Below are 56112 nucleotides of genomic sequence, written 5' to 3' on the forward strand. Positions count from 1 at the left end.
TCCAGCGAGAGAGCAGCGATACGAGTCATGGTAGTTTCTCCAGTAGGGTGATTAACCAGCTTGTCGATCAAGCCTGGAGTCAATACTAGGGAAGACGACTATCCTTTCGGCTTCAGATCGTCGAATCTATGCAACCGATCGTCCAAACCTGAGCGCCCCATGGACCGACTATCGACACTGCTCAAGCACTTCAACCTGCATGCGTCTACCTTCCACCACGGTGATTTTTGTGGAACGACCCGCTTTCATGGGCAGCAAAGTTCCGGCCACGCGCACCTGCTTCGTTCGGGTCGCCTGACCTTCAGTGACAAACGTGGTCAGCTCATGGAGCTGGCGGAGCCAAGCCTGATACTTGCGGTACGTCCGCAGGAGCATCAGTTGCTGGCGATCGAAGCAGACGAAGCGGAGTTGGTGTGCGCCACCTTGCAGTTCGATGGTGGCGCCAACAATCCGCTGACCCAGGCCTTGCCGGACTTCATCATCAAGCCGTTGCGCGAATTGCAGGGCCTCGATGGCACCCTCGAATGGCTGTTCGAAGAAGCCTTCGGCGACGAGTGTGGACGGGATGTCATTCTCAATCGGCTGTTCGAGTTGATGGTGATTCAGCTACTTCGCCATCTGATCGCCAGCCGCAGCATTGCTTCGGGGATGATGGCCGGGCTGGCCAATGCACAGCTGTCCCGTGCGCTCGTGGGTATCCATAACGAGCCACAGCACAATTGGACCGTGGCAGAGTTGGCTGACCGCTCAGGCATGTCGCGCGCGAGCTTTGCTGCGCACTTTCGCGAGACCGTGGGCATCACCCCTGCCGATTACCTGGCGAACTGGCGAATCAGCCTTGCCCAGAAACGGCTGCGCGAAGGCCGCCCCATCGCCCTGATTGCCGATGAGGTCGGCTACGAAAGCCCGTCTGCGTTGGCCCGCACCTTTCGCCGCAAGGTGGGTGCAAGCCCGAGGGAGTGGCTACAGCAGAGCACGCATGATGCCTAGCCGAGTGACAGCTGCGGCCAGCCCGGCGATGGGCCAGTAACGCGGGGATCAGTCGTCGTAGCGGTGATTGTTGCGCCAGCCATAATGATGGCCACGGTCGTGGCGGTGACGGCGCCAGCCCCGGTCGTCGTCATCGTCGTCATAATCCCGGTAGCGATGCCCGCTCTCGTCATCGTATTCCCGGCCCATGTGGTTGCCCAAGGCACCACCCACACCGCCACCGGCTGCTGCGCCGATCATGCTGCCAGTGGTGCCGCCCATCTTGCGACCCACCACGTTGCCGCCAGCTGCACCCAGTGCGCCGCCAATGGCCGCCTCGCCACGGCTGTGCTTGTCGGCACCCACCGCACCACCGGCCGCGCCACCCAGGCCGGCGCCGATTGCCGAGCCGGTGCTGCCGCCGATCGACTGACCGACTACCGAGCCCAATACTCCACCCAATGCGCCACCTATACCTGCTCCGGTATTGCCGCCTGCCGACGCAACGCCGCTAAGCAGGCCAAGTGACAACAACAGAATCGAGGAGTACTTCATTTGTGAAAGCCTCAGAGGGATACGGAGGCGATCCTGAGGCTCTGGACAGGGGCTTACAATGGAAATCCGACGAGTGACACGACTTGGAAAAATTCTCCAAGTTATTGTTTTCCCGATGGAAACTTAAGGGTTTTTCAACGGTCACAGGCTGATTGCAAAAAGCCTTTCCAGTGGTGGAGAAGCCTTTTATTTCTACCCGTCACCCGTGCTCCCCCTCCAAACTCACTACCCTTCTGCCCCAGACCTTGCTTGCCCCAAACCGCTGGATCAACAAGGTGACAAGTGCACCAAGCAAAGCCAGGGCCATGTCCTTTTGTGCATCCCAAGGGTCTTGCTGGGTCGCGAGAAAGGCTTGTGCCTGGTCATCACCCAGGTATTGGCCACCTATCCACTCCAGCAGCTCGTACAGCGCCGATGTGGCAAGGACGAAGGAAACGGTACACAACGCCAACCAACCACCTCGCAACCGGGCCTGGCGCTGGAGCAGCTCCCTGATCGGCAGGACGAACAAAAGGCCGTAACTCAGATGCACCAGACGATCGAACTGGTTGCGCTGCCAGCCCATCCAGGCATTCAGAGAGTGGTCGGTAAGCGCACGCAGCCAAGCGTCATAGGGGACTTTGGCATAGGTAAAATGCGCTCCTAGCTCGTGAATCGCCAGCATCACCACGATTGCCAGGTAAGCATGCCGAGAAAAGCGCCAATAACGGCTGGTCGCAGCCAAGGTGAGCAGAAGCGCCAGCGGCAAAACGTTTTCGAGCCACCAATCCGCACGATCAAGCGGCGCAACCCCCGAGGCAAGCATCAGCAACATGGCAGATGTCAGCAAGCCCGCGGCTTGGCGTGGCGTGGCCGAAGGGGCAAAGCTTGTTTGCAATGCTGGATTCCTGTTCATGGTTTTACGCTCGGCTTGAGCACGGTTGAGCCTCGCAGGGCAGCTAAAGTTTCCTCCGGGCGCCGGCTTCACCTGTTGCCATGTCACCTCAACGACAGTTCTTCATGATGTTGGTGGGGCCAGTAGCACTGAAAATTACCGATGGATGATTCCACCTGAACTTTACCTCCCTCCTTGGCTTCCCCTGCATAGACCACCCGGCCCCAGGAGATGAACCAATGAGAGCACTGACATACCACGGAACCCAGGACGTCAGGGTCGACAATGTCCCCGACCCACTTATCCAGGACGAGGACGACATCATCCTCCGGGTCACCGCTACCGCCATCTGCGGCTCCGACCTGCACCTCTACCATGGCAAGATTCCACAGACCGAGCCGGGTGATATCTTCGGCCACGAGTTCATGGGCATCGTCGAAGATACCGGCCGCGGGGTGACCAACCTGCAGGTCGGTGACCGCGTAGTGATTCCCTTCGTGATCGCCTGCGGCAGCTGCTTCTTTTGCCAACTCGACCAGTTTGCCGCTTGCGAAACCACCAACACCGGCCGCGGTGCAATCATCAACAAGAAAGGCATCCCGCCCGGGGCCGCACTGTTCGGCTATAGCCATCTGTATGGCGGCGTGCCCGGCGGCCAGGCGGATTTCGTGCGGGTGCCCAAGGCCAACGTCGGCCCGTTCAAGGTGCCTACCGCCCTGCCGGACGACAAGGTGCTGTTCCTCTCGGATATCCTGCCAACAGCCTGGCAGGCCGTTACCAATGCGCAGGTCGGCCCCGGCTCGACAGTAGCCATTTATGGCGCCGGGCCAGTCGGCCTGCTGAGCGCAGCCTGCGCGCGCATGCTGGGCGCCCAGACCATTTTCATGGTCGACGACAATGACTACCGCCTGGCGTTCGCTCGCGACGCCTACGGTGTGGTGCCGATCAACTTCGAGCAGGATGATGACCCGGCCGACAGCATCATCCGCCTGACCCCAGGCATGCGCGGCGTGGACGCCGTCATCGACGCGGTCGGTTTCGAGGCCAAGGGCAGTACCACCGAAACAGTACTGACCACGCTGAAGATCGAGGGCAGCAGCGGCAAGGCGCTGCGCCAGAGCATCGCCGCGGTGCGCCGGGGCGGCGTGGTCAGCGTGCCTGGGGTCTATGCGGGCTTTATCCACGCGTTCATGTTCGGTGATGCCTTCGACAAGGGCCTGACGTTCAAGATGGGCCAGACCCACGTGCAGAAATTCCTTCCTGAACTGCTCGAACATATCGAGGCCGGGCGCCTGGAACCGGAACTGATCGTCACCCACCGTCTGGCCCTGGAAGAAGCGGCGTTGGGTTACAAGTTGTTCGACCAGAAGCAGGACGACTGCCGCAAGGTCATCCTCGTGCCGGGCGCTGCCGCCGGTACATTGGGACCTGACCATGCATTCGGGGGGATACAGCGATGATCGAACTGCCCATGACTCATTGAATTAGCAGGGACCCTGTGGGAACGGCTTTAGCCGCGAACACCGGCGCAGCCGGTGCCATGCACCGCGTTGGATTCTTCGCGGCTAAAGCCGCTCCCACAGGTTACGCGGACCGCTTGCGTTGCGTTTCATCACGAGCTGTTTTCTGCGCAGTGGAATCATGGGACGTGCCAGTTGACCCATCAGGACGCTGCGCATCATTGTCCCGTTCCTCTTCACCTTGGGTTCCGCTGCGAGGTGTCTCCGATCCTTTCTTCATTTCCCCTCCTACCCCTTGCTATGTTCAGGCGACGACGGCCCGGTACCGCGTTTGATTCCACGCGGTCCAAGCACGCCCCAGATGGCAAGGCCGACAATGGGCAGCGCCAACAGCAACAGTGCCCACATCGCCTTCGTCACATCGCTCTTGTCACTGCGGAAAACACTGACGATGGCCCACAGATCGAGCAACACGATGATCGCCGCAACAGCGATCCAGAAATAGGTCACAGGCTCGGTCATGATCACTTCTCCTCCGGTTGTTCCGGCAGCAGCGCGTGGCCCGCGCTACCACCCTCCTACCCAGAGGAAGCCAGCAAGCGGAACAAAGTTCAGGAAGCTTTCCCCGCCATTGATCGGTGGCACAAGCAATGAACCAATCCCCCAGGAAACACGTCCACCACAAGACAACGCACGAGTGACTATCCATGACGACCGACCCCGTACTCGAGGCCCTTGATTACCTCAAGGCCCACAAGCTGGTACTGACCACCGCAGAATCCTGCACGGCCGGGGCCATGGTTGCGCTGCTGGCAGCAGTGCCGGGGACCGGTGAGGTACTGGAAAGCGGCTACGTGGTGTACTCGCCCAGTGCCAAGAAACGCCTGCTCGGCGTCAGCCCACAGACTATCGAACGCTACGGCCTGACCAGCGAGGCGGTAGCCTGGGAGATGGCGCTCGGCGCCTTGAAAGACAGCGACGCCACCGTCGCCATCGCCAGCACGGGTGTTGCCGGGCCGGAGCCGCAGGGTGCCATCGCCCCGGGCACGGTGTGCTTTGCCTGGGCCTTTGCCGGCGAGCCCTTGGCCGTGTTCACTCGCAGCCAGCGCTTTTTTGGCGAGCGCGCGGAGGTAATCCGCCAAGGCGCGCTCTACGGGTTGTCGCACCTGGCCCATTACCACCAACGCTGGCTGCGCGGTGAGCGCGCCTGAGGGGCTACTTGAGGGGCTACGAGCATGGACGAAGACGAGCTGGCTTCAAGGCACCACCCCGTCGAAGAAGACATGCGAATGCAGCAGCGGGTCTGGCGTTTCGAACGGGTGGGATGGTACGCGCTTGTGCTGGTCGTGCTGCTGGGCCTGGCCGGGTTGTTCGGCAACGGTCCGCTCAGTGACGCCCAGGTCATGAGTGAGGACGGCCGGGTGCATGTGGAGTATCAGCGCCTCAGCCGCAGCGGCACCACCGACAACCTGCGCATCACGGTTCGCGGTACTGCCGGGGAGCCTGTGATGTTGTTGCTCGGGGGGACCCTGCTACGCGAAGCCAGCATCGAAACGCTGCAGCCAGAGCCGCAAGTGTCGCGTTCCCATGGCAGGTCGCTTCTGCTCCAGCTCGGCACCAGCAAAGAGGGTATCGCCACCCTTTACCTGACCCTGCGCAGCGAATACGTCGGTACTCTCGAAGGTGTTGTCAGCGCGGGCCCGGACAGCACAGTGCATTTCTCGACCTTTCTTTACCCATAGGAGCGCGCCATGGACTCCATTCTCCGTGCGACAGGCATGTACATCGCGCTGATGCTGCTGTTTCGCGTGGCTGGCAGGCGCTCGCTGGCAGACTTGACCACCTTCGACTTCGTCCTGCTGCTGATCATCGGCGAAGCAACCCAGCAGGCATTGCTCGGCGAGGACTTCTCGTTCACCAACGCCATGCTGGTGATCGCCACGCTGATCGTCCTGGATGTCGGCCTTTCGCTGGCCAAGCTCAACTCCAGGCGCCTGGCCCGGCTGGTCGACGGCCACGCGACACTGGTCGTGGACCATGGGCGCTTTCTCCACCACCGAATGCGGCGGGCGCGGCTGACCGAAGACGACATTCTCGAATCGGCGCGGGACAGCCAGGGCATCGAAAGCGTCGGGCAGATCAAGTTCGCCATCGTCGAGCGCAACGGCAAGATCTCGATCATCCCGCAGGAGTGACCCTGCCGGGCCGGTGCAACCTGCGTGGTTCCTTGCGGGTGCAGCCTTCGCGAAACCAGTACGTTGATCATCCGCTTTGAACCTTGGCGCGCGGGCCCTACTCCATCGAAGGCAATCGTGATTTTTCCAGCCCCTAAGAGGTGTTGCATGAACGCTATCGATTTGTTGATCCAGGACCATGAGCTGGTGAAGAAGCTGCTGGAGGAACTGTCCTCCACCACTGAGCGCGCAGTGAAGAAGCGCGCCGAGTTGCTCGAACGCATCAAGCAGGAAGTAAGCATCCACACCGCCCTGGAAGAAGAGCTCCTGTACCCGGCCATCAAGCAGGCCGGCGGCAAGGAAGAAGCGAAGATGTATTACGAAGCCAAGGAAGAGCACCGCACCGTCGACTCGCTGGTGTTGCCGGACCTGCTGCAAACCGAGACCGGTACCGTCGAGTTCGCCGGGCGGGTCAAGGTGATGAAGGAACTGTTGGAACACCATATCGAGGAGGAAGAAAGCGAGCTGTTCCCGACCGCCCGCAAGCTGCTGGGCAAGCAGGAACTGGATGAGCTCGGCCAGGCCATGGAAGCGCAGAAGAAACTGCTCAAGGGCGAACAGCGTGCCGCGTGATGGAGGCCTGGATCGACTTTCTTGAATGGCCCGCCATGGTCCTGACGGTACTTGCCGCCTGGTGCATCGGCTCACGGCGCCCAGGCCGGCGCAAGCTGGGTTTCTGCTGCTTCATTGCCAGCAACGTGCTGTGGGCCGCCTGGGGGTGGCAGGCGCAAGCCTGGGCGCTGATCCTCCTCCAAGGCTGCCTGTGCGCCATGAACCTGCGAGGCTGGAAGAAAAACACTGCCGTGGAGTCGGGTTGAAAGCCCGGTTCCATGCCTGAAAGCCCAACGGCGAGGAGCCAGACCATGATCGAACCCAACACACCCGACCCGTACGTGGACGAAGTACCCCACAACCCAGGCGAGCCTGTGCCTGAACAGGAACAGGAGCAGGAAGCGCCCGACTGGCCCGAAGGCCAGGTGCCGCCGGAGGAGCAGTCCGACGGCTGAGGCTCACCTAACGAGTGGCGTTGCCTGCTTCGCCGGCAATGCCGCTCCCCCAGTCACCCAATCCTGCGCAAGGAGGCAAGTGTCTCATGAGTGATCGCATCATCGCCTTGTTCACCGATACCACACTGTTCGGAGTTTCCGTTCTCAATTTGTTGCTGGCACTGACGGTAGCGCTGCTGACATTCCTCGTGGCGCGGGCGGCCATCAGTTTCATGCTGCATCGGGTCAGGCGCTGGTCCGAGCATGACGGCGCGCTCAGCCAGGTGCTGGCCAAAGTGCTCGCCGGGACCAGCAATTTTCTGCTGTTCCTCGCCTCGCTGCTGGTGGGCCTGAGCATGCTCGACCTGCCCGAGCGCTGGCTGACCCGGGTCGGTAGCCTGTGGTTCGTGGTCGCGGCATTGCAGATCGGGCTGTGGGCCAACCGCGCCATCGGCCTGGGCCTGAGTCGCTACTTCGCCCGGCATCGCACCGACGGCTTGAACCAGGGCAGCGCGCTGGCCACGCTGTCGGCATGGGGCGCGCGGGTGCTGTTGTGGTCAGTGGTGCTGCTGGCAATGCTGTCCAACCTGGGCGTGAACATCACCGCCTTCGTCGCCAGCCTGGGGGTAGGCGGTATCGCCGTTGCACTGGCCGTGCAGAACATCCTCGGCGACCTGTTCGCCTCGCTATCCATCGCCGTCGACAAGCCGTTCGAGGTTGGCGACTTCATCGTCATTGGCCCGCTGGCCGGCACGGTGGAGCACGTGGGGCTGAAGACCACGCGCATCCGCAGCCTGGGCGGCGAGCAGATCGTCATGGCCAACGCCAGCATGATCAGCAGCACCATCCAGAACTACAAGCGCCTGCAGGAACGACGGATCGTGTTCGAGTTCGGCCTGTCCTACGACACGCCAACCGAGGCCGTGAAGAAAGCACCCGCCATTGTCGAGGAAGCGATCAGGGCCCAGCAGCAGGTGCGCTTCGACCGTGCCCACCTGCGCGGCTTCGGCAAGGAGGCGCTGGAATTCGAGTGCGTGTATATCGTCAAGGACCCCGGCTACAACCTGTACATGGACATCCAGCAAGCGATCAATTTCCACCTGCTCGAGCGCTTCTCGAAGGTGGGTGCAAAATTCGCCGTACCGGTACGCGCGATCAAGGTCACGGCCTTGCCAGAGGAATCGAAGCGCGGGCCTCAAAGTATTCACGTGGGGTAACCCGCCCCCGTGCATGTCAGCGCTCGAAGCATTCCGTCGCTTTCACGGCACGGCCGTGGGTAATGCAGGCCGAACAGAAGGTGACCAACCCGCAACGGAGTATCGCCATGAAGATCATGAAGCCTCATTCGTTACTGCTCGCGCTGTACCTGGGGGTCAGCGCACCTGTGGTGCTGGCGGCCACCGACCTGAACGATCAGCGTGCTCCTGGCACGCAGCCGCATGACAGTGGGCACATGAACGGCCAAGGCGGAGCGACCGGCTCCGGCACGCCTGCGGATGCCATGGGGACGGGCTCTGGCGGCACCGATAGCAATGATACTGACAATACCGGTGGCGATGGCACTACCGACCGATCGGGTAGTGACCGCAATGGATCGGAACGCGGCAACGGGACCGGAGGCTCCGGTGGTTCGGGCTCCAGCGGTAGTTCCGGTAGTTGAAGGTTCGCTCGAACTGCCCTACGGCCGACGACGCGTGCTCAGCTCGATCCAGACTGGTGCATGGTCGCTGGCCTTGGGTTCGTTACGCACCCAGGCATCGACACCAGCCCGCTTCAGGTAAGGCGCGAGTTCGGGGTTGAGCAGCAGGTGGTCGATACGCAACCCGGCGTTGCGGGCCCAGTGGTTGCGGAAATAATCCCAAAAGGTATAGATGCGTTCGTCCGGATACAGATGACGAATGGCATCGACCCAGCCTTGCTGGAGCAGTTTCTGGTAGCACGCACGTGACTCGGGCTGCAGCAGCGCATCCTTCATCCAGGAGCGCGTGTTGTAGATATCCATGTCGGTAGGCACCACATTGAAATCACCCGCCAGCACCGCGGGATGACCACTGTCATGCAGCCCTTTCACATGGGCGATCAGGCTTTCGAACCAGCGGAGCTTGTAATCGAATTTCGGCCCCGGTTGCGGGTTGCCGTTCGGCAGATACAGGCATGCCACCAGCACTCCCTGCACGGCTGCCTCGAGGTAGCGGCTCTGGTTGTCGTCCTCCATGCCAGGCAGGCCACGACGTACTTCCAGCGGTTCGCTGCCCCGCGCCAGAATGGCCACGCCATTCCACGAAGGCTGCCCTTGGTAGAGGCAACCATAACCCGCCGCTTCGAGCGCCTGGCGAGGAAACTGCTGATCCGCCGCCTTGAGTTCCTGCAGGCAGGCGATGTCGAGCTTTTCCCGCTCCAGCCAAGCCAGCAGTGCCGGCAGCCGGCTACGAATGCCGTTGATGTTGAACGTGGCAATCTTCAGCGCTTTCATGCGTTTGGGTCGCTGACGTGGGCCTGCACGGCATCTTCCAGAGCATTTACATGGGCGTCATCGGCCAATGCCTTGAGTGCCAGCCAGTCGTCCCAATCGATGGCGCCATCGTCACGCAGCGCCTCGGCGGTGCGCAGCAGTTCATGGTGGTAGGCATCCGGCGACTCACGGCGGTAACTGATGTCGTCGTACTGGGCGTACCAGGCCTCGAGCTCAGGGATGCTGCGTTCAATGCTCATAAGGGAGCCCTCACGGTGTCCTTTGCATTAAGAGCCTCAACCATGCAGCGACGTTCAAATCCAACGCTGATCGCTGCGTTCAATGATCAAGCGGATCGATATCCTGGATCACTGAGCATCGTTTTTCATTGAATCACCGCGCCGTCACCATTAGCTCCACAAGCAACATCTGGAGCGGGTACATGGCTTCCCCCATTTTCAACTCAATGAGACAAGGCGCTGATGCAGCGGACCTTGGCGATAGCGTTTCCATCGTTTCGTGCGCAGCCATCGACGCCCTGGGGCTTGCACCATGAACTGCGGCCCATTCTGGGTGATCGTTTTCTTCGTGCTCATCAACAACGGCTGCTCGCTGCTGGGCTTCGGCGAAGGCTCGGTGGGAGGTGTGGCGCGGAGTATCGAGTCGCGAACGGAAATCACCATCGCCACCACGCTGCAACGAGCGCAAAAAACCAATGCAGGCGGCCTGCCGCCTGACGATGGGCAACTGCTACCGGCGATATTTCTATTGGTTCGCGCCTGACCCGTCAGCGGATGGGGAGAACAGCACATAACTCATTGAATCAACGGGGACTCTGTGGGAGCGGCTTTAGCCGCGAACACCGGCGCAGCCGGTGCCATGCACCGCGTTGGATTCTTCGCGGCTAAAGCCGCTCCCACAGGGTACGCGTACTGCTTGCGGATTCAGTTCTCTACGCGACAGCGCAGCCCAAAGGACCGGGCGATATCCCACAGAACTGCGCGGGACCTTGTGGGAGCGGGCGCGCCCGCGAAGAGGCCGGATCAGGCGACACATCACTTCGGGCCTTTACCAACCGCCAGCCGAACCGCCCAGAGGCTGCGCATGAAACGAGCTCGCCGCGAACCAGGTTTCCCGGTTCGCGGCGTAATTGAAGCGTTACTCAGGCAATCAGGTAGGAATGCCAGCCAGTCGCCAGACAGGCGCCGGAACCGGTTCGGCCTGGCTGCGTTTGCGTGCCCACTGGGTCAGGGCAGCCATCATGGCAAAGCCAAGCAGGATCAGTACCGGATAAGCCAGCAGCAACTCGGTCAGCGAGTATTTCCAGGCCAGTGGCCGGCCAACGCCCAGCATCGCCGCATACAACCAGGACACACCCGACAGTGCGCCGGAGAACAGTGCGAACATCCGCACGCCAAAATTAAGGTCCAGCAAGTTGCCCGCTTTGAGCAGGGCAGGCAATACATAACGATGCAACAGCATGCCATTGAAGGTCAGCAACATGACAATAATGACCTTCGCTTGAAGTTTCGGATTGGCAAAATAGTTCATACCTTTATCAAGGTAGTCAATTCCAATCACTGCGGCGCCCGTGAGCCACAAGAATATCAGGGCATTGGCCACGGACTTCTGCAAGCTCGTCATATGCTTACTGTCATGCCCGGCCTCTTTATGACCTTTCAACAAGTTCCTGACCATCTCGGCGTCACTGGCGAATACCAGGCCGATGGCAATGCAACAGGCCAGTAAATGAACGTAAATCACCGACAACCGCACCAGCTCCATGGATTCTTTCTGCCCGAACAGGCTAATAATTGTATTAATCTCCACGACGTTTTCTCCACGTAATGCGTTAGCGCTAGATGACCTTGCAATAGGCGTGCGAACGATTTAATCGCAGCGGCAAAGCCAAATTCGAATCGTTAAATGAAAAAGCAGATCATTATTCAATACACACGGTGGCTCACCCGAAGAGCCTCGGTTGGGCATGGCATTGCTCCACTATTCAGGAAAAAAAAAGCCCCATGAGCATCCCTGCGATGCCGATGAGGTTGAACGTCCATAAGTTCTGGGGGAAAGGCGCGAGGTGCAATCACATTGAAGGCACCTGCTGGCAAATAGGAGTCAGCGTCGCCCAAATCGTTCATTTCTCAAGCAAAACGACCGACAGGCGGTACACTAAATCAAGTTAGTTAGTTTGCTAAGTTGTTGTAATTTGACCGAGTGGAAAGTTTTATCGGCAACTGGATCCAAACTTCGCAAGTGACTTTGAATGCTCTATTCCGCAGTTTCGCAGATCTCGTTTTGCAGGTGGCCGTGGCTGAAGTGCCATCAGTCAGGCCAAGACCAGACCCATTCCGATCGTCTCGCGCGGCCAGCAGCCCGTCTGTCGCCTTCAGCCTGCCAACACCCTCAAATTTGTCCTGGGTGATGGCAGGCAGCGCAAATACCCTCAATGACTGCCCAATGCCGCAGACGCCACGCGCCCCGGCACCTCCTCATCGATCTGCGCCATGCTCAATCGCGATGTCTCGCGCAGCATGAGCGAGCACACCGCGACCAGTGCCAGTGCCCCCGCGCCATACAGCGCCACGCCCAACGGGTCATGGTTGGTGAGGATCAGGATGGCCGTGGCGATGCTCGATGCGGTGCCGCCGCCCAGCGCGGCGCCAATCTGGTAGCTGGCCGAGATACCCGAGTAGCGCATGCTGCGCGGGAACTGCTCGCCGAGGAAGGCCGGGATAGGCCCTTGGGTCGCGCCCATCAGCAGGCCGGTCAGGCTGTAGGCGCACAAGGCGAAGGCGAAGCTCTTCATGCCCACCAGGGAAAAGAACACGAACAGCCCCACGGCCATTGCCACTGCGCCAAAGCACATCACCGTGCGCCGCCCCAAACGGTCCGACAGGTAGCCGAACAACGGTGCCGACAGCACGATGGCGACCGACATCGCCAGGTCGAACATCAACGCCTCGGTACTGCCGAAGCCCACCTGCGTGGCGTAAGTCAGGAAGAAGGTGCTGCCGATGTAGGCGATGGTGCAATAACCGAAGGCGATCCCGGTGCACAGCAACAGCTGCCGCGGACGTTGGCGCAGGGCCGCGGCCAACGGTGCATGTACAGGTTTGGTCACAGGCGTGGTGGCCGCCGCCGGTGCCTTCAGGCGCGCGTACAGGCCGATCAGCACCAAGGTACCGCCCAGCCAGAACGGGATGCGCCAGGCGAAATCGACCAGGTTATCGTCAAAGGCCGCGCTGACGATGGCGAACACCCCAGCCCCGAGGATGCCACCCACGCCAATCCCCATGCTTGTGAAGCTACCCCACAGCCCGCGCCGCCCCGGTGGCGCAGACTCGATGCCGAACAGCGCGGCACCACCCCACTCCCCGCCAGCCGCAAAGCCCTGGACCAGGCGCAGCAGCACCAGCAGGATCGGCGCGGCCACGCCGACGCTGGCATGGCCGGGCAGGCAGCCGATGAGGAAGGTGCTCATGCCCATCAGCAGCAAGGTGGCAACCAGTACCTTCTGCCGGCCGATGCGGTCACCGAAGTGGCCGAACACCAGGCCACCCAACGGTCGGGCAAGAAAGCCCGCACCGAAAGCGCTGAAGGCCACCAACGTGGCTGTCAGGTGGTCCATCTGCGGGAAGAACACCTGGGGAAACACCAGTGCGGCGGCGGTGCCGTAGATGATGAAGTCATAGAATTCCAGCGCCGTCCCCAGTCCGGAGACGCAGAAGGTTCGCAAGGCGGAACGGGATGACGCAGGGTGGGAATGTTGCGCATGCATTGTTGTTGTTCTCGTTCAGCGGCGCCGCCTTGAGCTGGCGGCACCGGGTTGGCTCAGAAAGTGTCGAAGCCGGCCTTGGCCAGTTGCACAGGCGTGCCGGCCACGTACTGCAGGGCACAGCGTTCGGTGTCGATGCCGACGCTGAGCAAGGTTTCCCAGCGTTCGGTATCGGGCATGGCCATGTCCGGGTGGAAGCAGATCGGCGCCCTGTCGCCCTCGGCGCCGCACATGGCCTCGGCCCGGGCACGCAGGTCAGCGCTGGCCATCTGGCCGACCACCTGCTCGAGGTGGCCCAGACGGCATTGGGTATCGGCACGGTCGGCGACCTGCTCGCCCAGGCTCAGCTGTGGGTCGAGGAAGTGATTGGTATGCAGCAGCCAGCCGTCTTCCCGTGGCAGGACCAAGGCGGTGCGCGCGGGGCTCAATTCGATGCTGGCCGCGCGCGGGCTGCGGTCCTGGCGGGAGAACACTGTCAGCACGGTGGAGGCACTGACCCGCGCCGAACGAGCAAGCTCGATGGCCTCCTCGACACTGCTGGCCTCCTCCAGCAGACGCCGGGCGATGGCGTGCACCGGCACACCACCACTGTCGTTGTCACTGGTGTGGTGGAGGATATTGAAGTGCAGGCCGAGGCCCGCGCTGTTCACACCAAGCTTGGCGAGCATGCCGAACTCGCAGAACAGCTTGACGTTCATGCCGCGCTCGGTGTGCAGCGCCAGCATCAGGCCATGGGGGCACAGGCTGTCATGCCAATCCCAGGTCTGCAGGGTCTGCGGCGCACGTGCGCCACGGGGTGCATGCACGGTGGTGGAGCATTCGCTGTGGCGGGTTCGGGCCGCCAGTACTTCAGTGCGGGCGTTCAGGCTCGCCAGCTGCCACAGCGGCAGCTCGGCACCGCTGGCCATGCCGGTCACTTCAGCGGCCAGGCCCGGGCTCCAGGCTTTCAGGGCTGCCAAGCTGTTTTCGCCGATGCGCTGCGCCTCACTCAAGGGCACGCCAACCCGCGGGAAAAAGCCCAGGTACAGTGCAGTGGTGGTACGGATCTGCTCGGCGAAGCGCGCACCTATCTGGTGGCCACGCTCGAGGGGGTTGCGGATGTCGCTGACATGGGTGTGGATCTTCAAGGCGGGGAACTCCTGGTACAGGCCGCGGTGGTCAGGCAAGCACCGCTAGCCTAACGAGGCGTCCCCCAATCGATCATCGCCACAACCCGCACAACTTTTGTGCCCCGATGGAAAAACTCAGCCCCGTGCCAGCGCCTGCGCGCCCTGCCCGTGCAGGTGCTCATGCAGCAAGGCAATGAACGCCTGCACCTTGCGGGTATTGCGCCGGTGCGGCAGGTAAAGCACGTGCACCCAGGGGCCGAACGCGCTCAGCGCCCGCCAGTAGCCGGGCATCACCTCCACCAGCTGCCCGTTGGTCAAGTAGGGGGCGGCACACCAGGTGGGTACGAACTGCAAGCCCTGCCCATCGAGCAGGCAGGCCAGCAGGAAGTCGAAGTTATCGCTCACCAGTCGAGGGGTGGGCTGACGCACACGCAGCGTCTGGCCGCCGTGTTCGATCCACCAGAAGCTGCGGTTGAGCAGCGGGTGGCGCAACAGCAGCCAGTCGTGTTGGGCATAGTTCTCCAGAGTGATCGCCTCGCCGTGTCGGGCCAGGTAGGCAGGGCTGGCGCAAAGGATCACGCGGTTCTCGATCAGCGGCTGGGCGATCAGCTCCGGCTGGTCGGTGGGGCCGTCGCGCAGCGACAGGTCGTAGCCGCCATCGATCAGGTCTTCGTTGGCATCGTTGAGGTTGACCTCCAGGCGCACCTGCGGGTGCTCGCGCATGAAGCGGCAACACACCTGGTTGAGAAACGCGGGGCCGAACGACGGTGGCGCGGTAATGCGCAGGGTACCGCGCAGCGCGTGCTGCAACTGCTCCACTTCCTCGGTCACCCGTTGCAGGTGCATCAACGCCTGGCGCGCGCCTTCCAGGTACAAGGTACCGGCCTCGGTCAGCGCCATGCGCCGGGTGGTGCGTTCGAACAGGCGCACGCCCAGTTCGCTCTCCAGGTGCGCAACAGCCTTGGTGATGGCAGACGGCGTCTTGCCCAGCTGCTCGGCCGCACGGCTGAAGCTGCCGTGTTCGGCGGCAGCGACGAAGATGGTCAGGGCCATCATCTTGTCCATGGTTTCTTCCTGTTCGGCACAAACGGTGGGAGTGATGCGAGGGTGGCGAGTATCTGCCCCTCCTATCAAACCCGCAAATGCCGGCGATTTGAATAGGCACGGCAAGGTCCGCTGCTTGCAGCCTGGCAAATACGGGCTCGGGATTCTTTCCTCATCACGAAAAAAGTTGTGCCTGCCCTCGCCTTTATCCGCCCTGGCCCCCCTGGCTAGGCTGCGGCGCCATCACGACAACAACGAGGCACAGCATGAAGCAGCTCCTGAAGATGGCAATCAGCGCCGGCCTGGCCTGCACCTGCATGCCGGGTTTCGCGGCAGTGGACCTGATCCTGCACAACGCCAAGGTCTACACCGCCGAGCCCGGCCAGCCCTTGCAGCAGGCCGTGGCCGTCGAAGGCGAAAAAATCGTCGCGGTAGGTTCCGACCAGGCCGTGCTACGCCTGAAGGCCAAAGGCACCCGGGTCATCGACCTGGGCGGCAAGGTGCTGATGCCGGGCATGCTCGACGCCCACTCGCATGCCATCAAGGGTGGCCTGCAACTGGTGCTGGCCGACCTCGCTGGCGAACAGGTTGCCCTGGACGAACTGGAACGGCGCCTGCGCCAGTGGCGCAGCGACGGCAAGGCCGTGCGCGGCGAGTTCCTTGTCGTCGGTGGTGTAGCGGGCGCCTACTGGAATGACATTCCGGCGCTGGAACAGCGCTTCAACCACGGCGAATGGGCCGAGCAACCGATCCTGTTCGCCGCCAACGACATGCACACCGGCTGGGCCAACCAGGCCATGCTCAAGCGCGCCGCAATCGATGCCGACACCATCGCTGCCCTGCCTGCCGAGGCACGCAACACCATCGGCCAACACCCGGACGGAACACCAAACGGTTTCCTCGCCGATGCCAGCTACTACCCGGTGACCGACCTGCTGCCCGCGCTGCCCCATGCCACCCTGCTGAGCGCAGGGCGCATGGCCCTTGACCATTACAAGCAGCTGGGCATCACCGGCTGGATGGACCCACTGGCCAACGAGCTGCCGGGGGCCGATGTGAACAACCATTCGCTGGGCGTGCTGCCGGTGTACAAGGACCTCTCCGCGCGCGGCGAGCTGACCGCCCACGTCGCCGCCCTGCTGATGGCCGATTCCAGGGCCCGCCCCGCCGACCTGGACGAACTGGACAAGGTACGCCGGCAATTTCTCGGCGTGCACAACCTCACCCTGCCGGGCATCAAGGTGTTTGCCGACGGCGTTGCCGAAGCGCCAGCGCAAACGGCGGCGATGCTCGAGCCCTACAGCAACTCCGGCAAGCACGGCGAACTGCTGCTGGACCCGAAGCACTTTGGCGAGCTGGTCAGTGCCGCCGACGCCCGTGGCTGGCTGGTGCACGTGCATGCCATCGGCGACCGCGCCGTGCGCGAGGCGCTCAATGGCATCGAGCAGGCACGGCGTGATCGCCACAGCGGCATCCCCCATTCCATCACCCACTTGCAGATGGTCAACCCCACGGAATACGCCCGTTTCAAGCAGCTCGACGTGATTGCAGCAATGCAACTGTACTGGGCCAGCGCCGACCAATCGAACATGGAGCTGGTCAAGCCGTATGTGAACGCCATGGCCTTCATGCACACCTTCCCGGCCCGTTCGCTGCTCAAGCATGGCGCCACCCTTGCCGGCGCCAGCGACTGGCCGATCACCACACCGGACCCTTGGCAGGCGATCTACCAGGCCATCAGCCGCAAGGGGCCCAAAGGTGTGCTCAACGCTGCTGAAGCCATCGACCGCCAGGTGATGTTCCAGGCCTATACACTCAACGCCGCCCGCACCATGCGCCTGGAGCAGCAGATCGGTTCGCTCAAGGTCGGCAAGCAAGCCGACATGATCGTGGTCGACCGCGACGTGCTCGACGTCGATGCCGAAACGCTGCGCGATACCCAAGTGCTGCAGACCTGGTTTGCCGGGAAGCTGATCTACGCGCGCTGACCTGCGGGCCTCATCGACGCGGTCTATCAGCTCATCCATTCCATCGATTTGACCGCGTCAAATTGCCTCATGTAGCTTGCCGCCCTCTTCGCCGCTGGCCCAAAGGTGCGCGTTACACCTTTGCGCCAGCTGCGCAGCCTACCCCGTACTGATCAAGCCCCACCACGGCGTGCCTGCCAGTTGCGTCGCCGTCACTGTGTTCGAGTTTGCAAAATGTCCGTCAATAGCCCCACCCGTATCACCGAGCTCGTCATCGAGAGCGGCGTCAAAAAAGCCCAACTATCCACCCATGCGACACTGGTCCTGGGGTTTCTCGCAGGTGCATTCATTTCGCTGGGGTTTCTCCTGGCTATCCACGTCAGCACCATGATCCCGGTACAGTGGGCCTCGTTCGGCACACTGCTGGGCGCCGCGGTATTTCCCATCGGCCTGATCCTGGTGATCCTGGCCGGTGGCGAACTGCTCACCGGCAACATGATGAGCCTGCCCTTGGCGATGTTCGCCCGGCGTATCGGCCCAGGCGCCGTGGCGCGCAACTGGCTGCTGGTGACCCTCGCCAACCTGTTGGGTGCACTGTTCGTTGCCGGGTGCTTTGGTCACCTGCTGGGCCTGACCGAAGGGGCCTACCTGAACAAGATGTTGGCGGCTGCGACCAGCAAGACCAATGCCGACTTCCTCCACGCCTTCGTGTCCGGAATCGGCTGCAACTGGCTGGTGTGCCTGGCAGTGTGGCTGTCGTATGCCAGCCGTGAAATGAGCGGCAAGATTCTCGGCATCTGGTTCCCGATCATGGCGTTCGTCGCCATCGGTTTCCAGCACGTGGTAGCCAACATGTTCCTGATTCCGGCAGCGATCTTTGCCGGCTACCTGAGCTGGGGGCAGTTGGTGGAGAATCTGGTGGCCGTGTTCCTGGGAAATGCGGTGGGTGGGGCGATCTTCGTGGGGTTGGCGTACTACGTGTCCTACGGTGTGCCTTCGCAGGAAGCGTGCGAGGTGCAGTGAGGCATTGCGCAACCGCGGTGTCTGGCACCGGCTTGGCCGGTGTTCGCGGCTGAAGCCGCTCCTACAGGTACAGCGCAAGCCTTGCGCCAGGCGCGGTTCTGCAAGCTGCGCGTATCGCCTACCGTTGCTGGCGCAGTCGGGCTGTAGCCTGATGCCGGTCGTTTAGGCAATTGGGGCCGCTTTGCGGCCCTTCGCGGGCTTGCCCGCTCCCACAGGTTTTCATTCGGGCGTACCAGTGCCGATCTAGAAGGGCAACAGGTAGCGCAACGTCAGCTGATTGCCCTCGGATCGGTTCCTTGCACCTTGCTCGACATAGAAGTTGGCGTAGAACGCCTGCTTGCCTCTGCTGTACATCACGCCAGGCCCCAGGGCCAGCACGCGCTCCTTGGACGCTGACTGCCGGTGGCCGTCGATCCGGTCGGCCGATACCTGCTCCAGGTGATAACCGGCAAGGCCCACCCGCCAGGCATCGGAGATTGCGTAAGACACCGAGAAGTTGCTGTGCACCGCCTCGCCGGGCTGGATGTCGTCGGCCTGCAACCGCCTGGCCGGGTCTTCGTTGCGGCTCGACCAGGCGTAATGAAGGCGCCCACTGACCTCGAGCCGGTCGGTCAGCTCCCAGGTAAAGGCGTAATGCGGACTGACCACCCACAGGTTGCTGCCGACGTTGATGCTGGCATCACGGTCGTAATCCCCGGTGGGCGCGGTGACCGATAGTGCTGGATCGGCAGTTCGAACAGCATGCCTGGCCGTACGACCCCATCCAGGAAGCTGGTGTTGCCCAGCGGCAACGGCGGCAGGCTGACAGCATCGGCCACGACTTCTGCGCTGCCCAGTGCCGTCGCGAGCGACAACAGTGCAGCGGACTTTCTATAAGGCCTCATCCAGGTCTCCTGTGGGCATTCATGTTTCAACGCCAATCTGGAAACGTTAGTGCTCTCACGCTGCATGCGCTAGAGCTGATAGATTGGTCACAGAGTTCCATCTGGTGAACGATCGAACATGGAAGACCTGAACGACCTGTATTACTTCGCCCAAGTCGTCGAGCACGGCGGTTTCGCGCCGGCCGGGCGGGCACTGAACATTCCGAAATCAACACTCAGCCGGCGCGTCCTGCAGCTGGAGGAACGCCTGGGCGTACGCCTGCTCCAGCGTTCCACCCGACACTTTTCGGTGACCGAGACGGGCCAGGAGTTCTTCCAGCATTGCAGGGCCATGCTGGTGGAAGCGGAAGCGGCCCGATGGGTGGTCGAACGCACCCGCGCCGAGCCCCAGGGCACCGTGCGCATGAGCTGCCCGACAACCCTGCTGCATTACCGGGTCGGCGGGCTGGTCAGTCGATTCATGGCCGAAAACCCGAAAGTGAAGGTGCACCTGGAACCCACCAACCGCCGTGTGGATGTATTGGGCGAAGGCCTCGACCTGGCGCTGCGGGTGCGCTTCCCGCCGCTGGAGGACAGCGACCTGGTCATGCGCACACTGGCCAGGAGCCCGCAGCGGCTGGTCGCGAGCCCCTCGCTGGTGGAGCGGCTGGCGCTGCAGCTGCCCGTCGAACCAGAGCACCTGGGTGAGCAGCCGAGCCTGGATTGGGGGCCACCCAGGGACCACATCTGGCAACTTGAAGGGCCCGACGGCGCGCATGCCGAAATCCGCCACACGCCGCGCTACATCACCGATGACATGAGCGCACTGCGGCAGGCGGCGCTTGACGGTGTAGGCATCGTGCAATTGCCGTTCATGGTGGTTGACCAGGACCTGGAAAACGGCCGCTTGGTGGAGCTCAACCCGCAATGGGAACCGCGCTGCGGCATCGTCCATGCGGTGTTCCCTTCCCGCCGCGGCCTGTTGCCCTCAGTGCGCAGCCTGATCGACTTTCTGGCCGAACATATCTGGGAATGACCGGCGCTATGCCGGCGCCTGGCCGATGTCAGGCCGGGGCCGCCTTGCGGACCTTCGCGGGCACGCCCGCTCCCACAAGTACGGCTGCGCTGTCGCGTAGAGAACTGAATTCGCAAGCAATCCGCGTCACCCTGTGGGAGCGGCTTTAGCCGCGAAGAATCCAACGCAGTGCATGGCACCGGCTACGCCGGTGTTCGCGGCTAAAGCCGCTCCCACAGGGCCCCTGCTAATTCAATGAGATATGTGCAGTTTCATGAGAGCGGGCTTGCATGACCAAGCATCATCCCTTCAGCGGACCTGTGCGTCGTGGCCGACGCACATCACGCGATCAGAACAGGCTGATCGGGTAATCGACGATCAAGCGGTATTCATCGGCACTGGAGTTGCCGCGGGTATTGCCGGGCGCGGTATAGCCATCACCCTCGCGGTGCGTTGCCCAGCGCAGGGTCAGCGACAGGTCCTTCGCCGGGCCGGCTGGCACCTGGTACTTGAGGGCAAGGTCGCGTTCCCAGTGCTTGGCGTGCTTGCCGTCCGGGTTGTAGATATAGCCATAACCGACGCTTGCTGGGTCGACACGGGTGAGGTCGGCCTCGCCCCGGGTGTAGGCCGCGATGAACTGCAGCGAAGGTGCCCCCAGCGGCGCCAGGCTGGTTTCGTACTGCAGGCGCCAGGACTTTTCACCGGGGCCGTTGAAATCGGCAAATTGCTGGGAGTTGCTCAGGTAAAGGAAGACACGGTCGTTCTGCGTGATGTAGTCGAACGGCGTTCGGCCGTCGACCTTCTGCAAGCCCAGGGTCAGGGTCTGGCCATAGGCTGTCGCGGAGATGCCGGCGCTGTAGGTGTCGTTATCGATGTCACCCAGCTGGCTGCGCCCTTGGTCCCGGGTCTTGAAATAGTGCAGGTAGGGTTTGAGCAGTAGCGCATCATTGACCCGAAACACCTGCGAAACCCCCAGGTAATACTGATTCCAGATGTCTTCCAGCTGGCCGCCATAAACGGTCAGCTGCAGCCCTTGCGGCCGGCCATACACCGCGCCAAGCCAGCCGATATGAGGGCTCTCGCGGTCCGCCGCCACACCCGCGCTGTTGCGCGCGCCATAGGCGGTGACCAGGTGGGAGTGGCCACTCTGGTTGCGCAGCCGGGTAGATTCCACGAACCCGGCATCCAGCCACAGGTCGTCGATGCCATGGTTCTTCAGGGTGACGCCACGATACGTCTGCGGGAACAGGCGGCTTGTGCCGCTCGCCACCACCGGGTTCTCGACCAATTGGTCGCCGGCCTTCACCAAGGTGTCGAGGTACCTCAGCTTGAGCGCCGCGCCGGCACTGGAAAACGTGTCACCCGGCTTGAGCGATGAGTCCAGCGGGAGCAAGCCAGCGCCGCCACTTCCACCGCCGCCATCGAGCTTGATGCCGAGGAAGGCGTGCGCATCCACGCCCAACCCGACAGGCGTATCGGTGAAGCCCGAGCGGAACGAAAACAGAAAACCCTGGGCCCATTCGGTCGGGTCGCGGGGTACCAGGTCAGAGTGGTTATCGCGCTGGAAATAGTAGTTCCTCACCAGCGCATCCAGGCGCGCGCCTTCGACCAGCCCGGGCGGGATGCCCAGTTCCACGGCCTGCCGGTCATTGACACCGGTGAAGATGTTGTCCTTCTGGCCCAGGGCGTTGTCGGCCTGGGCAGGCGCCGCAAGCACCAGGCCGAGCCCCAACGGGCAAAGCAGCAGGCGCCGATTCGCGTCGAGGGTCGCCATCGTCGTGCACCTCATGCCCGCCAAGGGATGGTTGGCGCAGTCAGGCGCGGCCCGTCAAAGCCAACCACCTCGCCGAACCTGGCACTGCCCTGCTCCCACTCGCGCTGGGCCTGGACGATCTCGGCCTTGCTGTGGCCGACGAAGTTCCACCACAGGAAGATCTCTTCCTCGAATGGCACGCCGCCCAGCAAGATGGCACGTGCGCCGGCCGCAGCCTGCAGATCGAGCACATCCAGGCCACGGCCCAGGTAGGCCAGCTCATTGGCGCTGTAGTCCTCACCGTTGATGCGCCATTCGCCGGTCAGCGGCAGCACGCCGTATTCGAAGCGGGTATCGAGCTCAAGCCTGGCGTCCACCGCTACATCGGCAGCCAGGTCCAGCCCCAGCAACGGCGAGAAGATGCAGGTGGGTGCCTTGTAGGCCCCATATGCCCCGGCCAGCAGCGTCAGGCACAAGCCACCCGCCTGCCAGCGCGGCAAGCCGGCGTGGTGGGTGAAAGCCGGCGGGCGCTCACGCGCGGCCTCGGGCAGGGCAATCCACAGCTGCACGGCATGCAGCCGGTCCTGCCCCGGGAGCGACTCCTCGCTATGGGTGATTCCGTAGCCCGCGGTCATCAGGTTGACCTCGCCCGGGCGAATCACCTGGGTGTTACCCAGGCTGTCGCGGTGCAGCACTTCGCCCTCGAGCATCCAGGTAAAGGTTTGCAGGCCGATGTGCGGGTGCGGCCCGACACGCAAGCCATTTTCCGACGCGAAGATCGCCGGGCCGGCGTGGTCCAGGAAGCACCAGGCGCCAATCATCCGCCGCTGGCGCGACGGCAACAGCCGGCTGACAGGGATGCCACCGCCAACTTCGGCACTGCGCGAGGTGATCCGCTGGATCGCCCGCACGCCGTCGCTGATCGGGCAATCCCTGGACAGCGACAGCTCACTGTGGGTCTCGTGTGTACTCATGTGCTGCTCCTCTACCGGCAGCCGGCAGCCGGCAGGCGCAACGCTGCGCCTGGCCTCATCCAACCAGCTTGCTGGCGATGATGATTTCGCCGCTCAACACCTTGTGAATGGGGCAGGCATTGGCAACTTCCAGCAAGCGCGTGCGTTGTTCTTCGCTCAGCGGCCCGCTCAAGCGAATGTCACGAGCGATCTGGATCCGAGGTTCGCGCCCCAGTTGTTCCTGCTCGATGCGGATATCCACATCGATGGCTTGCAGCGGCATTTCCTTGCGCTGTGCGTACATGGCAACCGTGATGGAAGTGCAGGCGCCGAGGGATGACAGCAACAGCCCATGGGGTGACGGCCCGACATCCCCGCCGCCTGCCGCCGCATCAACATCGCTGGCCCACTGGTGCTGGCCATCTGTCACGTTCACCTGGTACGCCACGCCTGCAAACGAAGCGCGGATTGCTCGCTCTGACATTGAAACTCCTCATTGACGATTGCCTGCGGCCACCCTGCTGCACAGGCTGCAAAGCTTGAATGATAGATGCCCGACGTAACTGACGGTAGGCGATGAAATGCGCCGCAGCGTTCTGCCTGGTGAACGCTGCGCCCGGTCAAAGGCGCTACGCCGACCGCTCGAACGCCACCGCAAGAAAGTCGATCAACTCCCGCACCGCTGGCGTCAGCCCTCGCCGCGAAGGAAACAGGGCGATTACCTCGCCCATCCTGGGTACCCAGCTCTCCAGCACGTTCAGCAAACGCCCGGCGGCCAGGTCATCCTTCACCATATCCGCTGGCAGCAGCACCACGCCCACGCCCGCGAGTGCGCCCTGGTACAGCACCGCGATATCGTCGGAGACCAACCGTGGGCGGAAGCGAATGGACGCCACCCCGCCTTCGGGGCCGTCCAGGTCCCAGACATACTCCTGAACATTCGCCCCCCAGCCAAGGCTGGGCAGTTCAAACAGGTCGGCAGGCTGCAGAGGGCGGTCGTACTGCGCCAGCAAGCCGGGCGAAGCCACCAGGCACTGGCGGCTCTGCGCCAGTTTGCGCATCACCAGCTCGCTGCTTTCCAACGGTTGATGGCGCACGCTCAGGACCAGGTCGAAGCCCTCGCCGATCACATCGACCCGCCGGTTGTAGCTCTTCACCAGCAACTCCACCGCCGGGCATTGCACCATGAACTGCCCAAGCATCGGCGCCAGGCGTGCATCCAGCAGCGAGGTGCTGCAGGCCAACCGGACAATGCCGCTGGGCACGGCGCGGCTGCGCTGGATCGCGTCCTCGGCAGCAAATGCCCGATCGACCATCGACATACAATGATGGTAGTACTCCAGCCCCACTTCGGTGACCGCGAACTGCCGGGTGGAGCGCTGGATCAGGCGCACCCCCAGGCGGTCCTCCAGATTGGCGACTCGCCGGCTCAGCCGCGACTTGGGCAGGCCGAGCGCGCGCCCGGCCGATGCGAAACCGCCACACTCGACCACCTTGGTATACAGGTACAGCTCATTCAAATCGAACATCATGCTCATCGCCCACCCCCAGCTATTCGAGAATGGTCACGGTGGCAGTGGTCCCCGCACGCAAGGGTGGCGCATCGGCACTGCGCTCCAGGCGCAGCCGTACCGGGATCCGCTGGGCAAGCTTGACCCAGGTGTAGCTTGGGTTGACGTTGGCCAGCAGGCGGTTGCCCGGCTGGTTCTCGCGGTCGGTAATGGCATAGGCGATGCTCTCTACCGTGCCCTCCAGCACCTCGCCACTCATCAGGGCGATGCGCGCACGGCTGCCCACCTTGATTTTCGGCAACTTGGTTTCCTCGAAATAGCCACTGACGTGGAACGACGAACTGTCGACCAGCGCCAGCAGCGGCATGCCCGGCTGGGCATAGTCGCCCTGGCGGGTCAGCAGGTTGGTCACGTAACCGCTGACCGGGGCGCTGACCCGGGTGCGTTCGAGGTCGAGCCGGGCCTGCTGCAGCGTGGCCTCGGCGAGTTGCACGTTGGCCTGTGCCAGGCCGAGGTTGGACTGTTCGCGCAGCAGGTCGGCCTGGGCCACCGCCACATCGGTGCCGGCCTTTTCCCACTCTTCGGCAGAGATTGCCGACATCGATTGCAGCTTGCGTCGGCGTTGCTCTTCGCTGCGCCGCTGCTTGAGCTGCGCCTCGTTGGCGACGATGGCGGCCTGCGACTGGCCCAGCGCCGCACGCGCGACTTCGACAGCTCGCACGGCATGCAGCACGGCCAGCTCGTAGCGCGCCGGGTCGATCTGCAGCAGCAGGTCGCCCTGCCTGACGAACTGGTTGTCCTGCACCGGCAGCTCGATGATGCGCCCTGCCACCTCGGCCGACAGGGTCACCACATCGGCCCGCACACGGGCATCACGGGTCCAGGGCGCACGGGTGTAGTAGTCCCAGGCAAACCAGCCCAGCACCACCGCAAGCGCCAGCACCGCCAGGGTCACGGCTTTGGCAAGAACAGGTTTCAACACAGGCATATTCAGGCACTCGCTCCCATCGACAACACCAGCGCCGCGCAGATCGCGGCATACAAGGCGCCCTGCAACAGCGCCGGGTGCCACACACGCGCCAGCACGCCACTGCGCCGCAACAGGGCGTCCAGCACCAGGAACAACGGCAACCCCAGCAACAACGCCTGGGCAATCGGCGGCAGGTAGACCCCGCCAAACTCGAAATCAACGGGCATAGGCGCCCTCCTCCTCAGGCAACGTCTGCGCTGCCAGCACCGGTCGATAGCGCTGCAGCAGCTGGCCGGCAACCGATAGCGCGACCCGCAGGATGAACAACTGCCGCAGCGTCTCGCGGCCCGTCTCGGCGTGTGCCTGGTGCAGCGCATCGAGGGTTTCGGCAAGCTCGGCAAGCTCGCGCAACAGCCCGTCCACATCCACCCGCCGGCGTGCACCGATCAGATCCGCCATCTCCTGCAACCCTAGGCGCAAACGCGCCCTCGTGCCTTCAGGCAGCACCGTGAGGTTGACGCACTGGGCATGCGCCTGGCCCAGCGCAATGGCCAGCGCCGGGCACACCAGGCTGCAATCGAACAGCTCCCGGGAGCGCGCATCAGTGGCGGCGGGCAACAGGCCGATCATCGCCGACAGGCGGTCCAGCATGCGGCTCTCGAAATCGAACTGACGCGCCACGCTGGCAGGTGCCGTCACGTACTCATGCACATCCTCGCGGGTCTGGCGGAACAGCCGGGCCATGCGCTTTTGCGGGTTGAACGGGAACACCAGGGCGAACACCACCATCGCCAGCCCCCCAGCCGCCGCATAGCCACCGGCAAACTCGAACCACTGCATGGCACTGTTGTGGTAGGCGCCGACATTCTGCGGCCCGATCATCAACAGGCTGATCAACCCGATGCCCATGCCGATGCCCGCGGTCATGGGGCTGGCCAGGCCGACGGCCGCCAGGTACAGCAACGGCACCAGGCACACGGCAAGCATTTCGAAATCGGTGAACATCGGCAGCAGGGCAAACTGATACACGGCGGACAACAGCAGCGCGACCAGCAGGCCACGGTTGTAGTTCTGGCTGGCCAGCAATGGCCGCGGCAGCGTCGCCATCAGCGAGCACATGACCCCGATCAGGATCACCCCGGAACGCGCGCCGTCCCAGGCCGTTTCGATCCACAACCAACCGGCGAGAAACAGCGCCAGAAAGGCCCGCACGGCGTTCATGCCGGCCAGGCGGAAGTCCAGATGCAGCGCGCTGGCCTGCCCTTGGGCATGGGGGCAACTGGCGACCCTGCCCTGCTGGATCGCCTCGTTGAGCTCGATCAGTTCGTTCAACTGCTGCAGCAGGCGCGCCTGCTCCCAGCGCAGGGCCCAGGCCAGCGAGCGCATGCGCGGGGGCAAGGGCTCGTCGAGAAACTCGACCCGGTCAGCGGCGGCGTCGAAGCGCTGGTACAGGTGGTGGATCGCTTCGCGGCGCTGCGCCGACAACTTCACGCCGTCACGGGCCAGTGCCTCCAGGTTGTCCAGCTCGTCCTGGCGCAACAGCTGGATTTCTTCTGGCAACGGCCCTTGCCAGTGCTGCTTGATCAACTCGCGCTGTTGGCGCAATACCAGCAGACGCGACACCAGCAACACCAGTTGGTTGGCCAGCAGCTGCACCAGCCCATCGGCGTTGCGCAGGTGCGGCGCATCGAAATAGAGATGGCGGCGCAGGCCTTCCAGCGCACTGATCTCGCTGATCAATTGCGCCTGCCGCTGGTGCAGCGCGGCTTCGTCCTCTTCGCTGCGCACCACCTCGGCGGCGTGCCGGGCGATCAGCTTGACCAGGCTATCGACCTTGCTGAAGTAGCCCTGCGCCACTGCCTGTGGGCGCGCGCTCAACAAACTGACCACGGCCACGCAGGCCACCGCCAGCAGGGTTTCGGTCAACCGGGTGATGGCCAGCAGGAGGATGCCGTCCGGTTCCGGCACGGCCAGCATCGCGACCACCACGGCGGTAAACCCGCTGAGGACGAAGGCATGCGAATCGGTATAGCGCAGCAGCGTGCCGCCCGCCGTGCAGAACGCCAGCCACAGGGCCAGGCAGACGATGAAAGGCATTGGCGCCTGGGGGAACAAGGCCATGATCACCACCGCCATGGCCGCCCCCGCTGCGGTGCCCAGTACCTGGGCGAAACTGCGCTTGAGGGTCATGCCGGCCAACGGCAGGCTGATGATGATCACGCTCATCAGCGCCCACTTCGGTTGTTCCAGGTCGAAGATGAACGCCAGGTAGAGGCACAACAGGCCTGCAACGATGGTACGCAGCGCGAAGAACAGCACCCCACGGCCAGGGTTCAAGGCCATCTTGAAATAGGAAATCAGTGGAGCCATCCGGCACCTCGGGACACGGCCAGGGAGCCGCGCATGGGCGCATGGCTTTCCGGGCCGGGTTGATTCATGAGCTGGAGGCGTCTCTGCGCATCCGCGAGCACACTCACATTACCGTTCAAGTGCGCGAGTCGAGCAACCGTAAGATATATAAGCAGATTAACTGACGACAGGTTGGATTCCGGGACACTGTGTCCCATCTTGCGAACAACGAACCAGGCATGCCATTGGGGCGCCCCTTGTGCAGGGCATGCTAAATACTATGTGCATGCACCTTATCAAGGAGCCTGCAATGATTGCGGTACGCGAAGCCTGGAAAGCCGGCCTGTTCAAGCGTGAACACTGGATGCGCAACCTTGTATCCGGCCTCATCGTCGGGGTAGTTGCGCTGCCCCTCGCCATGGCCTTCGCCATCGCTTCCGGGGTCAAGCCGGAGCAAGGCATCTACACCGCAATCATAGGCGGGCTGCTGGTTTCCTTGCTGGGCGGCTGTCGATTGCAGATCGCCGGACCGACCGGGGCCTTCATCGTGATCCTCGCTGGGGTGACGGCGAAGTACGGAGTGGACGGCCTTCAACTGGCCACGATGATGGCTGGCGCCATACTGCTGGTGCTTGGCATTACCCGCCTGGGCGCAGTCATCAAGTTCATTCCCGACCCGGTGATCGTCGGTTTCACCGCCGGCATCGGCATCATCATCTGGGTGGGGCAATGGCGTGATTTCTTCGGCCTGCCCGAAATCGAAGGCGGGCACTTCCACGAAAAACTGTGGCATCTGTTGCAAGCCCTGCCGGACCTCCACATTGCCACGACGTTGCTTGCAACGTGCAGCCTTGCTTTGCTGATCCTGACGCCAAGGTTGCCCGTACTGAAACGCCTGCCCGGGCCACTGGTAGCCATGGTGTTCGCGACGCTGGCCCAATCCCTGTTCCATTTCGACGGCGTGGCTACCATCGGCACCGCCTTCGGGGCGATCCCACAAGGTTTGCCGTCACTCACCTGGCCCGAGGTCTCCCTGGCGCGGGTGATCGAACTGATCGGGCCAGCGTTTGCGATCGCCATGCTGGGGGCCATTGAATCGCTGCTCTCGGCTGTCGTCGCCGACGGCATGGCAGGCACCAGGCACGACTCGAACCAGGAACTGATCGGCCAAGGGGTCGCCAACCTGGTAGTGCCGCTGTTCGGGGGCTTTGCCGCCACAGGTGCCATTGCCCGGACAGCGACCAACATCCGCAATGGTGCTACCGGGCCACTGGCCGGCATCATCCATGCGCTGACACTGGTACTGATCATCCTGTTCCTGGCGCCACTGGCGTCGAACATTCCACTCTGCGCACTGGCGGCGATTCTGTTCGTCGTCGCCTACAACATGAGCGAGCTGAAGCATTTCAAGCGCATGCTGCAACGCGCACCGAGAGCCGACATCGCCATCCTGCTCGTCACCTTCACCTTGACGGTGTTCAGCGACCTGGTGATCGCCGTGAATATCGGCGTCATCCTCGCCATGCTTCAGTTCATGCGCCGCATGGCATCGTCCGTCGAAGTCCAGCAGGTGGTCGAAGAGGAACTGGCCAATGAACTGCACAGCAACGGCCAGGCATCGCTACCCCCCGGCGTGATGGTGTACACCATCGAGGGCCCGCTGTTCTTCGGCGCCGCTGAAACCTTCGAACGCGCGCTGTCACAAACGCATACCGACCCTGAACTGCTGGTGATTTGCCTGAAGCGGGTGCCCTTCATGGATATCACCGGGCTGCAGACCCTGGAGGAAGTGATCCAGCAACTGCATGAACGCCAGATCGTGGTGAAACTGTGCGAAGCCAACGGCAAGGTGCTTGGCAAGCTGGAAAGGACCGGTATCCTGCGGCTGCTTGGCCCCGGGCACTATCACCAAACGCTCGGTACCGCCCTGCTCGAGGCGCAGGCACCGTCGGCACAAAACTGACTTGTGACACAAGCGATCGGGGGGCCATGCACGCGCATGGCTCCCCGGCCGGATTACTTCGACAGCTTGCTGAAGCTGGTCATCAGGTTGCGGTAGTCCGGGATGTGGTTGGAGAACAGCGTGCCCAGGCCTTCGATGTCGTTGCGCCAGTCGCGGTGCAGCTCGCAGGCCACGCCGAACCAGGTCATCAGCTGCGCGCCGGCGGCTTCCATCCGGCGCCAGGCCGAATCACGGGTCAGTTCGTTGAAGGTACCGGAGGCATCGGTGACCACGAACACATCGAAGCCTTCCTCCAGGGCCGACAGTGCCGGGAAGGCCACGCAAACCTCGGTCACCACACCGGCGATGATCAGCTGCTTCTTGCCGGTGGCCTTGACCGCCTTGACGAAGTCTTCGTTGTCCCAGGCATTGATGTTGCCCGGGCGCGCGATGTACGGCGCGTCAGGGAACTGCTCCTTGAGTTCGGGCACCAGCGGGCCATTTGGGCCGTTCTCGAAGCTGGTGGTGAGGATGGTCGGCAACTTGAAGTACTTGGCCAGGTCCGACAGGGCCAGCACATTGTTCTTGAAACGGTCGGGTTCGATATCCCTTACCAAAGAGAGCAAACCCGTCTGGTGATCCACCAGCAGTACGGCGGCGTTATTCTTGTCCAGTCGCTTGTATTGAAAGGCCATGATGTTTTCCTTACTCGGGTTGGATGCGTTTGGTATGACTTCGCCCAAACAATGGCGCCCCGGTAAGATAACCAGCCAGGCAGAGCCGTGACAGGCTGACATCCGCAACACAGAGTCCCATTTCGGGAACAGCCACCTGGCACTGCGCGCCCCCCTGTAGGAGCAGCACAAGGCTGCGCTCATAGAACTGCACATGACTCATTGAATTAGCAGGGCCCCTGTGGGAGCGGCTTTAGCCGCGAACACCGGCGCAGCCGGTGCCATGCACCGCGTTGGATTCTTCGCGGCTAAAGCCGCTCCCACAGGGTACGAGGATCGCTTGCGAATTCAGTTATCTGTCGCGCAAGGCCGTGGGGTTGAGGCTTCAGCCCAGCAACTGGCTCAACACCGCACGCAACTTCCCCGGTTTGACGGGCTTGTTCAGCAACGGCGCACCAAGCTTGTTCAAGGAGCGTCGGCACTGATCACTGCGGTCGGCGGTGATGATCACCGCAGGAATGGCGACGCCGAAATGTTCACGCAAGTGCCTGACCACCTCGCAGCCGACAACACCGTGGTCCAGGTGAAAGTCCGCCAGGATCAATTCCGGTGCCCGCCCCTGCAAGGCCAGCAAGGCCCCGGCCTGGTCGGTCGCGGTAACCACTTCGCAGCCCCACTGCCCGAGCAGAGCGCCCATGCTCTCGAGGATGCTCACTTCGTTGTCCAGTACCAGCAGGCGGCGGCCCGGCAACGGGTTGCCGGCGCCCGGCTGCGGCGCGGCCTGGTGGATAGGCAGCGGCATGGCTTCGCCGATCGGCACGTCGATGCTGAACATCGAGCCACGCCCCGGCCACGAACGCACCTCGATGCGGTAGCCGAGAATCTTGGCGATCCGCTCGACGATCGCCAGCCCCAGGCCCACGCCCTTGCGGTCGGCGGCGCGGCCTACGTCCAGTTGGTTGAACTCGAGGAAAATGGCCTGCAGCCGATCCGCCGCGATGCCCCGCCCGGTATCCCACACCTCCAGGCGCAAGTGATCGCCGCGGCGCCTGGCCCCCAGCAGGATCCTGCCCTCGTCGGTATAACGGCAGGCGTTGCTGAGAAAGTTGCGCAGGATACGCGTCATCAGCCGCAGGTCGGTACTGATGGCGTAGTCGCCAATGCGCGCGCGCAGCTTCAGGCCTGCCGCATCGGCCACCGTGCGAAACTCCGAGACCAGTGGCCCGAACAGTTCGTCGAGGCGGTACAGCGCCACGTCCGGCTTGACCGCCGCCTGGTCGAGCCGGGAAATGTCCAGCAGGTCGGTCAGCAGGTCTTCGGCACCCTCCAGGGCCTGGTGGGTACGCTCCACCAGCACCTTTTCCGCGTCTGGCAATGGCCTTTCGCGCAAGGTCGAGATCAGCAGCCGCGCGGCATTCAGCGGTTGCAGCAGGTCATGGCTGGCGGCAGCGAGGTACTTGTCCTTGCTGCGGTTGGCGGTTTCCGCGGCGTCGCGGGCATCGCGCAGGGCGCGGGCGATCTGTTTGCGCTCGGCGATCTGCTGTTGCAGGTTGCGGTTGGCCTCCAGCAGTTCATCGGTGCGGGCGGCTACCCGTTGCTCGAGCTCGTCATTCAGTTGCTGCAGGCGCTGCTGGGCCAGCTTGCGTTCGGTGATGTCGGCGACAAACCCTTCCACCAGCCCTTCCTGGCCGGGCTTGAGCAACAGGTTCATCAGCACATCGAGGTGGCTGCCATCCTTGCGCCGCAAGCGGGTTTCATAGCCGTGCAGGCTGCGTTCACGGGCGAGGGTCGCGGTGATGGCGTGCAATTCTTCGGCCCCGCCGACAAACAGGTTGGCGGCAAGGTCCGTCAGCGGAAACAGCAACGCTTGCGGGTTGTCGTAACCCAGCATGCGTGCCAACGCCGGGTTGGCGGCACGCATGCCGTCTTGCAGGCTGGCCTGGAAAATCCCGTGCACGGCGTTTTCGAACAGCCACTTGTAGCGGTTGCGTTCGGCCTCCAGCTCGTCCAGGCGCGCCGCCAGCTCCGGGTAATGGCTCTTGCGCGCCGAGTGGTCGCCCAGCCCCAGCAGCCCGGCCAGCGCCCGTTGCTGCTCGTCAGAGGGCCTCGCCATAGACCACCTCGACATCACGCTGGCTCGACGCACGCGGGTTGGTGAGGATGCACGGGTCGTCCATCGCATGTTGCGACAGGAACGGGATATCGGCCGTGCGCACCCCGTGCAGGCCCAAGGTTTCGTGGAAGCCGATGGCATGCTTCAGGGCGATCAGGTGCTCCACCAGGCGCGCGCAGATCTGCCGGTGGTTGAGGCCGCGGCAGTCGATACCCAGCACTTCGGCAATCACCTTGAAACGCTCCGGTGCCGAGCTGTAGTTGAACGCCACCACGTGCTCCACCAGCACCGCATTGCACAGGCCATGCGGCAGGTCGAGGAACCCGCCCAGGCTGTGCGACATGGCGTGGACCGCACCCAGGATCGCATTGGAAAACGCCAGCCCCGCCTGCATGCTGCCCAGCATGATCTTCTCGCGCAGGGCGATATCGGTGGGGTTGGCGATCATTTCCACCAGGTTGCCGTTGATCAGGCGCATGGCCTCCAGCGCATGGGGGTCGGTCAGCGGGCCGTGGCCGGTGGAAACGAAGGCTTCGATGGCATGCACCAGCGCATCGATACCGGTACAGGCCGACAGGAACGGGTCCATGCTCAGGGTGGTTTGCGGGTCGATCAGCGACACGTCCGGCACCACCGCCTTGCTGACGATGGAGAACTTCATGCGCTCCTGCTGGTTGGAAATGATCACGAACTGCGACACGTCCGCCGAAGTGCCGGCCGTGGTCGGGATCAGGATCAGCGGCGGGCTGGGCACGCGGATCATGTCCACGCCTTCGAATTCGAGGATGCTGCGCCCGTGGGCGACCACGATGCCGATGGCCTTGCCGCAATCCATCGGGCTGCCGCCGCCGACCGCGACAATCACATCACAGTGGTTTTGCCGGTAGATCTCGGCACCGAGCATCACCTCTTCGACCCGTGGGTTGGGTGATACGGCGCTGTACAGGCAGTAGTCGATGCCCTGGGCCTGCAGGCTGGCCTCCACGTCTGCCACCCAACCGGCGGCAATCACACCGGGGTCGCTGACCACCAGCACCTTGCGCGCACCGAAGGTCTTGGCGTAATTGGCGACATTGTGCCGGCAGCCGGCACCAAAGATGATCTCGGGCGAAACGAACTTGCGAAGCGGGCTGAAACTCTGGCTCATCGGGAAGCCTGTTCTTATTGTTCTGGAAGGTAACCGCCAGCGTAAAGCATCCCGTAGCGAAAGCAACCAGACCAAAGCGTGACCACGGCTCATTCGATCCAGTACTTGGCACGGGCCACCTCCAGGAACGCCAGGATGTCCTCGTCGAGCCCCGGCACACCGGGGAAGCGCTGTGCCAGGCGGTCGATGACAGCCGCCACGCTGCGCTGGCCGTCCAGCAACTCGAGCACCCAGCCGGCACTGGCATTGAGCTCGATGATGCCCTCGGGGTACAGCAGCACATGACACGCCTGGCGCGGCTCCCAGCGCAGGCGAAAGCCCTTGCGCAAGGCCAGGGCTTGTTCACGATCGATCAGGTTCACAACAGGCTTGCTCAATGAAGACCCGGCCATCGCGGTGATGGCCGGACAGGCATCAACGATTGGCGAAGTACATCGTCACTTCGAAGCCGATGCGCAGGTCGGTAAAGGCGGGTTTAGTCCACATGGGGCATTCCTCTTCTTGGTGCCGGGCGATTCCGGTAGAGGCATTAATGCACGAGGGGCGGCGGGGCCGAATGCTACTTTGGGACAGGTTTGCGGGGTGCGTTGGTAGGAAGGCAGCGACAAGCCGAGGAGTAATGTGTTGCTGCGCTGGCCTCATCGCCGGCAAGCCAGCTCCCACAGGTACTGCATGGGCCTTGAACCTTGTGCAGTACCTGTGGGAGCTGGCTTGCCGGCGATGGGCTGCAAAGCAGCCCCCGAGGCCCTCCCAGGTTTTAGAAGAAGCCCAACGGGTTGATGTCGTAGCTCACCAGCAGGTTCTTGGTCTGCTGGTAGTGATCGAGCATCATCTTGTGCGTCTCGCGGCCCACCCCGGACTTCTTGTAGCCACCGAACGCGGCATGCGCCGGGTACAGGTGGTAGCAGTTGGTCCACACACGCCCGGCCTTGATCCCACGGCCCATGCGATAGGCACGGTTGATGTCACGGGTCCACAGCCCCGCGCCCAGGCCAAACTCGCTGTCGTTGGCGATCGCCAGGGCTTCGGCTTCGTCCTTGAAGGTGGTCACGCCCACCACCGGGCCGAAGATCTCCTCCTGGAACACGCGCATCTTGTTGTTGCCCTTGAGCAAGGTCGGCTGGATGTAGTACCCGCTGGCCAGGTCGCCGTCGAGCCGCTCGGCAGCGCCACCGGTGAGCAACTGCGCGCCCTCCTCCCGGGCAACCTGCAGGTAGGAAAGGATCTTGTCGTATTGCTGCTCCGAGGCCTGGGCACCGACCATGGTCGCGGTGTCCAGCGGGTTGCCACGGGTAATCCTGGCGATCTTCTTCATCACCTCGGCCATGAACGGCTCGTAGATCGACTCCTGGATCAGCGCCCGCGACGGGCAGGTACACACTTCGCCCTGGTTGAAGAACGCCAGCACCAGGCCTTCGGCTGCCTTTTCGATGAACGCGGGCTCGGCCTGCATGATGTCTTCGAAGAAGATGTTCGGCGACTTGCCGCCCAGTTCGACGGTGGACGGGATGATGTTCTCGGCCGCGCACTTCATGATGTGCGAGCCCACCGGGGTGGAACCGGTGAAGGCGATCTTGGCGATGCGCTTGCTGGTGGCCAGGGCTTCGCCGGCTTCACGGCCAAAGCCCTGGACGATGTTCAGCACGCCTGCCGGCAGCAGGTCGGCGATCAGCTCGGCGAAAATGGTGATCGACAGTGGCGTCTGCTCCGCCGGCTTGAGCACCACGCAGTTGCCGGCGGCCAGGGCCGGGGCGAGCTTCCAGGCGGCCATCAGCAGCGGGAAGTTCCACGGGATGATTTGCCCGACCACACCCAGCGGCTCGTGGATATGGTAGGCCACGGTGCCTTCGTTGATCTCGGCGGCGCCGCCTTCCTGGGCGCGGATGCAGCCGGCGAAATAGCGGAAGTGGTCCGCCGCCAGCGGCACGTCGGCGTTGAGGGTTTCGCGCACTGCCTTGCCGTTGTCCCAGCTTTCGGTAACGGCCAGTACTTCGAGGTTCTGTTCGATGCGGTCGGCAATCTTCAGCAGCACCAGGGCGCGGTCCTGCACCGAGGTCTTGCCCCAGGCCTCGGCAGCGGCATGCGCGGCGTCCAGGGCCTGCTCGATGTCCTGGGCGCCGGAGCGCGGGAACTCGGCAATCGGCTGGCCGTTGACCGGCGAGCTGTTGGTGAAGTACTGGCCGCCCAGTGGCGGCACGAATTCACCGTTGATGAAGTTGCCGTAGCGTGGCTTGAAGGACACGATGGCGCCTGGGGTTCCGGGTTGTGCGTAGATCATGCTGAGCCTCTGCGGGGGTCGATGCCTGTCCGGCGACAGGCGATGGACCGATGGTAAAAAGCCCCGCCTGCCGGGCGAATGCATCGTTGGCAGCGGGGCTCTCGTCATTTGGTAGTAGGGCCGCTTGCCGCAGGGTCGGCTGCAGCAAGCGGCGGGTTATCGGCTTAGCGACTGGCGCTTGCCGTTTGCAGCTGCTTGGGCAGCTTGAAGGTCCAGAGCATGCCGCCCTGGTTGAAGTCCTTGACCCGCTTGGCCACTTCGCCGCCCCACAGCGGCACCGCGCCGCCCCAGCCGGAAACCACCGAAACGTACTGTTCGCCGTCCATTTCCCAGGTCACTGGCGAGCCGAGCACGCCGGAGCCGGTCTGGAACTCCCAGACCTTGTCGCCGGTCTTGGCGTTGAACGCCTGCAGGAAGCCTTCCGGCGTGCCGGTGAACACCAGGTTGCCCTTGGTGGTCAGCACCCCGCCCCACAGGGGCGCGAAGTTCTTGTGGCGCCATACTTCCTTGCCGCTGACCGGGTCGATGGCGCGCAGCACGCCGATGTAGTCTTCGTTGAGCGGCTTGATGGTGAAGCCGGCGCCAAGGAACGCCGCGCCCTTCTTGTAGGCGATGCCTTCGTTCCAGATGTCCATGCCCCACTCGTTGGACGGCACGTAGAACAGCCCGGTGTCCTTGTTGTAGGCCATCGGCATCCAGTTCTTGGCACCGAGGAACGCCGGCGCCACGAACACCGAGCTACCCTTGGCCTCGCTACCCGGCGCCCCCGGCCGGCTGGCCTCGTTGTAGATCGGCCGGCCGTCCTTGTCCAGGCCGGTGGCCCAGGTGATCTTGTCGACGAAGGGGAAGCCGCGGATGAATTTGCCGTTGGTGCGGTCCAGCACGTAGAAGAAGCCGTTGCGGTCAGCGGTGGCGGCGGCCTTGACCTCCTTGCCGCCGTCCTTGTAGTTGAACGAGATCAGCTCGTTGACGCCGTCGAAGTCCCAACCGTCGTGCGGCGTGCTCTGGAAGTGCCACTTGATGGTGCCATCGTCGGGGTTCAGGGCCAGGCGCGACGAGGAATACAGGTTGTCACCCGGGCGCAGGTGCGAGTTCCACGGCGCCGGGTTGCCGGTGCCGAACAGGATCAGGTTGGTTTCCGGGTCGTAGTAGCCGCCCAGCCAAGGCGCCGCACCGCCGGTCTTCCACAGGTCGCCGGGCCAGGTCTTGCCCGCCTCGCCGCCGGAAATGCCGTTTTCGATCGCCTTGCCGTCCTTGTACACGTAGCCCATGTGCCCTTCCACGGTCGGGCGCATCCACAGCAGCTCGCCGTTTTCCGGGTTGTAGGCCTGGATCTTGCCCACCACGCCAAACTCGCCGCCGGCAACGCCGGTGATCAGCTTGCCGTTGACGATCATCGGCGCGGCGCTGATGGAGTAGCCTTCCTTGTGGTCGGCCACCTTCTTGCTCCATACCACCTTGCCAGTGTCCTTGTTCAGCGCCACCAGCTTGGCATCGAGGGTGCCGAAGAACACCAGGTTGCCGTACAGCGCCACGCCGCGGTTGATCACGTCGCAGCACGGGCGGATGTCATCGGGCAGGCGCGCATCGTATTGCCACAGCTTCTTGCCGGTACGGGCGTCCACGGCGAACACCCGCGAGTAGGAGCCGGTCAGGTACATCACCCCGTCCTTGACCAGCGGCTGGGCCTGCTGGCCGCGCTGCTTCTCACCACCGAAGGAAAACGCCCAGACCGGCCGCAGGTCCTTGACGTTGTCGGTATTGAGCAGGTTCAGCGGGCTGTAGCGCTGGCCCTGGACGCCCAGGCCATTGGTCACGATCTGCTGCGGGTTCTTCGGGTCCTGGAGAATTTCTTCATTGCTGACAGCGGCGTGGGCTGCACCGGCAAGCAGCATGGCGCTGAGCACCAGGCTCAAGGCGAACACGGGACGACGTGTGGATCGGGTCATGACGGCTACCTTTGGTTTTTTTGTTGTATCCGGGAAAACTTCCCGGTGTGTCGGGAATTCTTGGTCCCGACCTGCTTGCCAACAATTGCCCGCAGTGCTGAGTTTTCTAGTTCCTTGGTAGCAGTGAACTTGCGCGGTCCCACAGGGGGCCGCGTTACACCCTCAGATTGGGGGCTTGGCGTCGACACGCCGCAGCTGCTGGCGTTCGTAACGGGGGTACAAGTGGCTGACACTGCGAATCAGCTCGTAACGGGTCAGGCTGATAGCAGCAAACCGTTCGGGTATGGGGCTGCGGATCATCTCGGCCATGTCATCGCCACGCGCCGCGCCGTCGCGCATCAGCCCGTCCAGCCAGCCCAGGTAATCACGCATCTGGGCAAACGGCCGGGCATCGCTGGCGAGCGGGCCATGACCAGGCACCAGCTGCTTCCAGGGCAGCGCTTGCAAGGTGTCCAGGTCCTTCAGCCACACCTCCAGCCCCGGGCTGTTGGGCGTGGTCAATGCGCGCTCGTAGAACACCAGGTCGCCGGCGAACAGCACACCGGTGCTTTCATCCAGAATCGCCAGGTCGGCACCGGTGTGCCCGCCCAGCGCCAGCAGCCGCAGGCGGTGCCCACCCACCTCGTGAATACCTGGCTCCAGCACGCGGGTCGGCAGCACCACCTCGGTACCGCGCATCCAGTCGCCAACCAGGCGGTACATGTTCTCGGCCATGGCCTCCCCCTGCTGGCGCAACAGCTCGCCGGTACCGGCCAGGGCGCCGATGGGCACATCGGCAAAGGCCTGGTTGCCCAGCACATGGTCGGGGTGATGATGGGTCAGCAGCACTTCGACTACCGGCTTGTCGGTGGTGGCGGCAATGGCCTGGCGCAAGGCTTCGCCGTAGCGTTTCGACGGCCCGCTGTCGATCACCACCACCCCGCTGTCGGTGACGATGAACGCGGTGTTGACGATATTACCGCCGTTATCCTTGGCGAAATTGTCGGTGCTGCCCTCCAGCAGCCAGGTGCCTTCGGCGATCTGCCGGGGCTTGAGCCGATAGTCCAGGTCTGCCCAGGCCGGCAGGCCCAGGCACAGTAGCAACAGCAGAATGCAACGCATGACGGGCGCCTCTGGTCAGGGATGGAGTCGGCAACGCGTTCAGGGCACTGCCGCCTCGAACTGGTTGCCGCTGTTGTCCTGCAACAACAGCCGGGTCGGCCCGGAGCCCTGGATGTCGAAGCCCAGGTTGGGGTTTTCGCTGACCGCCGGGTACAGTTCCAGGCTGGCCAGGCGCTGGCCGTCCGCGCCTTGCAACTCGGCATGGTTGAGGAAGAATTCGGGAATGCCGCTGACCAGGCCGTTGTCCATGGGGTGAGCCACCTGCAGGCGCAAGCGGCTGCTGTCGCCGCGCGGGTAGCGTCCGCCCAGGACTTCGCCAAGGTGTTCCTCCCAGCCGGGCTGAGTGCGTACCACGCTGGGCGCGGTACAACCGCCGCCGGCAGCATCGATCAGGGTCGAGCCGACATGCCACAGGCCGTCGCGGGTCAGCACCGCGGCACGCAGCGGTGTGGCCTGTTCGACGCGGATGCGGATCGACAACCAGGGCAGCACGCGCTCGCCAGGCTGGAAGTCGACAATGCGCGGCAGCGGGTTGAGTTCGGCCCAGGCGATGATCCGCACCACCTGGCCGCTGAACGCCCGAGCGTCGATCTCCAACGGCACCTGGCGTGCGTCCTCGGCAAAGGGTGGCGCCAGCAGCTTGACCCGATCATCGAACACGAATGCGGCCTGGCCCAGCAGCTGCTTGTGGTAGAAGTCCCACATCACCGACGGCACCGGGTCCTTTTGGCTACCTGGCTCGCTGGCCAGGGCTTGTGCGGCCCAGGGCACCCAGCAGGCCAGCAGGAAAGTCGCTCGCCAGTTCATCGCCCACTCCTTTTGATCAACGCAAACCTGGCTGACAGTGCACGGTCCTTGTGGGAGCGGGTTCACCCGCGAACACCGGCGAAGCCGGTGCCATATACCGCGTCGCATTCTTCGCGGGTGAACCCGCTCCCACAGGGGGATGTGTTGCTTTTACAAACTCACAAGCCTGCGAAGCTTGTTACTGATACATTTCCGGCACCTGGTAACGCAGGCCGTAACTGGCATAAATCGCCTTCATCCGCCCATCACGAATCAACGCCTCAAGCGCTTCCTCCAGTGCATAGGCCAGCTGCCGGTTGCTTTCATGCACCGCCATGCCGATCTCCCAGGCCTGCTTGCCAAGGTTCGGGTAGGCGTTTTCCGCCAGGGCCAGTTGCGGGTCGGCGGCCTGGTGCAGTTGCCAGTCAACCTCGCCGCGCATCGCCATCACCGCGTCCACCTGGCCGGCCTGCATGGCACCGAAGGCCTGCTGCACATTGGGGTAATGATGGGTCCTGGCGCTGAGCATGCCGTTGAACACGGAAGTCAGGTAGAACGACGGCACGCTATCCACCTCGACCCCGATCGGGTGTTGCTGGAACACCGCGACACTGGCCACCGAGGCCAGGCGGCGACGATCGTAGGCGACCTGCCAGCGCTCCTCCTGATAGGGGCCGAACATCACCACCTGGGCGTTTTCCAGCTCGCCCACCTCGTTGCGCCGCTGCGCGTAGGCATGGTCGTACGGCACCCGCATCATCAGGTCGGCCAGCTGCTGGTGGCGCAGCGGGCTGCCACGCCAGATGTAGTCGCGCAGATCGTCGTCGAGCTTCTCCCCAGGTGGCGCCCAGATCAGCTGCAAGCGCACCCCCAACGCCGTGGCCAGGGCCTGCGCCAGTTCCACGTCGACACCGCGCGGCTGGCCGTTGTCCTCGAAGCTGTAGGGCGCAAAGTCCTTGTACACCGCCACCTTCAGTTCGCCAGCGGCGATGATCGCGTCGTAGCTGCGCACCTGCGCCTGCGCCGCCGCGCAACACAGCAGCAGGCCGCTCAACAGCACCGCCAACAGACGCATGGCCGTCACTCCTCGACGTGCACGCTGTCCAGGTAGGTGCGCACCGCCCACAGGGCCTCCTGGCTCAGGTAGTCGGCCATTTTCGGCATGTACACCCGGCCGTCGCGGACCGCACCATGGCGTACACGCTCGACGAACCATTCATCCCCCGCTTCGCCGGCATCGAGCATGCGCAAATCCGGGGCGATGCCCCCGGACTTGGCCTCCAGGCCATGGCAAGCGGCGCAGTTCTGGTTGTAGGCCGAGGCACCGATTTCCACGGCCTTGTCGTGCTCGGGAGAGCTGCGGTACGGGTTGACCGCCGCCCAGCCATCGCCGTCCAGGGTTACGCCAGCGTCCTTGATCGGGGTCAGGCCCTGGGTTTCCACGGCCTGGGGCACCACATTGCCATGTGCCCAGGCAGTGCCGGTCAGCACTGCACTGGCAAGCAGCCCGGCAGCCAGCAAGACGTTGCGTTTTGTTGTCATTTTTATGCCCTCACGATTGCACGCAAGGCCTCAACCACAGAGGCCGTGTCGCCATCTTAGAAACAGCCCGCAAGCGGCCGAATGCTGCTTTGGTGGCCGCGCCTTACTCCCTTGGTAGTAGGGCTTGTGGCGAAGGGCCAAATGAGGTGCCCTCCGGGAACTATTCCCGGCAAGGGCGGGACATTTTCCGTATCCGGCGACGCCCGCCCCGTCCCACCCTGTGCAGGCCAAAACCTCCACTGGGAACTGCAACCATGACAACAAGAACGCTACCCGCCCTTTCCCCTCTGGCCCTGAGCGTGCGGGCCTTGCTGCTGGCCGGTAGCCTGGCCCTGAGCAACGCGGCCACAGCCGCCACCGCCCCAGCTGCACCTGCCGGCAAGAACGTGACCTGGGAAGACATCGCCAACGACCACCTGACCACCCAGGACGTGCTGCAGTACGGCATGGGCACCAACGCCCAGCGCTGGAGCCCGCTGGCCCAAGTCAATGACCGGAACGTGTTCAAGCTGACCCCGGCCTGGTCCTATTCCTTCGGCGACGAAAAGCAGCGCGGCCAGGAATCCCAGGCCATCGTCAGTGACGGTGTGGTCTACGTCACCGGCTCCTATTCGCGGGTGTTCGCCCTCGATGCGAAAACCGGCAAGCGCCTGTGGACCTACAACCACCGCCTGCCGGACAACATTCGCCCCTGCTGCGATGTGGTCAACCGCGGCGCGGCGATCTACGGCGACAAGATCTACTTCGGCACCCTCGACGCGCGGGTCATCGCCCTCGACAAGCGCACCGGCAAAGTGGTGTGGAACAAGAAGTTCGGCGACCACGCCGCCGGCTACACCATGACCGGTGCCCCGGTGCTGATCAAGGACAAGACCAGCGGCAAGGTACTGCTGATCCACGGCAGCTCCGGCGATGAATTCGGCGTGGTCGGCCAACTGTTCGCCCGCGACCCGGACACCGGTGAAGAGGTGTGGATGCGGCCCTTCGTCGAGGGCCACATGGGCCGCCTGAACGGCAAGGACAGCACGCCGACCGGTGACGTCAAGGCGCCGTCCTGGCCGGACGACCCCACTACCGAAACCGGCAAGGTCGAAGCCTGGAGCCACGGCGGCGGCGCGCCTTGGCAAAGCGCCAGCTTCGACCCCGAGACCAACACCATCATTGTCGGCGCCGGCAACCCTGGCCCCTGGAACACCTGGGCGCGCACCTCGAAAGGCGGCAACCCGCATGACTTCGACAGCCTGTATACCTCAGGGCAGGTCGGCGTCGACCCGAGCACCGGTGAAGTGAAGTGGTTCTACCAGCACACGCCCAACGATGCCTGGGATTTCTCCGGCAACAACGAGCTGGTGCTGTTCGACTACAAGGGCAAGGACGGCAAGCTGGTCAAGGCCACCGGCCACGCCGACCGCAACGGCTTCTTCTACGTGGTGGACCGCAGCAACGGCAAACTGCAGAACGCTTTCCCCTTCGTCGACAACATCACCTGGGCCAGCCACATCGACCTCAAGACCGGGCGCCCGGTGGAAAACCCTGGGCAGCGCCCGGCCAAACCGCTGCCGGGAGAAACCAAGGGCAAGCCGGTGGAGGTCTCGCCACCCTTCCTTGGCGGCAAGAACTGGAACCCCATGGCCTACAGCCAGGACACCGGCCTGTTCTACATCCCCGGCAACCAGTGGAAGGAGGAGTACTGGACCGAGGAAGTGAACTACAAGAAGGGATCGGCCTACCTGGGCATGGGCTTCCGCATCAAGCGCATGTACGACGACCACGTCGGCACCCTGCGCGCCATGGACCCGACCACCGGCAAGCTGGTTTGGGAGCACAAGGAGCACCTGCCGCTGTGGGCCGGCGTGCTGGCGACCAAGGGCAACCTGGTGTTCACCGGCACCGGCGACGGCTTCTTCAAGGCCTTCGACGCCAAGACGGGCAAGGAACTGTGGAAGTTCCAGACCGGCAGCGGCATCGTCTCGCCGCCGATCACCTGGGAACAGGACGGCGAGCAGTACATCGGCGTGACCGTGGGCTACGGCGGCGCGGTGCCGCTATGGGGCGGCGACATGGCCGAACTGACCAAGCCGGTTGCCCAGGGTGGTTCGTTCTGGGTGTTCAAGATCCCCAGCTGGGACAACAAGACTGCACAGCGTTGACTGCCTGAGTTGACGCATCACTGGGGCTGCGATGCAGCCCATCGCCGGCAAGCCAGCTCCCACAGGTACAGCGCAGGTCTCAAGGGTTGCGCAGTTTTCTGTGGGAGCTGGCTTGCCGGCGATGGGCCGCAAAGCGGCCCCAGGGTGCATACCCGACTTCACATTGAGAGCCTTTCGCCATGAACTACCTGCCACTTGCCTTGCTGATCGTGCTGGCCCCTGCCATGGCCGAGAATGCCGACGACGTTGGCAACAATACCCCCCTGACCATCAACGGCTGCGTGATTGCCGAAGCCAGCCAGTGCCCGGGGGCCGACCTGCGGGGCGCCAACCTGGCCAACCAGGACCTGCGCAAGATGAACCTGGCCGGCGCCGACCTGCGCGATGCCGACCTGCGCCATGCCCGGCTGGACCTGGCCAACCTGGAAAAGGCCAGCCTGCAAGGCGCCAACCTGACCCGCGCCAGCCTGCAGCAGAGCAACCTGCGCCTGGCCGACCTGAGCCAAAGCCGGCTCGTGGCTATCCAAGGCTGGGGCCTGTATGCCCAGGGTGCGCAATTTGCCAAGGCCGACCTCAGCGCGGCCTACCTGCAGTTCGCCAGGTTGTCAGGGGCGAAGATGCAGCAGGCCAACCTGCGGGCGGCGGACCTGGAAATGGCCTGGCTGAGCAAGGCTGACCTGCAAGGGGCCGACCTCGGCGATGCCAACCTGCAGGAGGCCAAGTTTGGCCAGAGCAACCTGGCCCGCGCCGACTTGCGCGGGGCGCGGCAGCATTACGGGAATTTTCAGGAGGCCAACATGGAGGGGTGCGAGGGGTGCCCCGACACCTGGGACAATTGAGCAAAGCGTGCTTGGGCACATTGTTCCCCTGTGGGAGCGGGTTCACCCGCGAACACCGGCGAAGCCGGTGCCATATACCGAGTCGCCTCATTCGCGGGTGAACCCGCTCCCACAGAGTCACTGCTAAATCCATTAGTCATATGTTGGCCTTCAAAGAAACCTCACCCCGCCACCCGCACCACCCCCAGATCAATCCCCAGATGCACCAGCTCGGCATGGGAACTGACCTGCAACTTGCTCTTGAGCAAGGTCAGGTGGTTGGACACGGTCTTGGCGCTGATGCACAGCTGCTCGGCAATCCCCCGCACCGGTGTGCCCTTGGCCAGCATCATGAAAATCTCCAGCTCACGCTGGGTCATGCGCTGCAAGCGCGGGTCGCTGGCATTCTGCTGTGAGGTGCAGGCCAGCTGGGTGGCCAGGGGCTGTTCGATATAGGCATGCCCGGCCAACACCCGCTGCACCGCCTCGATCAGCACTTCGGGCGCCGAGTTCTTGGTCAGGTAGCCCGAGGCACCGGCATCCAGCGCCTGGCGCACCAGCGGCAGTTCGTCATGCATGCTGAAGAACAGCACCCGCAATTGCGGCAGGCGCTGGCGCAGACGCCGGGTGGTTTCCAGGCCGCTGATGCCAGGCAGGCCGAAGTCCATGATCACCAGGTTGGGCACCTGCTCCTGAACCCGGGCCAGCGCCTCTTCGCCACTGGCAGCCTCACGCACCTGTACTGTCGGCAGCACTGCCCGCAACAGGCTGGCATAGCCCTGGCGGACCACGGCGTGGTCATCGACCAACACGATATTCATCACACCTCCATGGGAATGTTCAGGTCCAGCGCCCAGCCGGCCCCCGGGCGGCTGAGGATGCGCAGTTCACCGCCCAGGCTGCGGGCGCGCTCGGCCATCGAGTGCAGGCCTACCCCGGGGCGCTGGGGCTGGCTGGCACCGCAACCGTTGTCGCGAACCAGCAGGCGCAAGCCCTTGGCGCTGCGTTGCAGGCGCACCCGCACCTGGCTGGCGCCGGCGTGCCGGGCGACGTTGGTCAATGCCTCCTGCAGCAAGCGATACAGATGCGTCCTGCTCGGCCCGGGCAGCGCCGGCAGCTGCTCGCCGACCCGCAGGCGGCAATCGATACCCTGGCTGGCCTGCCATTGGCTCACCAGCAGGCCAAAGGCTTCGGCCAGCGGCATGTGCTGCAGCGCCAGCGGGTACAGGTCGTGTACCAGGGCGCGGAAACCTTGCTGCAGGCGTTCGCAATCGAGCTCCAGGGTACGTGTCGTCTGCGCCACCACGGCCGGCTGGTCGGCAACCATGCGCAGCAGGCAGAGCTGGGCCCGAATACCCGCCAGGTATTGCCCGAGGTCGTCGTGCAGCGTCTGCGCCAGCTGGGTGCGCTCCTGCTCCTGCACCGCCAGCAGGGCCTGGGTGAGTTGGGTATTGTCGGCCCGGGCCTGCTGCAGAGACGCGGTCATGCGGTTGAAATGCTCGGCCAGCTGGCGCGCCTCCGGCAGGCCGGCCTCGCGCAGGCGTGCGGTCAATTGCCCACCCGAGACCTGGCGCAAGGCCTGCAGCAGCTCGTCCAGCAGGCCCATGCCCCGCCGCACCGCCCAGCGGATGGTCAACAAGCTCAGCAACAACGCCAGGCCGCACAGGACCAACAACTGCTGCAGCGAGTCGCGGACTTCGTCGATTTCATCCCGCGCATCCACGGCGATCATTACCCGGCGGCCGTCACCCAGCTCCAGCAGCCGGCTGCTGTCATGGCGCTGGCCAAGCAGCTGGCGGCCCAGCCAGCCATCCAGGCCGGCCTCCTGTGGCAGCTGCGCAGGTTCATCCGCCGCCAGCCAGTGCACCCGCACATGGCGCAGGCTTTGCGTCAGCCGTGGTTGCAGGCTCTGCGGGGCGCGTTCGGCGGTGTCCCCGAGGTACGCCACCACGGCTTGCGCCGATTGCAACTCCCGCTCCACATCAGCCACCGCCTGGCGCAACAGCACCCCGGCACAGGCCAGCGTCACCAGCGCGAAGCAACAGGTGACCCAGAGGTTGATTCGCCACAGGGCCGACAGGTTGACAAGGCGCATGGGCAATTCTCCTCCAGGGGCTGCGGCTCATCGTAAAACCCGGGCCCGTGTGGTGAATTACTACCTTGGTACCGGCCGAGCGCTACTTTCTGCATATTTCCCCCTCCCGGCGGGCTTCCTATGCTGGCGCCATCTGCCGTGGAGTTGCCTTATGCGCCAGCCTGCCCACCTTGCCCTGACCTGCCTGCTGGCCCTGGCCGCGAGCCCGGCGCCCGCTGCGCAGGCCCAGGCCGCGGAACCGTTGCAGGTGCGCATCGGCTACCTCGGCTATCGCCCCGATCCCGGCCCGCTGCTGTCCAACATCCTTCCCGAGCCCACCGATGCCGGGCTGCAGGGCGCCGAACTGGCGATTGTCGACAGCAACAGCAGCGGGCGTTTTCTCAAGCAGGAATTCCACCTGGCCAATGCCAGCGTCGACAGCCCCGAAGCCCTGCTGCAAGCCGCCAAGGCCCAGCACAACCAGGGCCTGCGGCTGTTCGTGGTGAATGCCCCCGCCGCCAGCCTGCGCGCGCTGTCTGCCGCCCTGCCCGACAGCCTGCTGTTCAACGCCGGCAGCCCGGACGACAGCCTGCGCAGCAGCCAGTGCCTGGGCAATGTGCTGCACAGCCTGCCCAGCCGCGCCATGCTGGCCGATGCCCTGGCGCAATTCCTGGTACTGCGCAAATGGCAGCGAGCGCTGTTGATCGTCGGCCAGACCGACGACGACCGCGCCTACGCGGCGGCCCTGCGCCGGTCCATGAAGCGCTTTGGCATGCAGCTGGTCGCGGAGAAGGCCTGGACATTCGACAACGACCAGCGCCGCAGCGCCCAGGCCGACATGCCGCTGTTCACCCAAACCGCCGAGTACGACGTGGTGCTGGTGGCCGACGAACGCGGCGACTTCGGCGAATACCTGCCCTACCAGACCTGGTACCCGCGCCCGGTGGCCGGCACCCAGGGCCTGACCCCCACCGGCTGGCACAAGACCGTGGAAACCTTCGGCGCGGCGCAGTTGCAAAAGCGCTTCGAAGCCCAGGCCGGGCGCTGGATGAACGACCGCGACTTCGCCGCCTGGATGGCCGTGCGCAGCGTCGCCAGCGCAGTGAGCAAACTGCGCCAGGCCGACCCCCGCGCCCTGCAGCAACTGCTGCTCAGCGAGCAGTTGCCGCTGGACGGTTTCAAGGGCCGCAAGCTCAGCTACCGCCCGTGGAACGGTGAGCTGCGCCAGCCAATCCCGCTGGTGCAGCCGCGGGCCCTGGTCAGCACCTCGCCGCAGGAGGGCTTCCTGCACCCGTTCAACGAAATGGACAGCCTGGGCTACGACAAGCCCGAAGTGACCTGCGGCTACCCCTGACCCGATAACCACAACAAAAAGGATTTCGCCATGCGTCGCTCCCCGTTTCACCGGGCACTGCTTTACCCCAGCCTGCTGTCGGGCGCCCTGGCGCTTGCCGGCGGGCATGCCGTGGCCGCCACCGCCTGGGTGTCGAACGAGAAGGACAACAGCCTCAGCCTGATCGACATGCAGACCCTGCAAGTCACCGAGACCCTGCCGGTGGGCCAGCGCCCGCGCGGCCTGCTGCTGTCCCACGACAACACGCTGCTGTACATCTGCGCCAGCGATTCGGACCGGGTGCAGGTGATGGACGTGGCCACCCGCAAGATCATCAAGGAACTGCCCTCCGGCAAGGACCCCGAGCAGTTCGCCCTGCACCCCAACGACCGCTGGTTGTACGTGTCCAACGAGGACGACGCGCTGGTGACGGTGATCGACACCCAGACCGACAAGGTGCTCGGGCAGATCGACGTCGGCATCGAGCCCGAAGGCATGGCGGTGAGCCCGGATGGCAAGTGGGCGGTCAACACCAGCGAAACCACCAACATGCTGCACTGGATCGATACCAGCACCCAGACCCTGGCGGACAGCACCCCGGTGGACCAGCGGCCGCGCTTCGTCGAGTTCAGCCAGGACGGCTCGCGGCTGTGGGCCTCGGCAGAAATCGGCGGCACGGTGACCATCCTCGACGTGGCCAGCCGCCAGGTGCTGAAAACCCTGAATTTCCAGATCAAGGGCGTGCACCCGGACAAGGTCCAGCCGGTAGGCATCAAGCTCAGCGCCGATGGCAAGTACGCGTTCGTCGCCCTGGGCCCGGCCAACCATGTGGCGGTGGTCGATGCCAAGACCTACGAAGTACTCGACTACCTGCTGGTGGGCCGGCGGGTCTGGCAACTGGCGTTCACCCCGGACCAGAGCCAGTTGCTGGCCACCAACGGGGTCAGCGGCGACGTTTCGGTGATCGATGCAAAAAACCTCAAGGTGCTCAAGTCGGTGAAGGTCGGCCGCTACCCCTGGGGCGTGGTGGTGACGCCATGAATACCCTCGAAGTCAGTGACGTGAGCTTTGCCTACGGCCAGCGCGAGGCGCTCAGGCAGGTCGGCTTCAGCCTGGCGCCCGGGCGCTTCGCCGCCTTGCTGGGCCCCAACGGCGCCGGCAAGTCGACCTTGATCGCCCTGCTCACCCGGTTGTACGACCTGCAGCATGGCGACATCCGCGTGTGCGGCTGCTCGCTGCGCAACGCCACACGCCCGGCCTTGCGCCAGCTGGGCGTGGTGTTCCAGCAAAGCACCCTCGACCTTGACCTGAGCGTGGAACAGAACCTGCGCTACCACGCCTCGCTGCATGGCCTGTCGCGGCGCCAGGGTAATATTCGGGTCGATGCCGAACTGGCCCGCCAGGGCCTCGATGAACGGCGGCGTGAGCCGGTCCGGGCACTGAACATCGGCCACCGACGCCGAGTGGAGATTGCCCGCGCGCTGCTGCATGAACCACGTTTGCTGTTGCTCGACGAGGCCAGCGTCGGCCTTGACCCGGCCAGCCGCCTGGCGCTCAACCAGCACCTGCGGCTGCTGTGCCGCGAGCAGCGCCTCAGTGTGCTGTGGACCACCCATCTGCTGGACGAAGTGCAGCCCAGCGATGACCTGCTGATCCTGCATCAAGGGCGCCTGGTGGCCAGCGGCACGGCCGACGCCCTGAGCCTGGAGCACGGCGGTGACCTCGACCATGCCTTTGCCCGCCTGACCAGCACCCCCACAGGAGCCAATGCCCGATGAACGCTTACTGGCAGTGCTTCAACGGCATTCTCCTGCGCGAATGCCTGCGTTTCGTCCTGCAGCGCACCCGTTTTCTCAGCGCCCTGGTGCGCCCGCTGCTGTGGCTGCTGGTGTTCGCCGCCGGCTTTCGCGCGGCCCTGGGCATTGCGATCATCGAGCCCTACGACACCTACATCCCCTACGAGGTGTACATCATCCCGGGCCTTGCCTGCATGATCCTGCTGTTCAACGGCATGCAGGGCTCGCTGTCGATGGTCTATGACCGGGAGATGGGCAGCATGCGCGTGTTGCTGACCAGCCCATTGCCGCGGCCCTTCCTGCTCGGCAGCAAGCTGCTGGCAACCTCGTTGATCTCCCTGCTGCAGGTGTACGCCTTCCTTGCCATCGCCTGGTTGTATGGCGTGCAGCCACCGGCTGCAGGCCTGTTGCTGGCGCTGCCGGCGCTGTTGCTGGTGGCGCTGATGCTCAGCGCTCTTGGGCTGTTGCTGTCGAATGCGATTCGCCAGCTGGAGAACTTTGCCGGGGTGATGAACTTCGTGATATTCCCGCTGTTCTTCCTGTCCTCGGCGCTGTACCCGTTGTGGAAGATGCGCGAGGCCAGCCAGTGGCTGTACTGGCTGTGTGCAGTGAACCCGTTCACCCATGCCGTGGAGCTGGTGCGCTTTGCCTTGTATGAGCGCTTCAACCCGCTGGCGCTGGCGGTATGCCTGGGGCTGACCGTGCTGTTCACCCTGCTGGCGATCCTTACCTTCAACCCCCAGCATGCGGCGCTGCGCAAGCCGCGCTGATTGGCAGCTGTCTCCCTCCGGCCCCTTCGCCGAACCCGCTGAAGGAACACGGTCCGTGTGGGAGCGGGTTTACCCGCGAAGAAGACAACGCGGTGCATGGCACCGGCTTCGCCGGTGTTCGCGGGTAAACCCGCTCCCACAGGGATCGCGCATGCATTCAGATATTGGGCAGGATCAGGCCAGAGGCGCCCGGCTTTCTACTACTTTGGTACTGCCTTTGCTGTCTGATCGTCGCATTCACAATGCACCGCCACTGGCATGTAATGGGCCTATAACAAAAAGGACAAACCCCATGCCACGTGCCCTGCCCCGGCTGCCACGCCCATTGCTGGCGGCGCTTTCCCTGAGCCTGACGCTGGGCATCGCCCAGGCCGACACCACGCCGCTATTCTCCACCGACGGCTATCGCACCACCCTCTACCGCAGCCCGACCCCACAACAGGTCGAGGGCGGCCAGGTCATCGACACCGCCACCCTGCAAGGCCTGCTGGGGCACACACCAAGGCCGGTGCTGATCGACGTCTACCGCCGCCAATGGCTACAAGGCCGCTTCATCGAAGATGAACCCCACGCCAACATCCCCGGCAGCCGCTGGCTGGCCAACACCGGCGACGGCGAGCTGAGCCCGGCGTGGCACGATTACTTCGTGCGCAACCTGCAACAAGCCACCGCCGGGCGCACGGAGCAACCGCTGGTCTTTTACTGCCGCTCCGATTGCTGGTTAAGCTGGAACGCGGTAAAACGCGCGAAAGCCCTGGGCTATAAGAATCTGTATTGGTACCGCGACGGCCTGGACGCCTGGCAGCAGGCCAACCTGCCGCTGCAGCCGGCGCAGCCAGAACCCTTCCCCTGAATTCATCGCCTGCGAACGCGTGCCCGCTCCATCCAATAAAAACGAGGTGAAAAGGCCATGTACAAAATTCTGATTGCCGACGATCACCCCCTGTTTCGCGAAGCCATCCACAACGTTATCAGCGATGGCTTCCAGGGCAGCGAAGTCATGGAAACTGCCGACCTGGACAGCGCCCTGGCGCTGACCCACGAGCACGACGACCTCGACCTGATCCTGCTCGACCTGAACATGCCCGGCATGCATGGCCTCAATGGCCTGATCACCCTGCGCAACGAGGCACCGACCACGCCGGTGGTGATCGTCTCGGCCGAGCAGGAAAAGCAGATCGTGCTGCAGGCCATCACTTATGGTGCGGTGGGCTTCATCACCAAGTCCTCGCCCCGCTCACAGATGATCGAGGCGATCGAGCAGATCCTCAATGGCAACGTCTACCTGCCGCCCGACATCATCCGTGCCCAGAAAAGCAGCACCAGCCGGCGCCTTAACGATGCCCCGAGCTTCCCGCCGGAGATGCTCCAGGCCCTGACCCGCAAGCAGCTGCTGGTGCTCGAGCGCATGACCAAGGGCGAGTCGAACAAGCAGATCGCCTACACCCTGGATATCGCCGAGACCACGGTCAAGGCCCATGTTTCGGCGATCCTGCGCAAACTCAACGTGCACAACCGGGTGCAAGCCATCCTCAGTGCCGGTGATATCGATTTCGGTGATTACCTGCGGCGTTGATACCGCTATCTGGGGCTGCTGCGCAGCCCCAATACCGCTGACTGTCTGGCATCACGGCTAGGCCTGGCTGCCCAGCAAATGGCTCATCGCCGCCTTCAGCTTCATCGGCCGCACCGGCTTGTGCATCAGGGTGTGGCCCAGCACGCGGATCTGTTGCTTGAGCTCGTTGCTGTAGTTGGCGGTGATCATCATCGCCGGCAAGGGCTGGGCGCGGCGGGCATTGATCCGCGCCACGGCGTCGACGCCATTGCAGTCGTTGTCCAGGTGGTAGTCGGCGATCAGCAGGTCGGCCTCGGCATGGTAGTTGTCCACCTGGCGCGCCAGGTCCTCCTCCGACAGCGCGGTGACCACCCGGCAACCCCACCCCTCCAGCAGGGTGCGCATGCCAGCGCAAATCGCCGCATCGTTATCCAGTACCCACACCCGCGCCCCGCGCAGGCGTTCGAGCATCGGCTCGCTGATTGCCTGGCTCGGCTGGGCCTTGGGCGCGGTGGTGCTCAGCGGCACTTCGACAGCGAACACTGAGCCTTTGCCAAGCCATGAGCGCACCCGAATCCGGTGGCCAAGAATGCCGGCGATCTTTTCCACGATCGCCAGGCCCAGGCCCAAGCCACGGTCCTGGTCCGGGCGCTGCACATCGCCGCGCCTGAACTCCTGGAACATTTCTTCCAGGTGCTCTTCGGCGATACCGATCCCACTGTCCCATACCTCGATCCGCAAGCCGCCACGCTGGCGCCGGCAGCCCAGCACCACGCGGCCGCTGCGGGTGTAGCGGATGGCATTGCTGAGCAGGTTGCGCAGGATCCGCGCCAGCAGCTGAATGTCACTGCGCACCACGGCGGAGCAGCCCACGAAATGCAGCTCAAGCCCTTCGCTGCGCGCCACCTGGGCGTATTCGGCAGCGAGGTTGTCCATCAGTTCGCGCAGGGCGAACGGGGCGACATCGGCCTTGATCACGCCGGCATCGAGCTTGGAAATATCCACCAGTGTACCTAGCAGGTTCTCCACATCCTCCAGCGAGTTGCTGACATTACGCACCAGGTGAGCACTGTTGTGCGGCTCGCGGTGTTCGAGCAAGGCACTGGTGAACAGCCGCGCCGCGTTCAGTGGCTGCAGCAGGTCATGGCTGACGGCGGCAAGGAACTTGGTTTTCGACAGGTTGGCCTGCTCGGCCTCGCGCTTGGCCTCGCGCAGGCGCGATTCCACCCGGCTGCGCTCCTCGATTTCGCGCAGCAGCTGTTCGTTCAGGCTGGTCAGTTCGGCAGTGCGCTCGCGTACCCGTTGCTCCAGGTGCTGATACGCCTGGTGCAGCGCCTGTGCGGTATTGCGCCGCTCGGTGATGTCGCGGATCAACACGAAGATGCCCACCACTTCGCCATTGGCCAGGCGGTTCGGCACGTAGGAGCGCAGCATGTAGCGTTCCTGGCCGTTGATGTTGGTTTCGGCAAACTCGAAGGTTACGCTCTCCCCTGCCAGCGCCCGCGCCACGTAGGCCTCCAGGCGCTGGTAATGCTGCTCGCTGTGGGCCTCGCGCAGGCTCTGGCCCAGCATCACACCGCGAGGCCAGCAGTACCATTCTTCATAGACCTTGTTGGTGAACTCGTAGACCAGGTCGGCATTCAGGTAGGCGATCAGCGCCGGCACATGGTCGGTGATCAGGCGAATCTGGTGCTGGTGTGCCGTCTCGGCCCGCTGCCGGGCCTCGCTGAGCAGGTGGTTGAGGGCCTTGAGCTCGGCCATGGCCTGGTTCAGCGCTTCGGTGCGTTCGCGCACCTGCTCGGCCAGCACCACCGAATGCTGGAACGCGGCATAAGGGTCGTTGCCACGCGTGACGCCAGACTCGATACGCTCGATCAGTGCGCCGTTGATACGCTGCAGCTTGTGGTTCTGGTGCTGCAGCCGGGCAACCTCGGCCTGCAGTTCAGCGACCGACAGGAGGCCGGTTGCGGGCAATGGCGACCCCGGTGAAGGTCTGGTTGATGTGCATGCCATTGAACTGTTCTCCGTAGGTGTTGAAGCCGATCACCCGCTGCTCGCGCAGGAACGCGCCGATCGGCTCCAGGCCGTGCCGGGCTTCGAGCTCCAGCCGCCGCAGGAAGCAATCGCAACCGATGGTCAGCAGCAGCGGGCCGAGGCGCTGCTGCAAGCCGTCGAACAACTGGTGCAGATTCGGCAACAGCGGGCCCGGGGTCATGGCGGTGAGCACGATGCCGTTCTCCACCGCGCAGTAGAAACTCAGGCTCAGGTCTGGGTGCACTTGCTGGATCGCCCGCACGTAATACTGGTCATGGATGCGCACGGCCAGCGGATGGGCGGCGAACACTTGATGATCGAGCTCGGCCACCGGCACGCCGATGTGCCGGGCGTATTCCTCGGCAGCAGGCTCGGCATTCAGTTCGAAGACCCGGCGCTGGGCACTGTCGGCACCGGTGACCACCAGCTTTTCCTGGCGCGGCAGGATGTGGTGGGTGGTGAACACTTCGAAGTCGAGCCAGGTATTGACCAGCACCACCACCGCCGCGCCGTGGTGGAACGCGCCGCCGAAATACACGTGGGTGCGGGTCAGGTAGTTGTCGTCGCCGGCCGAACCGCCGAAATGCGGGATATCGCCCAGGGCCGCACTGAGGGCAGCGAGCACCATCTCCTCGCGGCTGGACAGGCCGTCGAGCAGGGTCAGGGCAAAGCTGTGGCCCTTGATCGGCGCCAGGGTATTGCTGCGGCAGGTGCCGACCAGGCGCTCGACCATCTGCTGGGCGTCGATCAGGCTGAAGCGCTCCATTTCATCGATCAGCTCGGTGGCGATGGAAAAGTGCCGATGATCGAACCCGACTGCCGTTATGCAATTGCGGCCGTAGCCCAGTGGGGTGATTTCGCCGGCGCTGGTGCAACCGACCAGGCGGATGCCGCCAAAACCCTGCTCCAGGGCTTCGCCCAAGGCCTGCAGGTCGTATTCGGCGGAGCAGAAGAACAGCACGAAGCCCAGGTGCGGGTGCAGCAACTGCGCCGCCAGCTCCTGGGCTGCCTGCCGGGCGTCGGTTGCCTGGGACATGGCGCTGACCACACCGTCGTTGTGAGCCTGCTGCATCGTGGTCTCCGGCGCGGGGTGGCTGAGTGATGAGTGTACGAAGGCGGTCATCGACGACGAATGCTACTTGGGTAGCGGGTGGGCGGTTCCATGGGTGTAAAAAACCACCATCTGGGGCCGCCTTGCGGCCCATCGCCGGCAAGCCAGCTCCCACAGGTACTGCGCATGACTTGAAGTCGATGCGGTCGAGGTGGGAGCTGGCTTGCCGGCGATGGCTGCACAGCAGCCCCGGGAATTTACCAGGTGAGCACCGCCCCCACCGCAAAGGTATCGGTGTCTTCGTTCTGGTCACTGGTTTCATGGCCGTCGATGGAAAACTGGTTGTACTCGGCAACCAGCTTGAGGTTGTCGTTGACGTCATGGAACAGCGCCACGCCACGAGTCTCGTAATCCGCACCACTGCCCACCGCGCCGTTGCCATCGTCCTTGGTCTTGCCATAGGACAGCGCCACCCGGTTCTTGCCGACCTTGTAGGAGCCCTGCAGCAGGTAGCCATCGCTGTCGACATTGCGCAAGGTCGGCTCGCCAGCGTTGTTGGTGAAGAACGGGTTGATGCCCTTGGCCTGGAACCCCGAGCCGGTCAGCGACAGCCCCCCCATCTTCGCCTGCACACCGTAGCCGACGCCTTTGGAGGTGACCGACTGCACCGCCGGGTCGGTGTTGTCGGAGGTCTGGTAGCTGCCGTTGACCCAGCTGTAGATCTGCGCCCCACCCAGGTCGAACTGGTAGGTGATCTCGCTTTCGGTACGCGGGTTTTCCTGGTAGGCCTTGCCGGTCGGGCTGCTGTCGTTGGTGTCCACCGGGTCCATGATGCCCACCGCCACCCGCAGGCCGTCCATCACTGGGGTGCGATAGGTGATCTGCGAGGTGGGGAACGGGTACGGGTAGCCGCTACCGATGTTGCCGAACGATACCCCGCCGCCGTCCACCAGCCCCAGGGTGTCACTGACCTGGCCATAACCGGCCAGCAGTTCGTCGAGCAGGATATTGGAACGGGCGAACAGCCCGAAGTCCTTGCCGATCAGCACCTCACCCCACTCGGGGTTGGCCACGGTGCCGTAGAACTGGCGCACGTCGATGGCGGTATCGGTACCGTTGGTTTCGCTG

The 56112-nt window shown here is 63.8% G+C and carries 56 protein-coding genes and 1 pseudogene (2 of these 57 only partly in view); 23 read left to right on the forward strand and 34 right to left on the reverse strand.

The genetic code is table 11. The annotated features are described in order from the left end of the window. Positions 1 to 29, reverse strand: the 5' end (the start) of a protein-coding gene (locus tag ABX298_RS25705) for a carboxymuconolactone decarboxylase family protein (protein WP_286918261.1). Its footprint begins 490 nt before the window's first position; 29 of the gene's 519 nt are visible here — the first part of the coding sequence; it begins with the start codon at positions 27 to 29; its stop codon lies off the left edge, out of view. A 130-nt stretch (positions 30 to 159) separates the two neighbouring features. On the opposite strand from ABX298_RS25705, the gene ABX298_RS25710 reads away from it, so the two are divergent. Then, positions 160 to 990, forward strand: coding sequence for an AraC family transcriptional regulator (locus tag ABX298_RS25710; RefSeq protein ID WP_286918228.1), 831 nt, complete (start codon positions 160 to 162; stop codon positions 988 to 990). A gap of 48 nt (positions 991 to 1038) precedes the next feature. On the opposite strand, the gene ABX298_RS25715 is transcribed toward ABX298_RS25710, so the two are convergent. Both ABX298_RS25715 and ABX298_RS25720 read right to left on the reverse strand, forming a co-directional pair. Continuing rightward, positions 1039 to 1524 carry a YMGG-like glycine zipper-containing protein gene (locus tag ABX298_RS25715; protein ID WP_013972210.1) on the reverse strand — a complete coding sequence of 162 codons (486 nt, stop codon included), beginning with the start codon at positions 1522 to 1524 and terminating at the stop codon, positions 1039 to 1041. A gap of 199 nt (positions 1525 to 1723) precedes the next feature. After that, positions 1724 to 2419 carry a DUF2238 domain-containing protein gene (locus ABX298_RS25720; protein ID WP_286918229.1) on the reverse strand — a complete coding sequence of 232 codons (696 nt, stop codon included), beginning with the start codon at positions 2417 to 2419 and terminating at the stop codon, positions 1724 to 1726. A 218-nt stretch (positions 2420 to 2637) separates the two neighbouring features. Between ABX298_RS25720 and ABX298_RS25725 the strand changes: the two genes are divergently transcribed. Then, positions 2638 to 3858: a zinc-dependent alcohol dehydrogenase gene (locus ABX298_RS25725; RefSeq protein ID WP_354315988.1), complete on the forward strand. Its 1221-nt coding sequence runs from the start codon at positions 2638 to 2640 to the stop codon at positions 3856 to 3858. A 288-nt stretch (positions 3859 to 4146) separates the two neighbouring features. On the opposite strand, the gene ABX298_RS25730 is transcribed toward ABX298_RS25725, so the two are convergent. Then, positions 4147 to 4380 carry a PLDc N-terminal domain-containing protein gene (locus ABX298_RS25730; protein ID WP_004376302.1) on the reverse strand — a complete coding sequence of 78 codons (234 nt, stop codon included), beginning with the start codon at positions 4378 to 4380 and terminating at the stop codon, positions 4147 to 4149. Positions 4381 to 4565: 185 nt separating this feature from the next. On the opposite strand from ABX298_RS25730, the gene ABX298_RS25735 reads away from it, so the two are divergent. From ABX298_RS25735 to ABX298_RS25770, 8 genes are all read left to right on the forward strand, one after another. After that, a complete protein-coding gene (locus ABX298_RS25735; RefSeq protein WP_075045505.1) occupies positions 4566 to 5069 on the forward strand; it encodes a CinA family protein in 504 nt (167 codons plus the stop codon). A 24-nt stretch (positions 5070 to 5093) separates the two neighbouring features. Continuing rightward, on the forward strand, positions 5094 to 5600 hold the full coding sequence (locus ABX298_RS25740; RefSeq protein WP_075045506.1) for a hypothetical protein: 507 nt from the start codon (positions 5094 to 5096) through the stop codon (positions 5598 to 5600). Between the two features lie 9 nt (positions 5601 to 5609). Further along, positions 5610 to 6053: a DUF421 domain-containing protein gene (locus tag ABX298_RS25745; protein ID WP_025339511.1), complete on the forward strand. Its 444-nt coding sequence runs from the start codon at positions 5610 to 5612 to the stop codon at positions 6051 to 6053. A gap of 147 nt (positions 6054 to 6200) precedes the next feature. Further along, positions 6201 to 6665 (forward strand): hemerythrin domain-containing protein, encoded by a 465-nt coding sequence (locus tag ABX298_RS25750; RefSeq protein ID WP_025339512.1) that lies wholly within the window; start codon positions 6201 to 6203, stop codon positions 6663 to 6665. Next, a complete protein-coding gene (locus tag ABX298_RS25755; protein WP_025339513.1) occupies positions 6665 to 6910 on the forward strand; it encodes a hypothetical protein in 246 nt (81 codons plus the stop codon). Before ABX298_RS25750 ends, ABX298_RS25755 begins: the two co-directional genes overlap by 1 nt. A 45-nt stretch (positions 6911 to 6955) precedes the next feature. Beyond that, a complete protein-coding gene (locus tag ABX298_RS25760; protein ID WP_158091154.1) occupies positions 6956 to 7099 on the forward strand; it encodes a hypothetical protein in 144 nt (47 codons plus the stop codon). Positions 7100 to 7185: 86 nt separating this feature from the next. Continuing rightward, the gene (locus ABX298_RS25765; RefSeq protein WP_075045507.1) at positions 7186 to 8295 is read left to right on the forward strand and encodes a mechanosensitive ion channel family protein; all 1110 of its coding nucleotides are present in this window, start codon (positions 7186 to 7188) and stop codon (positions 8293 to 8295) included. Positions 8296 to 8402: 107 nt separating this feature from the next. After that, a complete protein-coding gene (locus tag ABX298_RS25770; RefSeq protein ID WP_367393855.1) occupies positions 8403 to 8738 on the forward strand; it encodes a hypothetical protein in 336 nt (111 codons plus the stop codon). 18 nt (positions 8739 to 8756) lie between these two features. Here the strand turns inward: ABX298_RS25770 and xth are convergent, their stop codons facing one another. Beyond that, positions 8757 to 9551 (reverse strand): exodeoxyribonuclease III, encoded by a 795-nt coding sequence (gene xth, locus ABX298_RS25775; protein ID WP_367393856.1) that lies wholly within the window; start codon positions 9549 to 9551, stop codon positions 8757 to 8759. After that, complete coding sequence (locus ABX298_RS25780; RefSeq protein ID WP_317409737.1) at positions 9548 to 9790, reverse strand: hypothetical protein; 243 nt, start codon at positions 9788 to 9790, stop codon at positions 9548 to 9550. The genes xth and ABX298_RS25780 overlap by 4 nt, the downstream gene beginning before the upstream one ends. A 292-nt stretch (positions 9791 to 10082) precedes the next feature. On the opposite strand from ABX298_RS25780, the gene ABX298_RS25785 reads away from it, so the two are divergent. Further along, positions 10083 to 10313 (forward strand): hypothetical protein, encoded by a 231-nt coding sequence (locus tag ABX298_RS25785; RefSeq protein ID WP_003257675.1) that lies wholly within the window; start codon positions 10083 to 10085, stop codon positions 10311 to 10313. Positions 10314 to 10700: 387 nt separating this feature from the next. On the opposite strand, the gene ABX298_RS25790 is transcribed toward ABX298_RS25785, so the two are convergent. The 4 genes from ABX298_RS25790 to ABX298_RS25805 form a co-directional block, all read right to left on the reverse strand. Next, the gene (locus tag ABX298_RS25790; RefSeq protein ID WP_038409376.1) at positions 10701 to 11315 is read right to left on the reverse strand and encodes a hypothetical protein; all 615 of its coding nucleotides are present in this window, start codon (positions 11313 to 11315) and stop codon (positions 10701 to 10703) included. Between the two features lie 667 nt (positions 11316 to 11982). Continuing rightward, positions 11983 to 13317, reverse strand: a complete 1335-nt coding sequence (locus ABX298_RS25795) for an MFS transporter (RefSeq protein ID WP_075045512.1) — start codon at positions 13315 to 13317, stop codon at positions 11983 to 11985. A 53-nt stretch (positions 13318 to 13370) separates the two neighbouring features. Continuing rightward, positions 13371 to 14441: a C45 family autoproteolytic acyltransferase/hydolase gene (locus ABX298_RS25800; protein WP_367394490.1), complete on the reverse strand. Its 1071-nt coding sequence runs from the start codon at positions 14439 to 14441 to the stop codon at positions 13371 to 13373. Between the two features lie 117 nt (positions 14442 to 14558). Next, positions 14559 to 15488, reverse strand: a complete 930-nt coding sequence (locus tag ABX298_RS25805; protein WP_075045514.1) for a LysR family transcriptional regulator — start codon at positions 15486 to 15488, stop codon at positions 14559 to 14561. A 245-nt stretch (positions 15489 to 15733) separates the two neighbouring features. Between ABX298_RS25805 and ABX298_RS25810 the strand changes: the two genes are divergently transcribed. Further along, positions 15734 to 17455: an amidohydrolase gene (locus ABX298_RS25810; RefSeq protein ID WP_075045515.1), complete on the forward strand. Its 1722-nt coding sequence runs from the start codon at positions 15734 to 15736 to the stop codon at positions 17453 to 17455. A gap of 213 nt (positions 17456 to 17668) precedes the next feature. Continuing rightward, positions 17669 to 18457, forward strand: a complete 789-nt coding sequence (locus tag ABX298_RS25815) for a formate/nitrite transporter family protein (RefSeq protein WP_367393857.1) — start codon at positions 17669 to 17671, stop codon at positions 18455 to 18457. A gap of 243 nt (positions 18458 to 18700) precedes the next feature. Here ABX298_RS25815 and ABX298_RS25820 read toward each other — a convergent pair. Continuing rightward, a pseudogene (locus ABX298_RS25820) lies at positions 18701 to 19341 on the reverse strand (transporter). 118 nt (positions 19342 to 19459) lie between these two features. Between ABX298_RS25820 and ABX298_RS25825 the strand changes: the two are divergent. Continuing rightward, complete coding sequence (locus ABX298_RS25825; RefSeq protein WP_046613870.1) at positions 19460 to 20356, forward strand: LysR family transcriptional regulator; 897 nt, start codon at positions 19460 to 19462, stop codon at positions 20354 to 20356. A gap of 328 nt (positions 20357 to 20684) precedes the next feature. On the opposite strand, the gene ABX298_RS25830 is transcribed toward ABX298_RS25825, so the two are convergent. From ABX298_RS25830 to ABX298_RS25860, 7 genes are all read right to left on the reverse strand, one after another. After that, positions 20685 to 22109 carry an OprD family outer membrane porin gene (locus tag ABX298_RS25830; RefSeq protein WP_137164249.1) on the reverse strand — a complete coding sequence of 475 codons (1425 nt, stop codon included), beginning with the start codon at positions 22107 to 22109 and terminating at the stop codon, positions 20685 to 20687. An 11-nt stretch (positions 22110 to 22120) separates the two neighbouring features. Further along, complete coding sequence (locus ABX298_RS25835; RefSeq protein ID WP_075045519.1) at positions 22121 to 23062, reverse strand: pirin family protein; 942 nt, start codon at positions 23060 to 23062, stop codon at positions 22121 to 22123. Between the two features lie 55 nt (positions 23063 to 23117). Then, on the reverse strand, positions 23118 to 23525 hold the full coding sequence (locus ABX298_RS25840) for an OsmC family protein (protein WP_025339542.1): 408 nt from the start codon (positions 23523 to 23525) through the stop codon (positions 23118 to 23120). 145 nt (positions 23526 to 23670) lie between these two features. Next, positions 23671 to 24570, reverse strand: a complete 900-nt coding sequence (locus ABX298_RS25845) for a LysR substrate-binding domain-containing protein (protein ID WP_025339543.1) — start codon at positions 24568 to 24570, stop codon at positions 23671 to 23673. 22 nt (positions 24571 to 24592) lie between these two features. Next, positions 24593 to 25531, reverse strand: coding sequence for an HlyD family secretion protein (locus ABX298_RS25850; protein WP_025339544.1), 939 nt, complete (start codon positions 25529 to 25531; stop codon positions 24593 to 24595). An 11-nt stretch (positions 25532 to 25542) separates the two neighbouring features. Further along, complete coding sequence (locus tag ABX298_RS25855) at positions 25543 to 25749, reverse strand: DUF1656 domain-containing protein (protein ID WP_025339545.1); 207 nt, start codon at positions 25747 to 25749, stop codon at positions 25543 to 25545. Beyond that, complete coding sequence (locus ABX298_RS25860) at positions 25739 to 27892, reverse strand: FUSC family protein (protein WP_367393858.1); 2154 nt, start codon at positions 27890 to 27892, stop codon at positions 25739 to 25741. The genes ABX298_RS25855 and ABX298_RS25860 overlap by 11 nt, the downstream gene beginning before the upstream one ends. Before the next feature lie 289 nt (positions 27893 to 28181). On the opposite strand from ABX298_RS25860, the gene ABX298_RS25865 reads away from it, so the two are divergent. After that, positions 28182 to 29834, forward strand: coding sequence for a SulP family inorganic anion transporter (locus ABX298_RS25865; RefSeq protein WP_367393859.1), 1653 nt, complete (start codon positions 28182 to 28184; stop codon positions 29832 to 29834). Positions 29835 to 29887: 53 nt separating this feature from the next. Here the strand turns inward: ABX298_RS25865 and ycaC are convergent, their stop codons facing one another. From ycaC to pedF, 11 genes are all read right to left on the reverse strand, one after another. After that, on the reverse strand, positions 29888 to 30508 hold the full coding sequence (gene ycaC, locus ABX298_RS25870) for an isochorismate family cysteine hydrolase YcaC (RefSeq protein WP_046613875.1): 621 nt from the start codon (positions 30506 to 30508) through the stop codon (positions 29888 to 29890). 364 nt (positions 30509 to 30872) lie between these two features. Continuing rightward, complete coding sequence (locus ABX298_RS25875; protein ID WP_025339549.1) at positions 30873 to 32600, reverse strand: NahK/ErcS family hybrid sensor histidine kinase/response regulator; 1728 nt, start codon at positions 32598 to 32600, stop codon at positions 30873 to 30875. Next, positions 32584 to 33747, reverse strand: coding sequence for an alcohol dehydrogenase-like regulatory protein ErcA (ercA, locus tag ABX298_RS25880; RefSeq protein ID WP_025339550.1), 1164 nt, complete (start codon positions 33745 to 33747; stop codon positions 32584 to 32586). The genes ABX298_RS25875 and ercA overlap by 17 nt, the downstream gene beginning before the upstream one ends. A gap of 89 nt (positions 33748 to 33836) precedes the next feature. After that, positions 33837 to 34109, reverse strand: coding sequence for a pyrroloquinoline quinone biosynthesis peptide chaperone PqqD (pqqD, locus tag ABX298_RS25885; protein ID WP_025339551.1), 273 nt, complete (start codon positions 34107 to 34109; stop codon positions 33837 to 33839). A 52-nt stretch (positions 34110 to 34161) separates the two neighbouring features. Next, entirely contained in the window at positions 34162 to 34233 is a 72-nt protein-coding gene (gene pqqA, locus ABX298_RS25890; RefSeq protein WP_003253598.1) for a pyrroloquinoline quinone precursor peptide PqqA, read from the reverse strand. 271 nt (positions 34234 to 34504) lie between these two features. Further along, positions 34505 to 36025, reverse strand: coding sequence for an aldehyde dehydrogenase family protein (locus ABX298_RS25895; protein ID WP_025339552.1), 1521 nt, complete (start codon positions 36023 to 36025; stop codon positions 34505 to 34507). A 164-nt stretch (positions 36026 to 36189) separates the two neighbouring features. Next, positions 36190 to 37974, reverse strand: coding sequence for a PQQ-dependent alcohol dehydrogenase PedH (gene pedH, locus ABX298_RS25900; RefSeq protein ID WP_025339553.1), 1785 nt, complete (start codon positions 37972 to 37974; stop codon positions 36190 to 36192). A 162-nt stretch (positions 37975 to 38136) separates the two neighbouring features. After that, the gene (locus ABX298_RS25905; RefSeq protein WP_013972178.1) at positions 38137 to 39075 is read right to left on the reverse strand and encodes a quinoprotein relay system zinc metallohydrolase 1; all 939 of its coding nucleotides are present in this window, start codon (positions 39073 to 39075) and stop codon (positions 38137 to 38139) included. 39 nt (positions 39076 to 39114) lie between these two features. Continuing rightward, positions 39115 to 39882 carry a quinoprotein dehydrogenase-associated SoxYZ-like carrier gene (locus tag ABX298_RS25910; protein WP_367393860.1) on the reverse strand — a complete coding sequence of 256 codons (768 nt, stop codon included), beginning with the start codon at positions 39880 to 39882 and terminating at the stop codon, positions 39115 to 39117. Between the two features lie 178 nt (positions 39883 to 40060). Beyond that, on the reverse strand, positions 40061 to 40936 hold the full coding sequence (locus tag ABX298_RS25915; RefSeq protein WP_367393861.1) for a substrate-binding periplasmic protein: 876 nt from the start codon (positions 40934 to 40936) through the stop codon (positions 40061 to 40063). A gap of 5 nt (positions 40937 to 40941) precedes the next feature. Then, positions 40942 to 41403, reverse strand: a complete 462-nt coding sequence (gene pedF, locus ABX298_RS25920; protein WP_046613884.1) for a cytochrome c-550 PedF — start codon at positions 41401 to 41403, stop codon at positions 40942 to 40944. 254 nt (positions 41404 to 41657) lie between these two features. Between pedF and exaA the strand changes: the two genes are divergently transcribed. Then, positions 41658 to 43553, forward strand: coding sequence for a quinoprotein ethanol dehydrogenase (exaA, locus tag ABX298_RS25925; RefSeq protein WP_367393862.1), 1896 nt, complete (start codon positions 41658 to 41660; stop codon positions 43551 to 43553). Positions 43554 to 43732: 179 nt separating this feature from the next. After that, the gene (locus ABX298_RS25930) at positions 43733 to 44392 is read left to right on the forward strand and encodes a pentapeptide repeat-containing protein (protein WP_367393863.1); all 660 of its coding nucleotides are present in this window, start codon (positions 43733 to 43735) and stop codon (positions 44390 to 44392) included. A 161-nt stretch (positions 44393 to 44553) separates the two neighbouring features. On the opposite strand, the gene ABX298_RS25935 is transcribed toward ABX298_RS25930, so the two are convergent. Beyond that, positions 44554 to 45192, reverse strand: a complete 639-nt coding sequence (locus ABX298_RS25935) for a response regulator transcription factor (RefSeq protein WP_085663371.1) — start codon at positions 45190 to 45192, stop codon at positions 44554 to 44556. Beyond that, entirely contained in the window at positions 45192 to 46466 is a 1275-nt protein-coding gene (locus ABX298_RS25940) for a histidine kinase (protein WP_025339561.1), read from the reverse strand. The genes ABX298_RS25935 and ABX298_RS25940 overlap by 1 nt, the downstream gene beginning before the upstream one ends. A gap of 151 nt (positions 46467 to 46617) precedes the next feature. On the opposite strand from ABX298_RS25940, the gene ABX298_RS25945 reads away from it, so the two are divergent. The 6 genes from ABX298_RS25945 (at position 46618) to ABX298_RS25970 (ending at position 51920) form a co-directional block, all read left to right on the forward strand. Further along, positions 46618 to 47799 carry an ABC transporter substrate-binding protein gene (locus ABX298_RS25945; protein WP_367393864.1) on the forward strand — a complete coding sequence of 394 codons (1182 nt, stop codon included), beginning with the start codon at positions 46618 to 46620 and terminating at the stop codon, positions 47797 to 47799. 30 nt (positions 47800 to 47829) lie between these two features. Continuing rightward, positions 47830 to 48819, forward strand: a complete 990-nt coding sequence (locus ABX298_RS25950; protein ID WP_085588077.1) for a YVTN family beta-propeller repeat protein — start codon at positions 47830 to 47832, stop codon at positions 48817 to 48819. Continuing rightward, the gene (locus ABX298_RS25955) at positions 48816 to 49556 is read left to right on the forward strand and encodes an ABC transporter ATP-binding protein (RefSeq protein ID WP_085706128.1); all 741 of its coding nucleotides are present in this window, start codon (positions 48816 to 48818) and stop codon (positions 49554 to 49556) included. The genes ABX298_RS25950 and ABX298_RS25955 overlap by 4 nt, the downstream gene beginning before the upstream one ends. After that, positions 49553 to 50344, forward strand: a complete 792-nt coding sequence (locus tag ABX298_RS25960; RefSeq protein ID WP_013972167.1) for an ABC transporter permease — start codon at positions 49553 to 49555, stop codon at positions 50342 to 50344. Before ABX298_RS25955 ends, ABX298_RS25960 begins: the two co-directional genes overlap by 4 nt. Positions 50345 to 50636: 292 nt before the next feature. Continuing rightward, a complete protein-coding gene (locus tag ABX298_RS25965) occupies positions 50637 to 51197 on the forward strand; it encodes a PQQ-dependent catabolism-associated CXXCW motif protein (protein ID WP_286100075.1) in 561 nt (186 codons plus the stop codon). 57 nt (positions 51198 to 51254) lie between these two features. After that, the gene (locus ABX298_RS25970; RefSeq protein WP_013972165.1) at positions 51255 to 51920 is read left to right on the forward strand and encodes a response regulator transcription factor; all 666 of its coding nucleotides are present in this window, start codon (positions 51255 to 51257) and stop codon (positions 51918 to 51920) included. A 57-nt stretch (positions 51921 to 51977) separates the two neighbouring features. Here the strand turns inward: ABX298_RS25970 and ABX298_RS25975 are convergent, their stop codons facing one another. From ABX298_RS25975 to ABX298_RS25985, 3 genes are all read right to left on the reverse strand, one after another. Continuing rightward, entirely contained in the window at positions 51978 to 53873 is a 1896-nt protein-coding gene (locus ABX298_RS25975; RefSeq protein WP_367393865.1) for a NahK/ErcS family hybrid sensor histidine kinase/response regulator, read from the reverse strand. Then, positions 53842 to 55005 (reverse strand): nitric oxide-sensing protein NosP, encoded by a 1164-nt coding sequence (gene nosP, locus ABX298_RS25980; RefSeq protein WP_025339567.1) that lies wholly within the window; start codon positions 55003 to 55005, stop codon positions 53842 to 53844. The genes ABX298_RS25975 and nosP overlap by 32 nt, the downstream gene beginning before the upstream one ends. Before the next feature lie 236 nt (positions 55006 to 55241). Beyond that, a protein-coding gene (locus ABX298_RS25985) for a porin (protein ID WP_075045536.1) crosses the window boundary here: on the reverse strand, positions 55242 to 56112 show its 3' portion. Its footprint extends 314 nt past the window's final position; 871 of the gene's 1185 nt are visible here — the last part of the coding sequence; the start codon falls outside the window, past its right edge; its stop codon occupies positions 55242 to 55244.

This window comes from Pseudomonas sp. X4, from assembly GCF_040784925.1.
Lineage (GTDB): Bacteria > Pseudomonadota > Gammaproteobacteria > Pseudomonadales > Pseudomonadaceae > Aquipseudomonas > Aquipseudomonas putida_Z.

Coding starts and splice junctions, on each gene's coding strand:
- ABX298_RS25825 (WP_046613870.1), top strand. CDS start 19,460: ATGGAAGACCTGAACGACCTGTATTACTTCGCCCAAGTCGTCGAGCAC.
- ABX298_RS25810 (WP_075045515.1), top strand. CDS start 15,734: ATGAAGCAGCTCCTGAAGATGGCAATCAGCGCCGGCCTGGCCTGCACC.
- ABX298_RS25845 (WP_025339543.1), bottom strand. CDS start 24,570: ATGTTCGATTTGAATGAGCTGTACCTGTATACCAAGGTGGTCGAGTGT.
- ABX298_RS25960 (WP_013972167.1), top strand. CDS start 49,553: ATGAACGCTTACTGGCAGTGCTTCAACGGCATTCTCCTGCGCGAATGC.
- ABX298_RS25855 (WP_025339545.1), bottom strand. CDS start 25,749: ATGCCCGTTGATTTCGAGTTTGGCGGGGTCTACCTGCCGCCGATTGCC.
- ABX298_RS25830 (WP_137164249.1), bottom strand. CDS start 22,109: ATGGCGACCCTCGACGCGAATCGGCGCCTGCTGCTTTGCCCGTTGGGG.
- ABX298_RS25760 (WP_158091154.1), top strand. CDS start 6,956: ATGATCGAACCCAACACACCCGACCCGTACGTGGACGAAGTACCCCAC.
- ABX298_RS25950 (WP_085588077.1), top strand. CDS start 47,830: ATGCGTCGCTCCCCGTTTCACCGGGCACTGCTTTACCCCAGCCTGCTG.
- xth (WP_367393856.1), bottom strand. CDS start 9,551: ATGAAAGCGCTGAAGATTGCCACGTTCAACATCAACGGCATTCGTAGC.
- ABX298_RS25740 (WP_075045506.1), top strand. CDS start 5,094: ATGGACGAAGACGAGCTGGCTTCAAGGCACCACCCCGTCGAAGAAGAC.
- nosP (WP_025339567.1), bottom strand. CDS start 55,005: ATGCAGCAGGCTCACAACGACGGTGTGGTCAGCGCCATGTCCCAGGCA.
- ABX298_RS25745 (WP_025339511.1), top strand. CDS start 5,610: ATGGACTCCATTCTCCGTGCGACAGGCATGTACATCGCGCTGATGCTG.
- ABX298_RS25915 (WP_367393861.1), bottom strand. CDS start 40,936: ATGCGTCTGTTGGCGGTGCTGTTGAGCGGCCTGCTGCTGTGTTGCGCG.
- ABX298_RS25910 (WP_367393860.1), bottom strand. CDS start 39,882: ATGAACTGGCGAGCGACTTTCCTGCTGGCCTGCTGGGTGCCCTGGGCC.
- ABX298_RS25955 (WP_085706128.1), top strand. CDS start 48,816: ATGAATACCCTCGAAGTCAGTGACGTGAGCTTTGCCTACGGCCAGCGC.
- ABX298_RS25780 (WP_317409737.1), bottom strand. CDS start 9,790: ATGAGCATTGAACGCAGCATCCCTGAGCTCGAGGCCTGGTACGCCCAG.
- ABX298_RS25815 (WP_367393857.1), top strand. CDS start 17,669: ATGTCCGTCAATAGCCCCACCCGTATCACCGAGCTCGTCATCGAGAGC.
- ABX298_RS25940 (WP_025339561.1), bottom strand. CDS start 46,466: ATGCGCCTTGTCAACCTGTCGGCCCTGTGGCGAATCAACCTCTGGGTC.
- ABX298_RS25730 (WP_004376302.1), bottom strand. CDS start 4,380: ATGACCGAGCCTGTGACCTATTTCTGGATCGCTGTTGCGGCGATCATC.
- ABX298_RS25715 (WP_013972210.1), bottom strand. CDS start 1,524: ATGAAGTACTCCTCGATTCTGTTGTTGTCACTTGGCCTGCTTAGCGGC.
- ABX298_RS25765 (WP_075045507.1), top strand. CDS start 7,186: ATGAGTGATCGCATCATCGCCTTGTTCACCGATACCACACTGTTCGGA.
- ABX298_RS25865 (WP_367393859.1), top strand. CDS start 28,182: ATGATTGCGGTACGCGAAGCCTGGAAAGCCGGCCTGTTCAAGCGTGAA.
- ABX298_RS25770 (WP_367393855.1), top strand. CDS start 8,403: ATGAAGATCATGAAGCCTCATTCGTTACTGCTCGCGCTGTACCTGGGG.
- ABX298_RS25930 (WP_367393863.1), top strand. CDS start 43,733: ATGAACTACCTGCCACTTGCCTTGCTGATCGTGCTGGCCCCTGCCATG.
- ABX298_RS25835 (WP_075045519.1), bottom strand. CDS start 23,062: ATGAGTACACACGAGACCCACAGTGAGCTGTCGCTGTCCAGGGATTGC.
- ABX298_RS25750 (WP_025339512.1), top strand. CDS start 6,201: ATGAACGCTATCGATTTGTTGATCCAGGACCATGAGCTGGTGAAGAAG.
- ABX298_RS25735 (WP_075045505.1), top strand. CDS start 4,566: ATGACGACCGACCCCGTACTCGAGGCCCTTGATTACCTCAAGGCCCAC.
- exaA (WP_367393862.1), top strand. CDS start 41,658: ATGACAACAAGAACGCTACCCGCCCTTTCCCCTCTGGCCCTGAGCGTG.
- ABX298_RS25790 (WP_038409376.1), bottom strand. CDS start 11,315: ATGGAGCTGGTGCGGTTGTCGGTGATTTACGTTCATTTACTGGCCTGT.
- ABX298_RS25935 (WP_085663371.1), bottom strand. CDS start 45,192: ATGAATATCGTGTTGGTCGATGACCACGCCGTGGTCCGCCAGGGCTAT.
- ABX298_RS25785 (WP_003257675.1), top strand. CDS start 10,083: ATGAACTGCGGCCCATTCTGGGTGATCGTTTTCTTCGTGCTCATCAAC.
- ABX298_RS25725 (WP_354315988.1), top strand. CDS start 2,638: ATGAGAGCACTGACATACCACGGAACCCAGGACGTCAGGGTCGACAAT.
- ABX298_RS25755 (WP_025339513.1), top strand. CDS start 6,665: ATGGAGGCCTGGATCGACTTTCTTGAATGGCCCGCCATGGTCCTGACG.
- pedF (WP_046613884.1), bottom strand. CDS start 41,403: ATGACAACAAAACGCAACGTCTTGCTGGCTGCCGGGCTGCTTGCCAGT.
- ycaC (WP_046613875.1), bottom strand. CDS start 30,508: ATGGCCTTTCAATACAAGCGACTGGACAAGAATAACGCCGCCGTACTG.
- ABX298_RS25895 (WP_025339552.1), bottom strand. CDS start 36,025: ATGATCTACGCACAACCCGGAACCCCAGGCGCCATCGTGTCCTTCAAG.
- ABX298_RS25905 (WP_013972178.1), bottom strand. CDS start 39,075: ATGCGTTGCATTCTGCTGTTGCTACTGTGCCTGGGCCTGCCGGCCTGG.
- ABX298_RS25965 (WP_286100075.1), top strand. CDS start 50,637: ATGCCACGTGCCCTGCCCCGGCTGCCACGCCCATTGCTGGCGGCGCTT.
- ABX298_RS25875 (WP_025339549.1), bottom strand. CDS start 32,600: ATGGCGAGGCCCTCTGACGAGCAGCAACGGGCGCTGGCCGGGCTGCTG.
- ABX298_RS25945 (WP_367393864.1), top strand. CDS start 46,618: ATGCGCCAGCCTGCCCACCTTGCCCTGACCTGCCTGCTGGCCCTGGCC.
- ABX298_RS25710 (WP_286918228.1), top strand. CDS start 160: ATGGACCGACTATCGACACTGCTCAAGCACTTCAACCTGCATGCGTCT.
- ABX298_RS25860 (WP_367393858.1), bottom strand. CDS start 27,892: ATGGCTCCACTGATTTCCTATTTCAAGATGGCCTTGAACCCTGGCCGT.
- ercA (WP_025339550.1), bottom strand. CDS start 33,747: ATGAGCCAGAGTTTCAGCCCGCTTCGCAAGTTCGTTTCGCCCGAGATC.
- pedH (WP_025339553.1), bottom strand. CDS start 37,974: ATGACCCGATCCACACGTCGTCCCGTGTTCGCCTTGAGCCTGGTGCTC.
- ABX298_RS25970 (WP_013972165.1), top strand. CDS start 51,255: ATGTACAAAATTCTGATTGCCGACGATCACCCCCTGTTTCGCGAAGCC.
- ABX298_RS25840 (WP_025339542.1), bottom strand. CDS start 23,525: ATGTCAGAGCGAGCAATCCGCGCTTCGTTTGCAGGCGTGGCGTACCAG.
- ABX298_RS25805 (WP_075045514.1), bottom strand. CDS start 15,488: ATGGACAAGATGATGGCCCTGACCATCTTCGTCGCTGCCGCCGAACAC.
- ABX298_RS25720 (WP_286918229.1), bottom strand. CDS start 2,419: ATGAACAGGAATCCAGCATTGCAAACAAGCTTTGCCCCTTCGGCCACG.
- ABX298_RS25795 (WP_075045512.1), bottom strand. CDS start 13,317: ATGCATGCGCAACATTCCCACCCTGCGTCATCCCGTTCCGCCTTGCGA.